The sequence below is a fragment of the Rhizobium esperanzae genome (genome assembly GCF_014197615.1).
Lineage (GTDB): Bacteria > Pseudomonadota > Alphaproteobacteria > Rhizobiales > Rhizobiaceae > Rhizobium > Rhizobium esperanzae_A.
This window is the reverse complement of the sequence record NZ_JACIFY010000007.1, coordinates 1-57,671: the sequence shown is the minus strand read 5'-3', so window position 1 is coordinate 57,671 and position 57,671 is coordinate 1. Positions and strand designations below refer to the sequence as shown.

General features: G+C 62.4%; 49 protein-coding genes. 34 read left to right on the top strand and 15 right to left on the bottom strand.

Annotated elements, in window-relative coordinates; translation table 11 throughout:
* Positions 1-163 precede the first annotated feature (163 nt).
* Both GGD57_RS11450 and GGD57_RS11445 read right to left on the bottom strand, forming a co-directional pair.
* Positions 164-2,203: a methyl-accepting chemotaxis protein gene (locus GGD57_RS11450; RefSeq protein WP_184469753.1), complete on the bottom strand. Its 2,040-nt coding sequence runs from the start codon at positions 2,201-2,203 to the stop codon at positions 164-166.
* A gap of 348 nt (positions 2,204-2,551) precedes the next feature.
* Positions 2,552-5,578, bottom strand: coding sequence for an alpha-mannosidase (locus tag GGD57_RS11445; protein ID WP_184469751.1), 3,027 nt, complete (start codon positions 5,576-5,578; stop codon positions 2,552-2,554).
* A 367-nt stretch (positions 5,579-5,945) separates the two neighbouring features.
* Between GGD57_RS11445 and GGD57_RS11440 the strand changes: the two genes are divergently transcribed.
* The 4 genes from GGD57_RS11440 to GGD57_RS11430 all read left to right on the top strand — a co-directional run bounded on the left by GGD57_RS11440 (position 5,946) and on the right by GGD57_RS11430 (position 10,636).
* Complete coding sequence (locus tag GGD57_RS11440; RefSeq protein WP_184469749.1) at positions 5,946-8,303, top strand: Orn/Lys/Arg decarboxylase N-terminal domain-containing protein; 2,358 nt, start codon at positions 5,946-5,948, stop codon at positions 8,301-8,303.
* 21 nt (positions 8,304-8,324) lie between these two features.
* On the top strand, positions 8,325-8,885 hold the full coding sequence (locus tag GGD57_RS11435) for a GNAT family N-acetyltransferase (protein ID WP_184469747.1): 561 nt from the start codon (positions 8,325-8,327) through the stop codon (positions 8,883-8,885).
* Positions 8,886-9,049: 164 nt separating this feature from the next.
* Positions 9,050-9,238: a hypothetical protein gene (locus tag GGD57_RS29145; protein WP_246713602.1), complete on the top strand. Its 189-nt coding sequence runs from the start codon at positions 9,050-9,052 to the stop codon at positions 9,236-9,238.
* A gap of 258 nt (positions 9,239-9,496) precedes the next feature.
* Positions 9,497-10,636, top strand: coding sequence for an ROK family transcriptional regulator (locus tag GGD57_RS11430; RefSeq protein ID WP_184469745.1), 1,140 nt, complete (start codon positions 9,497-9,499; stop codon positions 10,634-10,636).
* Positions 10,637-10,665: 29 nt separating this feature from the next.
* On the opposite strand, the gene GGD57_RS11425 is transcribed toward GGD57_RS11430, so the two are convergent.
* Positions 10,666-11,712 (bottom strand): Gfo/Idh/MocA family protein, encoded by a 1,047-nt coding sequence (locus tag GGD57_RS11425; protein WP_184469743.1) that lies wholly within the window; start codon positions 11,710-11,712, stop codon positions 10,666-10,668.
* Between the two features lie 334 nt (positions 11,713-12,046).
* Between GGD57_RS11425 and GGD57_RS11420 the strand changes: the two genes are divergently transcribed.
* The 9 genes from GGD57_RS11420 (at position 12,047) to repC (ending at position 22,695) form a co-directional block, all read left to right on the top strand.
* On the top strand, positions 12,047-13,345 hold the full coding sequence (locus tag GGD57_RS11420) for an ABC transporter substrate-binding protein (protein ID WP_184469741.1): 1,299 nt from the start codon (positions 12,047-12,049) through the stop codon (positions 13,343-13,345).
* Between the two features lie 270 nt (positions 13,346-13,615).
* Positions 13,616-14,545, top strand: a complete 930-nt coding sequence (locus GGD57_RS11415) for a carbohydrate ABC transporter permease (protein WP_184469739.1) — start codon at positions 13,616-13,618, stop codon at positions 14,543-14,545.
* Positions 14,542-15,384: a carbohydrate ABC transporter permease gene (locus GGD57_RS11410; protein WP_184469737.1), complete on the top strand. Its 843-nt coding sequence runs from the start codon at positions 14,542-14,544 to the stop codon at positions 15,382-15,384. The genes GGD57_RS11415 and GGD57_RS11410 overlap by 4 nt, the downstream gene beginning before the upstream one ends.
* Positions 15,385-15,426: 42 nt before the next feature.
* Complete coding sequence (locus tag GGD57_RS11405) at positions 15,427-16,665, top strand: ROK family transcriptional regulator (protein WP_184469735.1); 1,239 nt, start codon at positions 15,427-15,429, stop codon at positions 16,663-16,665.
* A gap of 47 nt (positions 16,666-16,712) precedes the next feature.
* On the top strand, positions 16,713-17,567 hold the full coding sequence (locus GGD57_RS11400) for a TIM barrel protein (protein WP_184469733.1): 855 nt from the start codon (positions 16,713-16,715) through the stop codon (positions 17,565-17,567).
* Positions 17,568-17,589: 22 nt separating this feature from the next.
* Positions 17,590-18,651 (top strand): ABC transporter ATP-binding protein, encoded by a 1,062-nt coding sequence (locus tag GGD57_RS11395; protein ID WP_184469731.1) that lies wholly within the window; start codon positions 17,590-17,592, stop codon positions 18,649-18,651.
* 238 nt (positions 18,652-18,889) lie between these two features.
* Positions 18,890-20,098: a plasmid partitioning protein RepA gene (repA, locus tag GGD57_RS11390; protein ID WP_184469729.1), complete on the top strand. Its 1,209-nt coding sequence runs from the start codon at positions 18,890-18,892 to the stop codon at positions 20,096-20,098.
* Between the two features lie 69 nt (positions 20,099-20,167).
* A complete protein-coding gene (repB, locus tag GGD57_RS11385) occupies positions 20,168-21,142 on the top strand; it encodes a plasmid partitioning protein RepB (RefSeq protein WP_184469727.1) in 975 nt (324 codons plus the stop codon).
* A 212-nt stretch (positions 21,143-21,354) separates the two neighbouring features.
* Positions 21,355-22,695: a plasmid replication protein RepC gene (gene repC / locus GGD57_RS11380; RefSeq protein WP_184469725.1), complete on the top strand. Its 1,341-nt coding sequence runs from the start codon at positions 21,355-21,357 to the stop codon at positions 22,693-22,695.
* 75 nt (positions 22,696-22,770) lie between these two features.
* Here repC and GGD57_RS11375 read toward each other — a convergent pair whose 3' ends face one another.
* Positions 22,771-23,187: a PIN domain-containing protein gene (locus GGD57_RS11375; protein WP_246713601.1), complete on the bottom strand. Its 417-nt coding sequence runs from the start codon at positions 23,185-23,187 to the stop codon at positions 22,771-22,773.
* Between GGD57_RS11375 and GGD57_RS11370 the strand changes: the two genes are divergently transcribed.
* Positions 23,162-23,743 carry an excisionase family DNA-binding protein gene (locus GGD57_RS11370; RefSeq protein ID WP_246713600.1) on the top strand — a complete coding sequence of 194 codons (582 nt, stop codon included), beginning with the start codon at positions 23,162-23,164 and terminating at the stop codon, positions 23,741-23,743. The genes GGD57_RS11375 and GGD57_RS11370 overlap by 26 nt on opposite strands.
* A 60-nt stretch (positions 23,744-23,803) precedes the next feature.
* Here GGD57_RS11370 and GGD57_RS11365 read toward each other — a convergent pair whose 3' ends face one another.
* From GGD57_RS11365 to GGD57_RS11355, 3 genes are all read right to left on the bottom strand, one after another.
* Positions 23,804-25,609: a methyl-accepting chemotaxis protein gene (locus GGD57_RS11365; RefSeq protein ID WP_184469723.1), complete on the bottom strand. Its 1,806-nt coding sequence runs from the start codon at positions 25,607-25,609 to the stop codon at positions 23,804-23,806.
* A gap of 10 nt (positions 25,610-25,619) precedes the next feature.
* Complete coding sequence (locus tag GGD57_RS11360; RefSeq protein WP_184469721.1) at positions 25,620-26,606, bottom strand: cytochrome-c peroxidase; 987 nt, start codon at positions 26,604-26,606, stop codon at positions 25,620-25,622.
* Between the two features lie 205 nt (positions 26,607-26,811).
* Positions 26,812-27,294: a ProQ/FINO family protein gene (locus tag GGD57_RS11355; protein ID WP_184469719.1), complete on the bottom strand. Its 483-nt coding sequence runs from the start codon at positions 27,292-27,294 to the stop codon at positions 26,812-26,814.
* Between the two features lie 233 nt (positions 27,295-27,527).
* Here GGD57_RS11355 and panC point away from each other — a divergent pair, with 233 nt between their 5' ends.
* The 3 genes from panC (at position 27,528) to GGD57_RS11340 (ending at position 30,829) form a co-directional block, all read left to right on the top strand.
* Positions 27,528-28,460 carry a pantoate--beta-alanine ligase gene (gene panC, locus GGD57_RS11350; RefSeq protein WP_184469718.1) on the top strand — a complete coding sequence of 311 codons (933 nt, stop codon included), beginning with the start codon at positions 27,528-27,530 and terminating at the stop codon, positions 28,458-28,460.
* Positions 28,457-29,278, top strand: coding sequence for a 3-methyl-2-oxobutanoate hydroxymethyltransferase (gene panB / locus GGD57_RS11345; RefSeq protein WP_184469717.1), 822 nt, complete (start codon positions 28,457-28,459; stop codon positions 29,276-29,278). The genes panC and panB overlap by 4 nt, the downstream gene beginning before the upstream one ends.
* Before the next feature lie 147 nt (positions 29,279-29,425).
* Positions 29,426-30,829: a VWA domain-containing protein gene (locus tag GGD57_RS11340; RefSeq protein WP_184469716.1), complete on the top strand. Its 1,404-nt coding sequence runs from the start codon at positions 29,426-29,428 to the stop codon at positions 30,827-30,829.
* 38 nt (positions 30,830-30,867) lie between these two features.
* Here the strand turns inward: GGD57_RS11340 and GGD57_RS11335 are convergent, their stop codons facing one another.
* Complete coding sequence (locus GGD57_RS11335; RefSeq protein ID WP_085740158.1) at positions 30,868-31,782, bottom strand: hydrogen peroxide-inducible genes activator; 915 nt, start codon at positions 31,780-31,782, stop codon at positions 30,868-30,870.
* Positions 31,783-31,925: 143 nt separating this feature from the next.
* Between GGD57_RS11335 and katG the strand changes: the two genes are divergently transcribed.
* A complete protein-coding gene (katG, locus tag GGD57_RS11330; protein ID WP_184469715.1) occupies positions 31,926-34,112 on the top strand; it encodes a catalase/peroxidase HPI in 2,187 nt (728 codons plus the stop codon).
* Positions 34,113-34,423: 311 nt separating this feature from the next.
* On the opposite strand, the gene GGD57_RS11325 is transcribed toward katG, so the two are convergent.
* Positions 34,424-34,894 (bottom strand): SgcJ/EcaC family oxidoreductase, encoded by a 471-nt coding sequence (locus GGD57_RS11325; RefSeq protein WP_184469714.1) that lies wholly within the window; start codon positions 34,892-34,894, stop codon positions 34,424-34,426.
* Between the two features lie 186 nt (positions 34,895-35,080).
* Between GGD57_RS11325 and GGD57_RS11320 the strand changes: the two genes are divergently transcribed.
* The 4 genes from GGD57_RS11320 (at position 35,081) to GGD57_RS11305 (ending at position 39,532) form a co-directional block, all read left to right on the top strand.
* The gene (locus GGD57_RS11320) at positions 35,081-36,214 is read left to right on the top strand and encodes a sensor histidine kinase (protein ID WP_246713599.1); all 1,134 of its coding nucleotides are present in this window, start codon (positions 35,081-35,083) and stop codon (positions 36,212-36,214) included.
* A complete protein-coding gene (locus GGD57_RS11315; protein ID WP_184469713.1) occupies positions 36,211-36,873 on the top strand; it encodes a response regulator in 663 nt (220 codons plus the stop codon). The genes GGD57_RS11320 and GGD57_RS11315 overlap by 4 nt, the downstream gene beginning before the upstream one ends.
* The gene (locus GGD57_RS11310; protein ID WP_184469711.1) at positions 36,870-38,822 is read left to right on the top strand and encodes a sensor histidine kinase; all 1,953 of its coding nucleotides are present in this window, start codon (positions 36,870-36,872) and stop codon (positions 38,820-38,822) included. Before GGD57_RS11315 ends, GGD57_RS11310 begins: the two co-directional genes overlap by 4 nt.
* A gap of 242 nt (positions 38,823-39,064) precedes the next feature.
* Positions 39,065-39,532, top strand: a complete 468-nt coding sequence (locus tag GGD57_RS11305) for a response regulator (protein WP_184469709.1) — start codon at positions 39,065-39,067, stop codon at positions 39,530-39,532.
* Positions 39,533-39,538: 6 nt separating this feature from the next.
* On the opposite strand, the gene GGD57_RS11300 is transcribed toward GGD57_RS11305, so the two are convergent.
* Positions 39,539-40,675, bottom strand: a complete 1,137-nt coding sequence (locus GGD57_RS11300) for an ROK family transcriptional regulator (RefSeq protein WP_184469707.1) — start codon at positions 40,673-40,675, stop codon at positions 39,539-39,541.
* Between the two features lie 116 nt (positions 40,676-40,791).
* Between GGD57_RS11300 and GGD57_RS11295 the strand changes: the two genes are divergently transcribed.
* The 5 genes from GGD57_RS11295 to GGD57_RS11275 are packed head-to-tail and all read left to right on the top strand — an operon-like array spanning position 40,792 to position 45,437.
* Positions 40,792-41,862, top strand: a complete 1,071-nt coding sequence (locus tag GGD57_RS11295; RefSeq protein WP_184469705.1) for an ABC transporter ATP-binding protein — start codon at positions 40,792-40,794, stop codon at positions 41,860-41,862.
* A complete protein-coding gene (locus GGD57_RS11290; RefSeq protein WP_348645964.1) occupies positions 41,859-42,734 on the top strand; it encodes an ABC transporter permease in 876 nt (291 codons plus the stop codon). The genes GGD57_RS11295 and GGD57_RS11290 overlap by 4 nt, the downstream gene beginning before the upstream one ends.
* Positions 42,734-43,558 carry an ABC transporter permease gene (locus tag GGD57_RS11285; RefSeq protein ID WP_184469703.1) on the top strand — a complete coding sequence of 275 codons (825 nt, stop codon included), beginning with the start codon at positions 42,734-42,736 and terminating at the stop codon, positions 43,556-43,558. Before GGD57_RS11290 ends, GGD57_RS11285 begins: the two co-directional genes overlap by 1 nt.
* A gap of 32 nt (positions 43,559-43,590) precedes the next feature.
* Positions 43,591-44,682, top strand: a complete 1,092-nt coding sequence (locus GGD57_RS11280) for an ABC transporter substrate-binding protein (RefSeq protein WP_184469701.1) — start codon at positions 43,591-43,593, stop codon at positions 44,680-44,682.
* 20 nt (positions 44,683-44,702) lie between these two features.
* The gene (locus tag GGD57_RS11275) at positions 44,703-45,437 is read left to right on the top strand and encodes a DUF1868 domain-containing protein (RefSeq protein WP_184469699.1); all 735 of its coding nucleotides are present in this window, start codon (positions 44,703-44,705) and stop codon (positions 45,435-45,437) included.
* Positions 45,438-45,506: 69 nt separating this feature from the next.
* On the opposite strand, the gene GGD57_RS11270 is transcribed toward GGD57_RS11275, so the two are convergent.
* A complete protein-coding gene (locus GGD57_RS11270) occupies positions 45,507-46,325 on the bottom strand; it encodes an oxidoreductase (RefSeq protein WP_184469697.1) in 819 nt (272 codons plus the stop codon).
* A gap of 101 nt (positions 46,326-46,426) precedes the next feature.
* Between GGD57_RS11270 and GGD57_RS11265 the strand changes: the two genes are divergently transcribed.
* Positions 46,427-47,032, top strand: coding sequence for a WHG domain-containing protein (locus tag GGD57_RS11265; protein WP_184469695.1), 606 nt, complete (start codon positions 46,427-46,429; stop codon positions 47,030-47,032).
* Between the two features lie 34 nt (positions 47,033-47,066).
* Here GGD57_RS11265 and GGD57_RS11260 read toward each other — a convergent pair whose 3' ends face one another.
* The gene (locus GGD57_RS11260; protein WP_184469693.1) at positions 47,067-47,531 is read right to left on the bottom strand and encodes a nuclear transport factor 2 family protein; all 465 of its coding nucleotides are present in this window, start codon (positions 47,529-47,531) and stop codon (positions 47,067-47,069) included.
* Positions 47,532-47,668: 137 nt separating this feature from the next.
* Here GGD57_RS11260 and GGD57_RS11255 point away from each other — a divergent pair, with 137 nt between their 5' ends.
* A complete protein-coding gene (locus GGD57_RS11255; protein WP_184469691.1) occupies positions 47,669-48,040 on the top strand; it encodes a winged helix-turn-helix transcriptional regulator in 372 nt (123 codons plus the stop codon).
* A 362-nt stretch (positions 48,041-48,402) separates the two neighbouring features.
* On the opposite strand, the gene GGD57_RS11250 is transcribed toward GGD57_RS11255, so the two are convergent.
* Positions 48,403-49,371 (bottom strand): zinc-dependent alcohol dehydrogenase family protein, encoded by a 969-nt coding sequence (locus tag GGD57_RS11250; RefSeq protein ID WP_184469689.1) that lies wholly within the window; start codon positions 49,369-49,371, stop codon positions 48,403-48,405.
* A gap of 53 nt (positions 49,372-49,424) precedes the next feature.
* Here GGD57_RS11250 and GGD57_RS11245 point away from each other — a divergent pair, with 53 nt between their 5' ends.
* From GGD57_RS11245 to GGD57_RS11225, 5 genes are all read left to right on the top strand, one after another.
* A complete protein-coding gene (locus GGD57_RS11245; protein ID WP_184469687.1) occupies positions 49,425-49,841 on the top strand; it encodes an acyl-CoA thioesterase in 417 nt (138 codons plus the stop codon).
* A gap of 3 nt (positions 49,842-49,844) precedes the next feature.
* Entirely contained in the window at positions 49,845-51,365 is a 1,521-nt protein-coding gene (locus tag GGD57_RS11240; RefSeq protein ID WP_184469685.1) for a class I adenylate-forming enzyme family protein, read from the top strand.
* Positions 51,343-52,542, top strand: coding sequence for a thiolase family protein (locus GGD57_RS11235; RefSeq protein ID WP_184469683.1), 1,200 nt, complete (start codon positions 51,343-51,345; stop codon positions 52,540-52,542). The genes GGD57_RS11240 and GGD57_RS11235 overlap by 23 nt, the downstream gene beginning before the upstream one ends.
* 445 nt (positions 52,543-52,987) lie before the next feature.
* Complete coding sequence (locus GGD57_RS11230; protein ID WP_184469681.1) at positions 52,988-53,752, top strand: SDR family oxidoreductase; 765 nt, start codon at positions 52,988-52,990, stop codon at positions 53,750-53,752.
* Positions 53,753-53,789: 37 nt separating this feature from the next.
* Positions 53,790-54,203 carry a cupin domain-containing protein gene (locus GGD57_RS11225; RefSeq protein ID WP_184469679.1) on the top strand — a complete coding sequence of 138 codons (414 nt, stop codon included), beginning with the start codon at positions 53,790-53,792 and terminating at the stop codon, positions 54,201-54,203.
* 52 nt (positions 54,204-54,255) lie between these two features.
* Here the strand turns inward: GGD57_RS11225 and GGD57_RS11220 are convergent, their stop codons facing one another.
* Positions 54,256-55,539 carry a cystathionine gamma-synthase family protein gene (locus GGD57_RS11220; RefSeq protein WP_184469677.1) on the bottom strand — a complete coding sequence of 428 codons (1,284 nt, stop codon included), beginning with the start codon at positions 55,537-55,539 and terminating at the stop codon, positions 54,256-54,258.
* Positions 55,540-55,625: 86 nt separating this feature from the next.
* Entirely contained in the window at positions 55,626-56,705 is a 1,080-nt protein-coding gene (locus GGD57_RS11215) for a YihY/virulence factor BrkB family protein (RefSeq protein ID WP_184469675.1), read from the bottom strand.
* Between the last annotated feature and the right edge of the window lie 966 nt (positions 56,706-57,671).

Below are 57,671 nucleotides of genomic sequence, written 5' to 3'. Positions count from 1 at the left end.
CCGGCTGCTTCAGACAAAGCGACCTGCGATCGATGGAGCGGTTCATCCCTCGCAGGAAATGCCTCATGAAGCAGCCCCTGTCCTCAGGGGCCAGGCATTCATCGATCAAATTTAACACCGCTTTCCCGCGTCACGAACCGCAGCGATCCGTGAGGTGCTGGCATCAGAACTCCTCCCATGACGTGGCTGCGGCCGTCGCGGTTGCGGCACGTCCGCCAAAGGCGCCGGCAAGCTTCTGACCGAGCGTGCGTGCCGGCGAGGCGACCGGTTTGCTTTGGGGGCTGGCGGCGCGCGGCGCCATTTGGGCAGCATCTAGCTTGAAACGGGCGATCAGGCGGGCAAGATTGGCCGCCTCCTCCGCCAGCCGGTTGGTCGCGGCTGTCGATTGCTCGACCATCGCGGCATTCTGCTGCGTCACCTGATCCATCTGGTTGACGGCCGTCGAGACCTCGGAGAGGCCGGTCGACTGTTCTCTGGCGGCCGTTGCGATCGAGCGCACATGCTCGTCGATCTTGACCACATGGTTCTGGATATTGCCGAGCGCTTCGCCCGTCGCCGTCACCAGCTTCACCCCGGAATGGACCTCGTCGCTGGAACGGTTGATCAGAACCTTGATGTCCTTGGCGGCATTGGCCGAACGCTGCGCCAGTTCGCGCACCTCCTGAGCTACGACGGCAAAGCCCTTGCCGGCTTCGCCAGCCCGTGCCGCCTCGACGCCGGCATTGAGCGCCAGAAGATTGGTCTGGAAGGCGATCTCGTCGATGACGCTGATGATCTTGCTGATTTCGCCCGACGCCTGCTCGATCCGTCCCATGGCCGAAACGGCCTCGCTGACGACAGCGCTCGACTGCCCGGTACTTCTCTTCGCCTCGTCGACCATATGGCTGGCTTCCGAGGCACGCTCGGTCGAGTGTTTCACCGCGACAGTGATCTCCTCCAGGGCGGAAGAGGTTTCCTCCAGCGAGGCCGCCTGCTGCTCGGTGCGCTGCGACAGATTTCCGGAGGAGATGCGCATCTCGCCGGCGCCGCCGTTGATAATGTCGACAGCCGCCCGCACCTCGCCGAGGACGGAGCGCAGATTGCTCATGGTCGCGTCGACATTCTGCTTGAGCTCCCCGAAGGCGCCCTGGAACTCGCCTCTCATGTCTTCGGTCAAATCACCCTTGGCAAGCGCCGCAATCACGCGGCAGGTCTCGGCGATGCTGCGATCGACCGACGCGACGAGGGAGTTGACGCCCGTGGCGAAACTGTTCAGGTCCTCGTAGCCGTATTCCGCGGCCGCCCGCCGCGTGAAGTCGCCGGCACCCGCGGCGGTGATGACCGCGTCGACGTTCTTCTGCATTTCGATGACCTTGATCCGCTTGTCTGCGCCAGCGGCGTCCAGTTCCCGGATCTTGATACCATTCTGCTTGAAGACCTCGACAGCGCGGGCCATCTGACCGATTTCGTCGCTCCGGTCGGCGAAGGGGATATTGACGTCATGATTGCCATGGGCGAGATCGTTCATGCTGTCGGTAATGCGGCCGATCGGCTTTGCGATCACCCGGGCGCCGAATATGGCAGCGGCGATCAGCGTGACGATGGTCAACAGGCCGATGCCGAGATTGAGGAACAGGACGAGCGTGGCGGCAGCACTCGCTTCGTCCTCCGCCTTCACCGCCATCGTCTTCGCCGAATCCACGCCTTCATCGAGCAGCTTGGCTGCTTCATCCGAGATCGCCTGCAGTTTCGTCTGGGCCTCTTTCTCCTTCGCATCGAGGGAGGTGTCGCCAGCCTTGAGGGCGATCTTTCCCTTGGCGATTTCGGCTATGTCGCCGGTGGCGGCAAAAAGGGTCTCGCCCAAAGCCTTGAGCTTTACGATCCGGTCCTTATTGACCTGCATCCGCAGCCCGGCCATGGCATCGTCAAGGTATTTCATAACCGAATGGTGGCGAGCGGCGATGTAGTCGGTGGCCTTGGCAATGTCATCGGCGGACTTGGCGAGACGCAGATCGCGCACGCCCACCTGCATACCGCGCCATGAAGCCTTGGCGTCGACCAGATCGCGCGAAACGATCAGTTGACCCTCCTGATATTTCGCGCGTTCATAGACATGCTCACCGCCTTGCCAGACGGTAAGGAGCATGACCGTCACCAGGAAAATGCCGATCCCGGACAGCGTGGCCAGTTTAGTGCTGATGCGCGAAAAGATGCTTGCGGGCATATTGAGTTCCTGCTTGGCGGCAACAGGAGTCGTCATATCCCCAGCTGACTACGAAATAGGCGATCGACTTCATTCGACCGAAATATCTGCGGCCGGCAATCGCGATCACCTTACTGTTGAAGGAAATACGTTTGCCAAGCGGCCTGAGCCGACTAACAAATCGATCAAAATCTAATAAAAAGTTCACTTTCGCCGCCGCCGAAACTCGGCCGCGTGATTGGGATATTAAATGCCAAATCTGGATAGGGCTGGCGATGATCCGGGAGATAGCCTTGAGCGGCGGCCGGTGAGATCGTCGGAGCGCGCCGCCGCATCGAAGCGGCGGCGGCGTCTCTCAAGAAGAGCGCGTCAGGCCTTTTTCAGCCTCCAGGTCCGGATCTCGAACGGCATGATGTCGGCAGGTCCTTTCCGCTCCATCGGCTCTTCGAGAATGTTGAGCGGCTGCGATGCCGCCCATCCGGACGGCAGGGCAAGGGAGAGGCGACCGCGGCGGCCGGCCGGTTCATAGAGGCGCAGGATCAGGCCGTCGCCCTCCTCGGCCGGCTTCAGGCCGGAAAAAGCGACGGGAGTGCCGTCGACGGCGAGCGGTGCGAAACTGCCCGTGGAAAGGCCTTTGGCTTCCGCTGTGAGAAGCGGCTGATTGAGATCGATCGCCTCGTCGAGCACGCCGCCTTCATGCCAGGCGCCCTCATGCGGCATTAGCGAATAGGTGAAGCTCTGCTCGCCTTCGTCGGCCAGCGGATCCGGATAGACCGGCCCGCGCACGAGGCTCATGCCGATCACATTGCCGCGGGCGCTGTGGCCATATTTGGCATTGTTGATGAGCGCCACGCCGAAACCCGGCTCGCTGATATCAACGAAGCGATGGGCAACCGCCTCGAACATCGCCTGCTCCCAGGAGGTGTTCGTGTGGGTTGCCCGCTCGACGACACCGAAGGCGCATTCGAACGTCGCCTTTCGGGCTCGGACATCGACCGGGTTCAGAGTGCGCAGCAAGGTGCGGCGATCATGCCAGTCGATCGTCGTTTCGATGTCGAGCCGACGGGCATTGGCAGTCAGCACATAAGTCTGCGTGACGCTCGAATGCCGGTAGCGGTGGACGACGCGGATCGCTGCGCGGTGCGGGCCGCTTTCGAGGAGGCTGATGCTTTCGGGCGCTTCGAGGCGGAACGCCTTTTCGGCATAATCCGCATCCATATCCCAGGCGTCCCAATTGCGCGGCTTGTCGGCCGGATAGACCCAGAGCTGGTTGGCGGAGCCATCGACCGCTTCGCGGCCCGTTGCCTTGTGGATGAGGCTGGCAACGGCCCCGTCCCTACCGATGGTCACAGCGAGATGATGGTTTTCGAGGCGATCGGGGCTGGCCTTCAGTCCGCCGGCCGGCTGAAGTGCCTGCCGGTCGAAGACTGCAACGGACAACGGGGCAACGATATCGGCGGCAGAGATCGCCGTGCCGTCGGCAAGCGTGGCACTCACCGGCCGCGGCGAAAGCGACGGATTGACGACGACGAGCGCATCGCCGACCCCGCCCTTCGGCAGATGGGCCGACAGCGCCTGCAAGGCCTTGGCCTGCTCGGCCTTGGCATGGTCGATGACGCCGCCGAGTTCCTGCTCCGCATCCTGATAGACTTCGCGGATGCTCGACCCCGGCAGGATATCGTGGAATTCGTTCTTCAGCACCACGCGCCAATCCGCCTCGAGGCTTTTCGGCTTCTCGGCACCGAGCAGATGGGCAAGCGAAGCGAGCGTTTCGGCGGTGATCAGCGCGCGTTCGGCCTGGCGGTGTTTGCGCTTGACGCCGCTTTGCGTCGTCAGCGTGGCGCGATGCAGTTCGAGATAGATCTCACCATCCCAGACGGGAAGCTTCTTTTCGCCTGCGGTTTGGTGCGCCTGCTCGTAGAAGCTTTTGACGGTGCCCCAACGTGCCTGCGGGATCGCCGGGAAATCGCGCAGCTGCACTTCGCGCTCCACCATTTCAGGCGTCACGCCGCCGCCGCCGTCGCCATAGCCGACGGCGAGAAGCGAGGTATTATGCTGGACCTTGCCGCGGAAATTCTTCCATGTCGGCACATAGCAGTCGGCCTGCACGAAGCCGTTATATCCCTGCATCGGATTGTCGAAGGTGTGGGTCAGCACCTGGCTGCCATCGAGGCCCTTCCACCAGAAGAGATCGGAGGGGATGTGGTTGGTCTCGCTCCAGTTGACCTTGATGGTGAAGAAGCTGTCGATGCCGCCCAGTCTCAGGATCTGCGGCAGGGCGCCGGAAAAACCGAAGCAATCCGGCAGCCAGCACACCGTGTGGCGCGTACCGAAGGTCTTTTCGAAATAACGCTGGCCGTAGAGAACCTGGCGGACGAGGCTTTCGCCTGTGGGCATGTTGGTGTCGGGCTCGACCCACATGCCGCCGACGGTTTCCCACTTTCCTTCCGCGACCTTCTCCTTGATGCGATCGAGAAGTTCCGGGTCTTCCTCTTCCATCTGCGCGTAATAATGGGCGGTCGACTGGTTGAAGCGGAAATCGTCGGAGCGCTCCATCAGCGACAGCGCCGTATTGAAGGTGCGCCGCATCTTCCGCCGCGTCTCGCGATAGGGCCAAAGCCAGGCAAGGTCGATATGGGCGTGACCGGTCAGCAGCAATTCGCCATTCGGGGGGAAGCGCTTCTGGAGCTCCTTCAGCCGCTCCGTCAGGGCCCCGAAAGCAGAAGCCGCCGAAGCACCCTGCTCGTCGGAGAGGCCCGCCGGGCTGGCTTCGAGCTCCGGCAGTTCCCAGATCTTCTGCTGCATGACGGCGCCTGACGTGCGGGAGATGTAAGCCGCCGTATCCGACGGCCAGTCCAGGCTGCGCAAGGCCTGCTCGGCGGCATCGATCAGATGCGGCACGACTTCATGTTCGCCGAGTATGCTGATCGCCTCGGTAACCTGCTTCAGGAGAAGATGCAGCTGATGAGCAGAACGATCGAGCCAGATGAACCGAGCCTTGTTCAGCCGCGGCGACCTGTTCGGCTCACCGAAGGGAAAGCGCGCGACGCTTTCGGTCGCAATCTTGAAGCGGCGACCTGTGACCGGGAATTCCTGGTGATAGGGATCGAGACCGAACGTCTCCGTCCCGCCGCCGGGATAGGTCAACGTGATCAGGCTCTCGCCGCCGAGATCGAGCTGCAGGCGGATATCTTCGAGCGGCCAATTCGCCGGCGCCTCGACGCTGACGGCAAAATGCACCACGCCCTGGCGATGCGGCCAATCCTGATGATGGGCGATCGGCTCGCCCTCGAAGGTCCAGCCGTCGATCGGGCTGCTATACCGGTCCCGCCAATGCACGAGCTCAGCGATACGGACCTTCAGACTGTCGAGGCGTTGGGCATTGGTCAGCGGCATGGCTTATCCTGTTTAAAAATCGGCGGCGCGCGATCCGGAATCATGGCTTCGGGAGGTGAAGATGGTGCGACAAAGATCGCAAATGCCGGCCCCTCCTCCCAGCGGGTTCGGCTGGCGCTTAGATTAAGTAACTTTGATTTGCCGTCAAGCCTGCAAAATCAATTGCGATGGCATGAGGGCGGCGATGTCCGATTGTCGTTTCCAAATTCTCTAGCCCGTGGACCAAAGTAGACATCATCGTCCACGATCAGACGACATGAATAGTAAAATGTCATTCTGTGCATGGGTTTCGGACAGCCTATACTCTGTCACAAGCATGTCATGAAATACGTCGACACCTCGTGCCAAATCAGGAGCGGGTACCCAGATGGATTATTTCAGACGTTTCAACTTTCTGTTCGCAACGCCGACCTTTGACAACGAGGATCTGGAGGGTGCCCGCTACCGCCAGATCGTCGAGGAGATCGAAGGCTCCGGCTTTGAGGTGGTGCGCGCGCGCAATCTCGAAGATGCCGAGATCGCCGTGCAGACGGACGCCGCCATCGGCTGCATGCTGGTCGACTGGGGGAAGAAGGGCCTCGAGGGCAAGACCGCCTCTCTCATCAACCTGATGCGTCGGCGCGGTCTCGAGTTTCCGATCATCCTGCTGATCCGTCGTAAGCGCTTCGAGGATGTGCCGGTTGAGGTACTCGATTTCATCGACGGCTATGTCTTCCTTTCCGAAGAAACGCCCGCCTTCATCGCCAAGAGCCTTATCAGCCGCCTCAAGCAATATGCAGAGACGCTGAAGACACCGTTTTTCGGCGCGCTGGTCGATTATGCCGAGGAGGGAAACCATCTCTGGACCTGCCCCGGACACAATGGCGGTATCTTTTACAGCCGGAGCCCCATCGGCCGGGTATTCATGGAGCATCTCGGTGAAGCGGTATTCCGAGACGATCTCGACAATTCCGTGCTTGATCTCGGCGACCTGCTGACCCACGAGGGACCTGCGCTGGCTGCACAGAAGGAAGCCGCCAAGATTTTCGGCGCAGAGAAGACCTATTTCGTCCTCAACGGCACCTCCACCTCCAACAAGGTCGCGCTTTCCGCGCTCGTCACCGACGGCGATCTCGTGCTGTTCGACCGCAACAACCACAAGGCCGCTCATCACGGCGCTTTGATGATCTCAGGAGGAATTCCGGTTTACCTGCCGACCACACGCAACGCTTATGGACTGATCGGTCCCATCGATTTCGGGGCCATGGACGAGGCAGCCCTGCGGGAACGCATCCGCACCCATCCGCTGGTGAAAGACCCCGAGGCCCACAGGAAGCCACGCCCGTTCCGCGTCGCGGTGGTGGAGCAGTGCACCTATGACGGCACCATTCACAACGCCGAGATGATCCTCGAGCGTATCGGCCATCTATGCGACTACATTCTCTTCGACGAGGCATGGGCGGGCTTCATGAAATTTCATCCGCTCTATGCGGGGCGTTTCGCGATGGGCCTTGCCGATCTCGGCCCCGACGCGCCGGGCATCATCGCCACGCAATCCACCCATAAGCAGCTCGCAAGCTTTTCACAGGCCTCGCAGATCCACATGAAGGACCGGCATATCACCGGCCAGAAACGCCGAGTGGAGCACCGGCGATTCAATGAAAGCTTCATGCAGCACGCCTCGACGTCGCCCTTCTATCCACTGTTTGCTTCGCTCGACGTGGGAGCGCAGATGATGAAGGGCCGCTCGGGCGAAGTGCTGTGGGACGACACGATCCGCCTCGGCATCGAGCTGCGCAAGAAGATCCGTGCCGTGCGCCGCGAATTCGAGGAGAAGGAAAACCGCCCCGAGCGTCGCTGGTTCTTCGAGCCGTTCGTGCCGGATCGGGTTGCGATTCCGGATGTGTCCGGCCCCGGCGCGGTGCACGACGTGCCGTGGGAGAGCATCGCCACCGACCAGCTCGCCACCAATCCCGCCTTCTGGCAACTGTCACCCGACGCTGCGTGGCACGGCTTTTCTGCGATGGAGCCGGGCTTCGCCATGACCGATCCGAACAAGCTCACCCTCCTCACGCCTGGCTTCGACCGGAAGAGCGGAAAATACACCGAGCACGGCATACCCGCGCCCATAGTCGCGCAATATCTGCGGGAAAACCGCATCGTTGCAGAAAAGAACGACCTCAATTCGCTGTTGTTCCTCCTCACCCCCGGCGTGGAGGCCAGTAAAGCCGGCACCTTGATCAGCGGCCTCGTCGCCTTCAAGAAGCTTTATGACGACAATGCGCTGCTGGAAGAGACAATTCCGGAATTCTACCGCCGCCGCCCGGGCCGCTATGCCGGCGTGCGGCTGCGCGATCTCTGCACGGACATGCACAATTTCTTCCGACAGGCCGATGTCAGCGCGCTCCAGACAAGGCAGTTTTCCGCCGAGAACCTGCCGCCGATCGCCATGTCGCCTCATGATGCGGCACGCTGCCTGGTGCGCAACGATGTGGACTATCTGCCGATCGACGCCATTGCCGGCCGCATCGCAACAACGCCGTTCGTGGTCTATCCTCCAGGTATCGCCACCATCGTGCCGGGCGAGCGCCTGACGGAAAAAGCCAAGCCCATGATCGACTATCTCAAGATGTTCGAAACCTGCTTCAACACCTTCCCCGGCTTCGAAGTGGAGATTCAGGGTCTCTATCGCGAGATCGATGCATCCGGCCGCATCCGGCTTTATACCTACGTCGTTGCGGAATAGGCTGGGAAATTCAGGTCAGTCATGAAACAGGACAGAATGATCGTCATTCGCCCGTCCCGGGAAACCGACGTCGACGCCATGTTGGCGATCTATCACCGCCATATTCGCCGCGGCATCGACGTTGGGGTGGACGATAGCGACACGCCGCAACCGGAAGAACTGAAGCAACGGCGCAAAAATTTGAAAGACCGCCGCTTTCCACATGTCGTGGCGATCGAGGGTGAAAAAGTCGTGGGATACGCCTATGTGGTGTTGTTCCGCAAACGCCCTGCCTACCGCTATACGGTCAAGCATTCGATCTATGTGCATCACGACCATATCGGCCAGGGCATCGGGAGCCTGCTCATGCGGGGACTGATCGACGCCTGTGCGGCCGCCGGTTTCCGGCAGATGATCGGCTATATCGCGGCCGACAACGTTGCATCGCTCGCCCTGCACGAACGCTTCGGCTTCGTCCGCGTCGGCCTGTTGCCGGGAGTCGCCTATCGTTACGACCGCTGGGCGGACAGCGTGATGGTTCAGCGCTCGCTCGCCTCCGGCTCGACGACCCCACCGCCACCGCCGCCGCTCTCCACCCGCTGAATCCAGCGGGATTGAGACCGATAACTTCTCCGGGGCCGAGAACGTGTCACGTTCCGGAATAACGGAATCTTGATCGGCGGCAACGGTTTACCGACCCCGCACCGGCCCTATTTGCCCTATGATGCTGAAATCGCTCGCCCCGGCGAGCGATAGAGAGGGCGGGGATGCTTCAGATTCGCAAATCATTGGCAGCGGTCACAGCCGTCGTCGCGGTTGCCGTATCGTTATCGTCCTGCACGACGAGTTCAAGCGATTCGATACAGACGGGCTCGGTTGGATACAGCAGCGTCGACTATGGGCTCAGACCCGCCTGCCGGGATGGATTCGGCAACGATCGTCCTTGCAGCTATTAGACTAACGGCCGCTCGATGGGGCCACGCTCTTGCGCGTAGAACACATTGATCCAGGAGAGGCATGCCGATGCTTTCGGATGGGTGTCGCTATGTCGGGTCTTCTCGAGAAATGATCACTTATCCTGAACACCGCGCGGCCCCATCACCAATCCAATCCCCTGATGCAACTGATTTAGTTGGTGACGCCTCTCTTGGAAAACGGTTACGAACACCGACAAGCGTGATACACACCGAGATGTTGCTCCAGGAAAGACAGCCATGCGGTATCTTCGATCAGGGCCGCGGCGGCTTCAAACCCAGGACACGGGCGCTCCGCGCGCCAAAACGGTGGGTCTCAGATCGGGGGAGATCGCCGACAGGAATATTCGCGTCATTCTCGAAGCCATCCGCCGGCATGGACCTCTGACACGCACCGAGCTTGGACGGCATAGTGGGCTGACCGGGCCCGGCATAACCAATATTCTGCGGCGGCTGGCGGAAGAGAAACTCGTCACGTCAAATCGCCGCAACGGGCTCGGGGGCGGCGCGACCGCCACTGAATTCGCGCTTCGGCCGGAGGGTGCCTTCTCTATCGGGGTCAAACTTCGCCAGAGGCGTGGCGAGATGGTACTCATCGATCTCTCCGGCCAGGTGCATGACCGGGTCTATTTCGGCCTGGAGCCAGCAGAAAAGGTCAAGCTGGTGCATGCGGCCGCCAGGGATATGGTCGATCGCCACCCGGCGTTGCCGATCATCGGGCTCGGCATCGCCGCCAACGACTGGACGGAGGATGAAAGCGATCAGATCGCCGCGATGTCGACGATTGCGCGTCCTTACGTCGAGAACGAATGCACGGCGGGCCTTCTCGCCGAGCGCACCATCGGCAGCTCCACGCGGGAAGGCGCGCTGGCGATGATCATCATCGACGACGACGTCCAGGCCGGCTTTCTCATCCGAGGCATTCCCTATTCCGGCGTGCATGGCCGGGCGGGCAGCATCGGCGAAATGCTGACCGGGCCTGACAATCTCCGCCTCAACACCGTCGTCGGCTTCGATTCGCTGCGGTCGCGGATCGGCGACGACCAATTCGCGCGCCTGCTCCAGGGCGAGGAATTCTCCTCGCCGTCGCTATCGCAGTGGATACGCGAGGCCGCGGGGCATCTACTCGATCCGATCATCGCGATGGCCGGCTTCATCGCCCCGAGCATCGTCATGATCGGCGGCGACCTGCCGCAGGGTGTGATCGAAGCGCTGATCCATCAGCTTTCCGTCGAGCGGCGAGACACCGCGACGAGACCGCTGCTGACACCCTGGATTTCGCCGATGAAACCTGCGAGCTTCAGCGGCGGCGGCGTGGCGCTCGGTGCTGCGCTGCTACCCTTCCTCAACACGCTGCTGCTGCCGCCGGCTTCGGCTTAAGGCCAAAAGCGCTGCGCGCTTTGACCGGGTCAGGTCAGCGCCTCGTCGGCGTGGCCGAGATCCGAGGCGATCGCCTTGTCGAGCACCTTCTGGATATTGGCGGCGCGGCGGAAGGAGGGTTCCTGGGTCTTGCCCGCCCGCACCGCCTGGACGAAACGCTGGTAGTTCGTCTCGACGGGATCGAAGGGCACGTCGCGCCAGGTCGCAGTGTGCACGTCTTCGCCGAGACAGGCGCGCAGCGTCGATTGCCCGGTATCGTAGATCATCTCGATCGAGCCGGTTTCGCCGTAGACCCTGAGGCGCAGCTGATCCATCTGGCCGGCCGCCGTGCGCGTCGCCTGGATCGTGCCGATCGCGCCATTGGTGAAATCGACATTCATCGTGAAGCTGTCATTGGCGTCGAGATCATATTCGCCGATCTTATCGTCAGGCGCCTTGCTGAAAGTCTTCAGCCGAGCAAAGACATGGGCAACGTCGAGGCCGGAACCGTAGGAGGCGAAATCGGCGATATGGATGCCGATATCGCCGAGCGCGCCGTTCGAGCCATGCTTCTTGCTCAGCCGCCACAGCCATTTACTCTCGCTCTTCCAGTCGCCCCAATGGCGGCCGACCAGCCAGCTTTGCAGATGCGACGCCTCGACATGGCGCACCGCGCCGATCTCGCCGGCGAGCACCATCTGCCGGCCCTTCTGCAGTGCCGGCGAATTGCGGTAAGTGAAATTGACCATGCCGACCTTGCCGGCCCGCTCGATCGCCTCGGTCATCTCCATCGCCTTGACCGCATCGGTGGCAAGTGGCTTTTCGCAGAAGACGTGTTTGCCGGCGGCAATCGCCTGGAGCGTCGTCGGATGGTGGATGCTGTCGGGTGTGACGTTCGCTACCGCATCAAATTCGCCCCAGGCAAGCGCCTCCTCGAGTGAGGTGAAATGGTTGGCGATGCCGTGTTCGGTGCAGAAGGCGGCGAGCCGCTCCGGGACGACATCGACGCCACCGACGACGCTGACGCCTTCGATCGCCTTGAAGCGCGCGGCGTGCTGGTTGGCCATGCCGCCGGTGCCGAGAATGAGTAAACGCATCTTCTCCTCCATGGACAGTTTCCGGCCGCGGGCAGCCGGGCAAAACCAAACCTCGCCATCGCGGCTTCCGCGATCGCTCGTGTTCTTCAGGAAAATTGCGGGGTCGATGCGCCGCGCGTCCAGCCCGACGCCGCATCACTTTAATTTGGCGCAGGTCCCTTCCGAAAACCGGGACGCGCGCTAGCTGCTGTTGAATGTCGCCAGCATCTCAACCTCCCAAGCTGCTGCTTGACATCAAATCAAAGTAACTTAATCTAATTAATGCAGCACGGAAATGAGGAGAGGTCAACCGACCGCCTGGCTGTATTCGTTCAAAATGGGGAGGAGACCCATCATGAAGAGCGTGACCGTCAGCGCATTGGCGCTGAGCACTATGTTATTTTCCGCATCCGCCATTTTTGCCCAGGAACTTGCCACGAAAGACCGGATCGGTACCGCCGATGCGCCGAAGACCCTCATCGTTCGCCTGACGAACGACAGCCCGAACAATTCCGATCCAGCCATCGCCGAGGGCTATCAGAAGCTCTTCGTCGATTTCATCAAGAAGCACCCGGACTGGAAATTGCAGATGCAATTCATGTCCTCCGACATCGGCACCGAGCAGGCCAAGATGCTGGAGCAGGCCAAGGCCGGCAATGCGCCGGATTGCGCCGCGGTCGACTCTTTCGTGCTGTCGCAGTTCATGGTCAACCACGTGCTGGCTGACTTCACGCCCTATTTCTCCAAGGAAGAAGTGGACGATCTCTTCCCCTTCATCCGCAACGGCATCACTGACAAGGACAAGACGGTGCGCGCCTGGTGGTGGGATACCGACCTTCGCGTGCTCTATCGCAACAAGTCTGTCGTCGCGGATGCGCCTGCGACCTGGGACGATCTGAAGAAGGCCGCGCTCGCCTCCACCAAGGAAGGCATGGAAGGCGTGCTCTTCAACGGCGGACGCTGGGAAGGCACGACCTTCGACTGGCTCGCCAACTACTGGGCGCTCGGCGGCAAGCTCGTCGACGATTCGGGCAAGCCGGTCTTCGGCGAAGGCGAGAACAAGGAGAAATTCCTGAAGGCGCTGAACTACTTCAAGGATCTCGTCGATTCCGGCGCGGCCCCCAAGCGCGTCACCACCATCGCCAACTATGACGACATGAACGCGGCGGCGGCAGCCGCGACCACGGCGCTCTTCATCGGCGGCAACTGGCAATATGCGCAGCTGAAGTCGACGCTCGACGAGGGCGACTTCAAGAACTGGACCTTCTCGCCGATCCCCGGCCCGACCGCCGACCAGAAATCGACAGGAACCGGCGGCTGGACGATCGCCTCCTTCAGCAAGGACAAGGACAAGGTGGAGATGTGCGCCAACCTGGCGCGCGAGGTCTATATGGGACCGGCAAACGCGCTGCAGCAGCAATTGCCGACCCGCAAGTCGCTGTTCGACAAGTACGAGGTCTTCTCGACGGAAGCCAACAAGACCTTCGCCAAGGCTCTGGTCGACGGGCAGGCGCGCCCGGGCGTGCCGATCTATCCTGAGATCTCAAACCAGATCCAGATCATGATGGGCGACGTGCTTTCGGGAACGAAGAAACCCGAAGAAGCCCTGGATGCCGCATTCAGCGCGGCGATGGAGGCTTACAAGCGTCTGTGAGGTCATGGCTGAGTTAGGGATCGCGGCCTGCCCCTCATCCGGCTGCCGCCACCTTCTCCCCGTGAACGGGGCGAAGGGACAAGCCGCGATCTCTCCGTCCCTCGCCAACGCCTCGCAGGGCACGTCCCCTCTCCCTTAAAACGGGGGTCCGCAGGACGGGGCGAGACGAGTGGCTCGACCCCGGTCGGTTAGGGTGAGGGGCAGCTTCAGACCGCGACAGCGCCTGTCAGCAGGCGCCGTCGACAGTGCCAAACCCGGACAGAGAAGCCAATGAGCCCTATTGCCATCGAGGCTGACAGCCCGCCTCAAAGCAGAACGTTCATGCGCCGGTTCGCCGGTGCGCCGCTGCCCTGGATCATGCCCGTGATCATCGTCATCGGCATATTCTACCTCTATCCCGTCATCGATGTTTTCCGGCTGTCCTTCACCAATGCGACGCTGATCGGCGACACCCAGGATTATACGCTGGGCTCGATTGCCAATGCGCTGAGCTCGCCGCAGCTGCCCGACATTCTCTGGGCGACGCTGATCTTCGTCGGCGGCAGCGTCATCGGCCAGCAGATCCTTGGTCTTGCGGTCGCCGTCACCGTCATTCGCGGCGAAAAGCGCGGGCTGTTCGGCACCACGATCCTGAGGACGACGGCGCTCGTCGCCTGGGTCGTGCCGGGTATAGCCGGCGGCATCATCTGGCAGATGCTGTTTTCCGAAGCGCCTTACGGCGCGCTGAACAGCATCTTGAGGCTCATGCACATGCCGACCGTTGCCTGGCTTTCCGACCCGGCGATGGCGCCCTGGTCGACGCTGATCTCCAACATCTGGCGCGGCACGGCCTTTTCGATGGTCGTCATGTATGCGGCGCTGAAATCGATCGATCCCTCGCTCTATGAAGCAGCTGAGGTCGATGGCGCCACGGCATCGCAGCAGTTCTTCTTCGTCACGCTGCCGCAACTGCGCGCCGCCATCCTCGTCAATATGATCCTGATCACCATCCAGACGGTGAACACCTTCGATGCGATCATCACACTGACGGGCGGCGGACCGGGGCGCGCGACAGAGGTCATCTCGCTCTACGTCTTCAATATCGTTTTCCGAAATTACGATCTCTCCGGCGGCAGCGTGCTCTCCGTGCTCATGCTGATCATCAGCCTCGGGCTCGCCGTCGTCTACGCATCGTTCCTGCCCAAGGAGGAAGAGCAATGAGCGGACGCACCGGAAGCCGGCTCGGCGATGCCTTCAGCTATCTCTTCATGCTGGTGATGTTCGTCTTCTTCGCCGGTCCCCTCACCTATCTCCTGTCGATGGCGCTGCGTGACAAGCGCGAAGTCTATCGCGGCGCGGCGCGCTATATTCCCGACAATCCTACCATCCAGAATTTCATCACCGTGCTCAACAACAGCTACTTTCCGATCTATCTCTGGAACGGTCTCAAGCTTGCCGCTCTGAGCGGGATCGGCGTGCTGATCGTTGCTCTGCCTGCGGCTTACGCCTTTTCCCGCTTCCAGTTCCGCGGCAAGGGCCTGTCGATGATGGGGCTCCTGCTTTTCCAGATGATCTCGCCGCTCGTCATCATGGTGCCGCTCTACCGCTACATGAACAAGCTCGGCCTGCTGGACACGCATTTCGCCGTCGTCATGGTCTATATCGCGCTCGGCGTCCCGCTCGCGACCTGGCTGCTGAAGAGCACGGTCGACGGCATTCCGCGCAGCCTCGACGAAGCCGCGATGATCGACGGCTGCAACCGGTTTTCGGTCTTCTGGCGCATCATCCTGCCCTTGTCGGCGCCGGGCATCGCCTCCGTCTTCATCATCACGGTGATTGCCGGCTGGTCGCAATTCCTCGTACCTTTCCTGCTGCTCACCAAAAATGACCTGATGCCGATCGGCGTTGGAATCTTTAACTTCCGCGGCATGCAGACCGACTCGTCCATCCAGTTGCTTGCCGCCGCCTGCCTGATCTCGGTCGTTCCGGCGATCGTGGCCTTCCTGTCGCTGCAGAGGCTGATCCTCGGCGCGATGACCAGCGGCGCGGTGAAGGGATGAGGATCGGTTTCAATCTCCATGCGCGATGAAGGACTAGACTCCATGAATCAGATGCTCGGCGCCAGGCTCTCCCCGGATCTGACCGGCGCCAATGTCGAAGATGCAGGCGAGCACAACAGGGCGGTGGTGCTGCGCTGCATCCATCGCCAGGCGCCGATTTCACGCGCCGAAATTGCCCGGCAGACGGGTTTTACCAAACCGGCGATCGCGCGCATCGTCGACCGGCTGCTGGACGAGGGGCTGATCATGGAAGCCCGCCGGCGGCATGGGCTGAGAGGCCAGCCAGCGATCGAACTCGAGATCAATCCGGATGCCTGTTTCGCCATCGGGATCAATATCGATCGCGACCACCTGACGATCCTGGCGGTCGACGCCGTCGGCAACGTCCGCGCCCGCGTGCATCACGAAAAGCGCTTCATCCTGCCGGCGGAATTCCTGCAGCTGACATCAGATGCGATCTCGCATTTCCAGCGCAGCCGGCTGATCGACGACGCGCGGCTCGCCGGCATCGGCTTGGCCATGCCGGATTGGCTTGGGGAGATTTCGCTGCTCGGCAAGCCCGTGGCCTATCAGGAATGGACTGAATTCGATGTGCGCGCGGCGCTGGAAAACCTGACGCAGCATCCTGTCTTCATCGAAAACGAAGCCAATGCCGCAGCCCTTGCCGAACTCGATTATGGACTGGGTGCCGAAAGCAGCAGCTTCTTCTATATCGCCGTCAATGCCTGCCCGGGCGGCGGCCTCGTGCTCGACGGCAACGGCCATCGCGGCGCCATGGGCCTCAGCGGCGAGATCGGCTGGCTTCCGATTGCCGATGACCGGGACGAAAAAGCCCATAAGGTTCAGCTTCTCGGTGAGATATTCTCGCTGTTTTCCCTCTATGATTTCCTGGCGCGAAACGGCGTCGCGGTCAGCGTTCCCCACGATCTTCTGACGCTCGATGCGCATGGCCGGCGTCTGGTTTCGCAGTGGCTGAAGGAAATGAGCGCGCATCTGGCCGTCGCCGTCAAACATATCGGCATGATCGTCGACCCCGACGCCGTGCTCGTCGGCGGCAGGCTGCCGATCCGCGTCGTCGACGAATTGCTGCGTTATGTGCATGAACATCTCGACGCCGACGACGCCAATCTTCCGTCGCTTCATCGCGCCTCGATCGGCGAGGATGCCTCGGCCATGGGCGCCGCGGCGATGCCGATGGCAGCCGCCCTCATGCTCGCATCCGCCGATGCTGCACAACGCACACGCTCGCCCCTCAAGAATATGGACCGCCTGAACAGCTGAAACGGCCGGCAAGGCCCCGGGGATTTTGGTGAAGATCGGAGGATTTGGTGAGGATCGGCTTTTATACCTCGACATTCAACGACCGCCCGCTGGAGGAAGTGGTGGACTTCGCCGCCTCGTCGGGTTTCGACGCCATCGAAATCGATGTCGGCGGCCATATCAAGAGACCCGACCATGTGGAGGCCGCTGTCGAACTTGCCCGCAGCCGCGACCTCTTCGTGTCTTCAATCACCTATTTCGGCAACCAGCTCGATGCCGACCGCGGCAAGCGTCGGGAGCTTCGGGCGAGGACATCAGAATTTGCGAGCGCAATCGGCGAGGCCGGCGTTCCGATCTTCGTGATCTTCCCGGGCCGGGACGACGCGGCCAGCGAGGAGGCCAATTATGACGACTTCGCCGACTTCGTGAAGGAACTGATCGCGAAGACGCAGTCCTTCGGCCTCACCTTCGCCATCGAGAACTGGCCGGGGCCGAAAGACAATTTCATCGGGACGACGCCAAGGGGATGGCAGGAGCTCTTTCGCAGGATCGAAGATCGCCGTTTCGGTCTGGAATTCGATCCCTCGCATCTCATCCGCATCGGCGTCGATCCCTATCGGGCGATGGAGGCGGTAAAAGATCGCATTGCCATCCTGCACGCCAAGGATACGGCGATCGACAGGGAGAGCCTGCAGGCCGTCGGCTATCACGGCAAGGGCTGGTGGCAATATAAGCTGCCGGGGCTAGGCCTGCTCGACTGGCCGCGCTTCCTGCGACAGGCCCGCGGCTATGATTTTGATGGCACGCTGTCGATCGAGCACGAGGATGCCGCTTACGGCTGGCCGGGCAAGGATCTCTCCGCGCGGAAGGAGGGCGAGCGTCTCGGCCTCGATTATCTCAAAAATGTCTTGAACGGACTTTGACGGCGAATTCGGGAGGAATTTCATGGCCCATGTTTCGGTCAGCAATGCGCGCAAGGATTACGGCGCGTTCAAAGCCATCAAAGGCGTGTCCGTCGATATCGATGACGGCGAGTTCGTGGTCCTGGTCGGCCCCTCCGGCTGCGGGAAATCAACGCTTCTCAGGATGATCGCCGGCCTGGAGGGCATCACCTCGGGGAAGATCCAGATCGGCAGACATATCGTCAATGAACTGGCGCCGAAGGATCGCGACATCGCCATGGTGTTCCAGAACTACGCGCTCTATCCGCACATGACGGTGGCCAAGAACATGGGCTTCTCGCTGCGGATGAAGCGCATGCCGAGATCGGAGATCGACCAGCGGGTCGGCAACGCCGCCAAGATCCTCGGCCTCGAAGCTCTGCTGGAGAGGTATCCGAAGCAATTGTCGGGCGGCCAGCGGCAGCGCGTCGCCATGGGCCGAGCGATCGTGCGCGATCCGGCCGTCTTCCTGTTCGACGAACCGCTGTCGAACCTCGACGCCAAGCTCCGGGTGCAGATGCGCTCGGAGATCAAGGAACTGCACCAGCGGCTGCAGACGACGACGATCTACGTCACCCACGACCAGATCGAGGCCATGACCATGGCCGACAAGATCGTCGTCATGAGGGACGGGCTGATCGAGCAGTCGGGCTCGCCGCTGGAGCTCTACGATCGGCCGAACAATCTGTTCGTCGCCGGCTTCATCGGCTCGCCGGCGATGAATTTCATCCGGGGCAGCATGACGGACGGCGGGTTTAAAACCGCCGACGGCCTGCTGCTGCCGAGCGAGCGCCGTCCGAGTGGTGCCGTGACCTACGGCATTCGCCCCGAACATATAAGACTCGATCCCGACGGCATCGAGGTGACGACCGTCGTCGTGGAGCCCACGGGCTCGGAGACGCTCGTCATCGTCCGGCTGGGCACCCAGACGCTCACCTGCGTCTTCCGGGAGCGCATCAGAGCCGCCCCCGGCGAGGTCCTGAAGATTGCGCCGGTCCACGATACCGTCCACCTGTTCGGCGAAGACGAACAGCGGATCACATCAGGCGAAGTGGCGCTGAACTGATCCGGCCGATTGCCCCCTCCCCTTTTGGCCGGTACCGGCCGGGGGCGCGTTTTCCGCGCCCCCGGCCACGACAGCTTCGACCTCCCCCGTCATTCAGCTCTTCCAAGTGCTTGAACGAGCATTGAAAAGGTTAATTTGCGTTAACCTTAAAATTCTTGGCCGGCATCGGAGAATCGCGGATAATAACGGTTAGAGGGGCTTTTGGTCCCGAAAATCGTTATCCGGAAGATTGCTGCCAATGAACGCTAATTTGACGGCCTTGAACAAGGCGACGTTGCATTTCGAGGATCAGATCCTCGAGCAGGGCGACGTGATTTCAAAGAAGCTCCACCTGCTCAGCGTCCAGCGCTTTCCGCCCAATGCGAAGAAGACGCTGCGCAGCTTCTCCCTGGCGGAAGTCGCGACTTATGTCGGCGCCTCGCAAAGCACGCTGAAGAAACTGCATCTCGAAGGCAAAGGACCCTGCCCGCAGACCTCGCCTTCCGGCCGCCGCTCCTACAGTGCCGAGCAGATGCTGGAGCTGCGCCGCTATCTCGATGCGCATGGCCGCTCCGAGAGCCGCATGTATGTGCCCCACCGCCGCGGCCACGAGAAGCTGCAGGTGATCGCCGTCGTCAATTTCAAGGGCGGCTCGGGAAAGACGACGACGGCTGCCCATCTTGCCCAGCATCTTGCTCTGACCGGCCACCGCGTACTTGCCGTCGATCTCGATCCGCAGGCCTCGCTGTCATCCCTGCACGGCTTCCAGCCGGAGTTCGACCAGGCCTCGTCGCTCTATGAAGCGATCCGCTACGACGGCGAGAAGAAGCCGCTCTCCGAGATCATCCACAAGACGAATTTTCCCGGCCTCGATATCGTGCCGGCCAATCTCGACCTGCAGGAATATGAATACGACACGCCGCTCGCCATGGCCGACAAATCGAGCAATGACGGCAAGACCTTCTTCACCCGCATTTCGCGGGCGCTCGCCGAGGTCGACGATCGCTACGATGTCGTCGTCATCGATTGCCCGCCGCAGCTCGGCTATCTCACGCTGACGGCGCTGACGGCGGCGACGAGCGTCTTGATCACCATCCATCCGCAGATGCTCGACGTCATGTCGATGGGCCAGTTCCTGCTCATGCTCGGCGGCATCCTGAAGCCGATCCGCGCCGCCGGCGCCGAAGTGAACCTCTCCTGGTATCGCTATCTCATCACCCGCTACGAGCCGACCGACGTGCCGCAGGCGCAGATGGTCGGCTTCATGTCGACGATGTTCCACGAATTCATGCTGAAGAACCAGATGGTCAAATCGACGGCGATCTCGGATGCCGGCATCACCAAGCAGACGCTCTACGAGGTCGAACGAGCCTCGCTGAACCGGGGAACCTATGATCGCGCGCTGGAGGCGATGGACGCCGTCAACGCTGAGATCGCAGCGCTTATTCATCAGGCATGGGGGCGGTGAATTTGTCGGCTGACAAATTCACGCTTTCCTTAAGCCGAATCAATTGATTGACCGACATCGGAGGAAGCGATGGCACGAAAGAATCTTCTGGAAGGGCTGGCCGAAATGCCCGACGAGAACGCCGGCGCGCCGAATTATCCGATGCGCGGGGCAGGCCGCTCGCTCGTCCGCTCGCTGGATGAACTCGCCAAGCAGGCCGAGAAATTCCTTGAGGGCGAAGCGGTGGTCGATCTCGATCCCGATGTCGTCGAGGCGTCCTTCATCAAGGACCGCCTGACGGAGGATGACGGGGAATTCCGCGCGCTGGTGGAAGCGATCCGTGCGCGCGGCCAGGACACGCCCATTCTGGTGCGCCCCCACGCCAGGATCGACGGCCGCTATCAGGTCGTCTTCGGCCATCGGCGGCTTCGCGCCGCCCGCGAGCTCGGCCGCAATGTCCGCGCCGTCGTCAAGGCAATCGACGACCGCACACATGTGATCGCCCAGGGCCAGGAGAATTCGGCCCGCGCCGACCTCACTTTCATCGAGCGGGCGCTCTTTGCCCGTCGGCTGGAGGAACTCGGCTACGACAGGGAGGTCGTCTCGACGGCGCTCGCCGCTAATGCGGCGTCGATCTCGAAGATGCTGTCGGTCATGGACCGCATCTCGCCGGAGGTCGTCCAGGCGATCGGCCCTGCACCCGGCATCGGCCGCGAGCGTTGGGTGGAACTGTCGCTGCTCGCCGGCAAGGCATCCAATGCAGCTGGCATCGCCAAGATCATCGAAGAGGACAGCTTTCCGCGGCTGGCTTCCGACAAACGTTTCGAAACGCTCTACATGGCGCTGAACAAAAGCGCCCGGCCGGTCAGGAAAACCATCGCCGCCAGGAAGGTGAAATGGCAGCCGCTTGATAAGGCGGTCCAGGCGGAAATGAAGAATGACGGCAAAGCGTTCTCGCTCTCGATGAAGGCGAAAAATGCCGGCCGCTTCGGAGAATTTCTCTCCGGCAGGCTGGATGCGCTCTATGAGCAATTCCTCGCCGAGGAGGGCAGACAAGGAGACTGAAACCGCAAAAGAAAAAGGCCCCCAAACGAACGAGTCGTGGAAGCCCTTCTCACATCCTTAAGCAAGACAGAGAATCGCATTTTCACGAATCCCAGTCAAGAGTCCTGCAGCGACACCCGTGTCTTTTCAGGCGCGTAAAAGAGGCTGCAGCACTTTTATCCTCGCATCGTTTCGGTGAGCGGATTTCTTTTGCCTGATGAGAGGTGAAGGAAATGGAGAGTGAATCTGTAACGACGCCCTTCGGGCGGCGGCCGATGTCGCTTGCCTTGCTGCTGAAACAGCGGCGCGGCGAAGCGATCGCGGCCGGAACGACGCGCAGCAAATGGAAGCTGTTCCGATCGGTCTGCGAAGCCCGAGCGGGCCTCGATGTCACCGACCGGGCGCTCACCGTGCTCGATGCTTTGCTGAGTTTTCATCCCGAGGACGAACTCTCCAGCGAAAAGGGGCTGGTGGTCTTTCCCTCGAACGCGCAGCTTTCGCTCCGAGCCCGCGGCATGGCACCGGCGACGCTGCGCAGGCATCTGGCGGTCCTCGTAGAGGCCGGCCTCATCTCCCGCAAGGACAGTCCGAACGGCAAACGCTATGTGCGCCGAGGCAGGGAAGGCGTGATCGACGAAGCTTACGGCTTCAGCCTGGCGCCGCTTCTGGCGCGGGCAGGCGAGATCGAGGCGATGGCGGCGCGAATTGCCGCCGACCGGCAGTTGCTGCGCGGCATGAAGGAGCGGTTGACCATCTGCCGGCGTGACATCGCCAAGCTCATATCCGCAGCGATCGAGGAAGCGGTTCCCGGCGACTGGGGGCGGCTCTCTTCGATGTTTCATGCGCTGTTGCAGCGCATCCCAAGGGCGGCAACGCCGGAAAACCTCCCGCCGATCCTCGAAGAACTCGAGACGATCCGCCTCGACATCATCAACACCTTGGAATCACATGAGAAAATTCAAATTGCGAGCACCAGTGAATCCCAGATTGAGCGTCACATACAGAATTCGAATCCCGAATCCACATCTGAATCTGAACCCGGCTTGAAAACCGGACGGGAGGCGGACCGGCATCACGAGCCGAGAGCAGGACGGGACAGCCGTGAGCCCGGAATGGGCGGGGAGGGACCTTTGGCCATTGCCCGGACGAATGCGGCGAGATTGAAATCCTTCCCGCTCGGCATGGTTCTCCAGGCCTGCCCTGATATCGTCGACTACGGGCCGGGCGGGGCGATCGCCAGTTGGCGGGATCTGATGATGGCGGCCGTCGTCGTCCGCTCGATGCTGGGCGTCAGCCCCTCGGCCTATGAGCAAGCAGCCTCGGTGATGGGGCAGGAAAACGCCGCCACCGTCATGGCCTGCATTCTGCAGAGGGGAGGGAGCATCACCTCCGCCGGGGGTTATCTCAGGGACCTCACGCGACGCGCCGAACACGGCGAATTCGCGCTCGGCCCGATGCTGATGGCGCTGCTGCGCGCGAAGGACCGCTTTAAAGTTCTGCTGGAAAAAGGCTGCCAGCGGGTCAACGTCGGGAAAGAGCCTGGAGCGCCTCCGCGGCAAAACGAGGTGAGGTGAGTGCGAGTCTTTCGATGAGCTCGCTTACGGTCAACGTTGGTCGTCGATAGGCGGCGGCTTGTATCGTCAGCGCCCTCAGCACCTTCGTCTCGTTTCTCGCAAGGGTTTCGGTGAGGAATTCATCAGGGTCAAGGCAACGATGCCGTCGGGAAGATTACCGAAATCGCGGATGTTTGAGGTCACGATAATCATAGCTTCTGCGGCAACCGCCGCGGCGACGACATGTCGATCCTTCGGATCATTTCGCATGGCCGGCTCGATCTCTTCCCAGCCTTCCGCATTCGCTTCAGGAAATGCCTCTTCCATAACACTTCGCAACGCTTCTGCTCTGGACGCCTCCATGCCGTAATCGCTGACCAGGTTACGGGTCATTTCATCCAGAATGCGTGCGGACCAGCGAGCTCCAAAACAACCTTCCGACGCCACGCGCAGCAGAGTATCCCGCAGCAGCATGGGAAATAGAACATTGGCATCAAGAACGGCGACGGACATAGGCACCCACGCGAAATTTCCGAATCCGGTTGCGTTTATAGCGTTTGCGCATCATATTATCTTCATGGCCATATCGCATCGCACATCGCAGGATAAAAATCCTACCCGAACCTCGAATGCCGTTCCAGCACCGGAGAGATCGGCTGCTACCCGCATCGCATCGCTTTTTCTAGAGGCGACGTCCAGCAACCGGCATGTGAGCGTTCAGGTCGCCGACGGCGAGCGCCTGGAAGTGCCCCATGCATTAGCTGAGATCATGCATCAGGCGGCTGAGCTTCTCGCGGAGGGGCGCTCTGTGGCGGTGCTGCCCGAGGAAGAGATGCTGTCAACGCAGGCTGCGGCGGACATTCTCAATGTTTCGAGGCAGTACCTGGTTCGATTGGTCGACGCGGGGGAACTCCCGGCGGAATTGGTTGGCAGTCATCGCCGCTTGAGAGCAACGGATGTTGCGGCATTCAAGGCAGCCAGAGACGCCAAGCGGAGCTTGGCGCTGGATCGGTTGGCATCTCTGAGTGAGGACGTCGACGGCTATCAGCTCGGAAACAAGCCCCGCTGACAGGCCCTGAACGACGTCTATCCCAAGGTTCGAGAGTGGCTTCCACCACCAATCCTTCGCTCAGGCCGCGTCGCGAAAGTTTCGTACGCCGGGCTCGGCCCTGCCTAGCTCGAACTGGGTGACCAGTTCGCGCAGGCGCTCGGCCTCGCCGGCGAGCGTGACGCTGGCGGCGGTTGTTTCCTCAACCATCGCGGCGTTCTGCTGGGTCACCTGGTCGAGCTGGTGCATGGCCGAATTGACTTCCGACAGGCTGGTCGCCTGTTCGCGCGCCGAGGCCGCCAGCGCGTCCATACGCTGGTTGATATCGACGATGAAGCGGCCGATGTCGCCGAGGGCGGCCCCCGTCTGGTTGACCAGCTCGACGCCGCCGGCGACCTTGGTGGATGCCCGCCCGATCAGTTCCTTGATCTCCTTGGCAGCCTGGGCCGAGCGCTGTGCAAGTTCGCGCACTTCCTGGGCGACGACGGCAAAACCCTTGCCGGCCTCGCCGGCGCGCGCTGCCTCGACGCCGGCATTCAGCGCCAGCAGGTTGGTCTGGAAGGCGATCTGGTCGATGACGGCGATGATATTGTTGATCTGCCTGGAGGATTCCTCAATCTGGCCCATGGCCTCGACCGTCTGGGCCACCACCTTGCCGGAGGCGAGCGCGCTGCGATTGGCGTCGTCGGCGACACCGCGGGCCTCTTCGGCAATCTCGAAGGCTTCGGTGACCTTGGCGGTGACGGCGTTCAGCGCCGCAGCGGTCTGTTCAAGCGTCGCCGCCTGCCGCTCGGTGCGGCCGGAGAGTTCGTTGGAGCCGTTGCTGATTTCCCGGGTGCCGGAATTGATGATCGACACGCTTTCGGAAACGGAAAGCAGCGTACCGCCGAGCTGCTCGACGGAGGCGTTGAAATCCTGCCTCAGCGGTTCGAACTCCGGCGCGAACCGGTCGGAGAGCTTGAAGGCGAGATCGCCCTCGGCGAGCCGCTTCAGCCCGGCCGCCAGCCCCGACGTGGCGACCGTCAGTCGCTCGGCCGCGCTGCGTTCCGCCTGCTCCTGATCGACCAGCCGGTTTGCTTCCGCCAGCCGCCGGTTTTCCTCGGCTTCGCCTTCGAGCCGGATGCGGGCAATCGCGTTCTGGCGGAAGACTTCCACCGAGCCTGCCATCAGGCCGATCTCGTCGCGGCGGCCGGCATAGGGGATCGCCTTGTCAGTCTCTCCGTTCGCAAGCTCCTGCATCGATTGGGTGATGCGCTGGATCGGGCGCGACACATGCCGGGCGATGGCGATCAGAATGCCGAGGCCGATAATGGCAGCGAGGCCCGCCAAGGCCAGCTCGATTTCAATCTTCGTCTCCAGCGCGCTGCCGGCGTCGGCCACACTCTCTGTGGAAATCTTATCGACGATGGCGTTGACCGCCGCAATTCCGGTCAGGATCGCCTGCTGTGAGCGCGCCAGCTTCTCGGCTGTCGGCACTTCATCGGCCGGCTGCAGGCCGAGGCTGACCCTCACGTCCTTTTCCCAGACATCATGCGCCTGGCGTAGCGACCGTACGCCCTCGGTCAGTGACATCGCGAGATCGATGCCGCCGAGCTCGTCGAGCGATTGCGTCAGCGCGCCGTTGCTCTCGTCGAACTCGGTCTTGATCTCGGCCGCCGACACGAAATTCGTCATCGACAGCACCCGGTCGACGACCGATGTCGCCTGCCTGAACTGCTGTTCGATATGAGCGGAGGCGAGCTTGGCGTTCACCGCCTCCTGCACCACCGCGGCGACCCGGGTCTGGCCAGTGACCGCCTGGTAACCGATCAGGAATGCGCTGCCGAAGCCGACGACGATCGTCGCCACCATGGGCACGAGAATCTGCATGCGTATGGAAAGTGTCATCGCCTGCACCTCAGTTCGGCAGCGTCGGAAGGGGGATGTCCTGCTTCTCGGCGGTCAGGGTTCCGAGAAAGGCGATCAGATCCTTGCTCTCCTCATCCGTCAGCAGGAAAGGCGACATGGCAGGATCGAGCGACGGACGGCTGACGCCGCCGCCCTCATAATGGACGATCACCTCGTCCATGCTCTTCAGGCTGCCGTCATGCATATAGGGGCCACGGTAAAGCGTGTTGCGCAGGCCGGGCGTCTTGAAAGCATATTTATTGTTCGGGCTGCTCGCATCGATCTTGTAGCGGCCGATATCGTCACCCGGCAGGCCGATGTCATGGAATTTGTTGTCGGTGAAGTTCCAACCCGTATGGCAGGCGGAACAGCCGGCCGTGCCGGTAAACAGCTCGAAGCCGCGCTTGGCGCTGTCCGAAACCGCCTTCTCGTCACCATCCACCCAGCGGTCGAAGGGCGACCAGTTGGAAACCACCGTCCGCTCATAGGTGGCAATCGCCGTCAGCAGCGTCTCCTTGGTGATGCCCTTGTCCGGGAAGACCTCGCCGAACCACTTTTTGTAGTCGGGTATGTCCTGCATTTCGGTGACGGCGGTATCGAGCTTGCCGTTCATTTCGGCCGAAGCCGTGATCGGACCTGCCGCCTGCTCCTCCAGGTTCGGCGCACGGCCATCCCAGAAGAAGGGCGATATCCAGGCGACGTTCAGAACCGTCGGCGCCTGGCGCCCGAGTGCGGTATTGGCCGCGCCGATCGGCGTCTTGACAGGCGTCTCGAAACCGAAGGACGGGTTATGACAGCTGGCGCAGGTCATGTTCTTGTTGCCGGAAAGCCGGGGATCGAAGAACAGCATCTTGCCGAGCGTCGCCAACTGAGGGGAATAGGCCGTCACCCCCTCGAAAGGCACGGTCAGCGGCCGTTTGTAGGCGGAAAGATCGGCGGCCGCGCCGGGCTGGACTGCGGCCAATGCGAATAGGGAAGCAGCAATCAGGAAACGCATCGTTCTAGCAAGTCCGGAGGAAGTTTCTGGCTGATGCTAAATTTAGCGCAATTGCATTAATGCTATGTAAAGCAAAATATACTTGAGGGCAGCGTGAAAGTTTTGCTGGCTGCGGTTGCAGTGAAGATATTAGTCGCCGCGAAATACAATGGCAGGTTACTATTCCGATCGACGTCGCGGACGATGGAAGGGCGACGCGCTTATCTCACCCCACTCTGGCCGACGAACTCTTCCTATTAAGGAGCGCGGCGCGAATCTGTTCGTTCTTGCTCAGAAGGGGAGGGGGAGGCGGGACTGGCTGCTCGGGCGCCTCGGCCCTGCCGGCATTCTGCTTGAGGCTGAGGAAGCGTTTTTGCGCGACCAGCCGATCTTCTGACGACAGCGGTTCCACCGGTTCGCCGTCAAGGCCGTAGCGCATGGAATCGGGCTGGGCGCTGGCGAAATAATAGCGCCGGCAATGAACATAGGCAGCCGTGGCGCGCCGCAGCGTCGTCACGCCCGCGTCGGGCTTCAGCAGCGGACGCATCTCGTTGAAGAGGCCGACGGCAAAGGGGAGGACAGGATCTCCCGGCTTGGCGGGAAGCACGCCGATCGGCCGGATCAACAGCGTGTTGATCGCGTTTGCCTTCTCCACGTCGAGCTCGGCTGCCGCGATCGGGCCGCGGCTGATCTTCCAGGGTTTGTCCATGCATTCTCCATAGCGACCGACTGTGATGGTATCTTGACGGACAGGGCCAATAGCGGCGCAGTTCGCACATTGCCGGCCCCGCCGCAAGCCGCCATTTCCGCGCAGATATAGGCAGGCCCCATCGGCCTTGCCATCCATCTAATCGTTTTTATCGTCGAATATGCATTGACCTCCAGCATCGATTACACTTCATATCCGCGCCCAAGGTGAGTAACCGGCCACGGGGAGGATATATGCGGGTTTTCTCGAGCATTGACGAGCTGCGCCACACGCTCGATGCGCTGAAGCGCCAGGGGCGTACCGTCGGCCTGGTGCCGACGATGGGTTATCTCCATGCCGGACATATGGAGCTCGTAACGCGCGCCCGGGCCGAGAACGACCTCGTCGTCGTGTCGATTTTCGTCAATCCGCTGCAGTTCGGCCCGGCCGAAGACCTGAGCAAATATCCGCGCGATCTCGAACGCGATGCAGCCATGCTCAAGCAGGCCGGCGTCAATTTCCTGTTCGCCCCCGGCGTCGAAGACATGTATCCGCGCCCGATGCAGACCGTGGTCGATGTTCCCGATCTCGGCCGCGAACTCGAAGGCGCGGTCAGGCCCGGGCATTTTGCCGGCGTTGCCACCGTCGTCTCCAAGCTGTTCAACATCGTGCAGCCGCAGATCGCCTATTTCGGGGAGAAGGACTACCAGCAGGTGGTCATCATCAAGCGCATGGTGGAGGATCTCGCCATACCAGTGCGGGTAATATCGGTGCCGACCGTCCGGGATGCCGATGGCCTGGCATTGTCGTCGCGCAATGTCTATCTCAGCCCCGAGGAGCGGCGTGCCGCAGCAATCGTCCCGCAGACCCTCGACGAGGCCGAGCGCCTGGTTGCCGACGGCCTGACGGACGCCAAGGAATTGGAAGCGAAGCTCACGACCTTTCTCGGTCGCGAGCCGCTGGCAAAGCCCGAGGTCGTCGCCGTCAGGGATGCTTCGACGCTTGAGCCGGTCGGCTCGATCGAAGAGCCTGTCGTCGTGGCGCTTTTCGTGCGCTTCGGCTCGACGCGGCTTCTCGACAACCGGGTCGTCCGCAACAACCGGATTGCCGGGATTATCGGCGGGAGGGGCCAGCCGGAAAAGGGCCGACCTGGACAGGGCCAGCCGGGAAAGGGAGGGACGAAATGAGCGCCACCGGATTGCAGAAGCGCCTGACGCCGACCCGCATCTCAGCGATGAAGGGCGGCAAACCGATCGTCTGCCTGACCGCCTATACGACGCCGATGGCGCGCCTGCTCGATGAGCATTGCGATCTCCTGCTGGTCGGGGATTCGCTCGGCATGGTGCTCTACGGCATGGAGACCACCATCGGCGTCACGCTCGACATGATGATCGCCCATGGCAAGGCGGTGATGCGCGGCGTCGCCAAAGCCTGCGTCGTCGTCGACATGCCGTTCGGCAGCTATCAGGAATCGAAGGAGATCGCTTTCCGCAATGCCGTGCGCATCCTGCAGGAAACCGGCTGCGACGCCGTCAAGCTGGAAGGCGGCGAGGAGATGGCCGAGACCATCGCCTTTCTGACGAAGCGGGGCATCCCGGTCATGGGGCACATCGGCCTGATGCCACAGCAGGTCCAAACCGCGGGCGGCTATCGCTCCGTCGGCCATTCCGAACACGAGACATCGAAGATCCGGCGTGACGCGCATGCGATCGGCGGCTCGGGCGCCTTTGCCGTCGTCATCGAAGGCACGGTTGAACCGCTCGCCCGGGAGGTGACTTCGGCCATCCACATACCCAGCATCGGTATCGGCGCGTCTTCCGCCTGCGACGGCCAGGTTCTGGTTTCCGACGATATCCTCGGGCTCTTCAACGATTTCACCCCGCGTTTCGTCAAGCGCTACGACGAACTTGGCAAGAGGATCGCCGCGGCCGCCTCCGCCTATGCCGACGAGGTGCGATCGCGAAAGTTTCCGGCTGCGGAGCATACGTTCAAGCGGCGCTCCTGAGGCCGTCGCAATCCTTATCCAAAAATAGAGCCGACTATACGATTCGCGTCGGAAAATTCGCCCCGCCGTGCGCGGGCGGCTGCGCATTTTCCTGTCGTTAAGGTTGCCGCCATAGCGCTGCCTCGAAACCAATTTCGAGCCGATGCCATGACACGCCGTTTATCTTTGCTTTCCCGCCTGATCGACAATCGGGACGGAGCCGTCGCAATCATCGTTATTCTGGTCGCCGTACCTCTGCTTCTCGCGGTCGGCGCCTCCATCGATTTCATCAGGGCTTACAACAACCGGGTAGATTTGCAGTCGGCCGCCGATTCTGCGGTGCTCGCGGCCGCAGCGAAATATAAGCACGGGATGCCGGAGGCGAGCATTTCCGGCACGGTAAACGCCTTCCTCTCGGCGAATGGGACCCTCAAGACCGCCGTGATCGGCAAACCCGAAGTATCGAGCGATGAAGCGGAGCTGTGCCTCGACGTGGGCGACGCCGTCCCCACGACCTTCATGCAGGTGGCCAATATCCAGTCCGTGCCGATCAGCGTCAGATCCTGTGCAGCCTTGCCGGGGGTGAAGCAATTGGAGATCGCGCTGGTTCTCGACGTGTCCAGTTCGATGATCGAGGAGAACCGCTTTGCCCCGATGCAAACCGCGGTTGCCGGCTTTCTGCAGGCCTTTTCGTCCAACGCGTCGCTGGTCGACAAAACCAAAATCTCGATCGTGCCGTTTTCGAGCCGCGTCAATATCGGCATGGCGAATACGGCCTGGCTCAAGTCATATAGTGGAGCCGCCGCGGTCCCTAAGCGCTGGACCGATCCGAAATCCGTTTATACGTCCTCCAGCTACAAGCTCGGTTATTGGATCGATGGCATCACGCCCGTCATGTCTACCTCGAAGAATTATTACTGGATGGGCTGCATCGAGCCGCGCGCCGATGTCGAGGTCAAGGACACCGGCGCGATCGGCGCGTACGGCATGAGCGATGCGCCACCGGCCACATCTGCCTTCGTCGCCATGGACTCCAATCCCAAATCGGGAACGAGCTTCTGTCCGCCGCCGGTCACGCCGCTCACCGGTGACTTCGCCTATCTGAAAAATGCCGTGAAGAGCCTGACATCAGAAGGCTCCACCCGGCTGGACGCCGGCGTGGTCGCGGGATGGTACACATTGTCACCGAAATGGCAGGGCGTCTGGGGCGACAAGTCCTCGCCTGCCCCCGCTTCCGATTCCGTACAGAAAGTCATGGTGTTCATGACCGATGGGGAAATGAACACGAAATACGACCCGAACGACAAGTTCGACTGGATCTGTTCTCAAAACCAATCGTCGGCCTGCAACCAGGTCGCCACCTCCGCGATGCAGGCCGCTTGTAGCGCGATGAAGAAAAGCGGCATCGAAATCTATACGCTTTCCTATAGCGCCGATGCCGACGTGGTGAACATCCGCAACTGCGCCACCAACACCGCCCATTTCTTCACCGCCTCGCCTGCCACCATCAAGACAGTCTACGAGACGATCGCGGCGGCCATCCGTGGGGATACTTTGCGGCTGACGCAGTAGTTGTTTGCCCATCAGGCCAACCTGAGAACCATCCTCAATCACCCACCCGCATGCTGCTCCCGCATCGTCTCGGCCGAGCGGCGCACCGCCTCGGCGACCTCCTGCAACTGCTTGGCCATCGGCGTCGAATTGCGCCAGACCATGCCGATCGTTCGCGACGGCTGCGGGGAGGGGAAGCGGGAGATCGAGACTTGGGCCGAGCGCGTTTCGACGGGAACGGCCATTTCCGGGATCAGTGTCACGCCGATGCCGGCGCCGACCATCTGGACGAGGGTGGAGAGCGAGCTGCCTTCCATGATTTCCCGCGGACGGGCGGGCCCGACCTTGCAGAAGGACAGTGCCTGGTCGCGGAAGCAGTGGCCCTCTTCGAGCAGCAGCAGCCGCATTTCACGCAGCGCCTCGCGCTCGGGCACCGGCTTGTCTCCATCCTCCTGCCGCCGGACCAGCACGAATTCTTCCCGGAAAAGCTCGAGTTCGGTGAGAGATGGTTCCGATACCGGCAGCGCGACGATCGCCATGTCGAGCTGGCCCTGCGCCAGTTCATGAACCAGCTTGCCCGTCTGCGTCTCGCGCACCTCGATCTGAATCCCGGCGAAGCTTTTGTTGAGATCGTTTATAATAGCCGGCAGCAGATAGGGCGCGATGGTCGGGATGATGCCGATACGCAGCCGCGTGAGGAAACTGTCGCGCGAGGCGCGGGCAAATTCGCCCAGTTCGTCGACGGCCCGCAGGATGTCGCGGACCCTGAGTGCAAAGGTCTGGCCGAAGGGGGTAAGCTTCACCTCGCGCGCACTGCGCTCGAAGAGCTCGCTGCCCAATTCCTGCTCGAGTTCTTTGATCTGCATGGAGAGCGCCGGCTGGGAGATGGCGCAGGCATCGGCGGCGCGGCGAAAACGGCCGTCTCTTGCCAGGGCTTCAAAATAACGTAGCTGTTTCAGGGTAAGATTCTTCATAAGTTCAGCTTATCGCAGCAATCAGTAAATCCAACTTAAAATTATTGAACGCTTCCGATATGAAGACTGCAGGGAGAGAGTAGGGCGCCGGCTCGGCTCATCTTTTTGAACGGCAGACAGATCAAGCAATGAAGGAGACGATCATGGACAATCCCACTGACAGCGCAGGCAAATGTCCTGTTGCCCATCACAAGGCTCCGACCGCCCGGGCGAACCGCGACTGGTGGCCTCATCAGTTGAACGTGCAGATTCTTCATCACAATGCCGGCCGCGCCGATCCGCTCGGCCAGGAGTTCGACTATGCCGAAGAGTTCAAGAAGCTCGATCTCGACGCGCTGAAGCAGGATCTTCATGCGCTGATGACCGACTCGCAGGATTGGTGGCCGGCCGACTTCGGCCATTACGGCGGCCTGTTCATCCGCATGGCCTGGCACAGCGCCGGCACATACCGCATCACCGACGGCCGCGGCGGCGCCGGCCAGGGTCAGCAGCGTTTCGCGCCGCTGAACAGCTGGCCTGACAATGCCAATCTCGACAAGGCCCGCCGCCTGCTGTGGCCGATCAAGCAGAAATACGGCAACAGCATCTCCTGGGCCGACCTCATGATCCTCACCGGCAACGTCGCGCTTGAATCCATGGGCTTCAAGACCTTCGGTTTCGCCGGCGGCCGCGCCGACGTCTGGGAGCCGGAAGAACTTTACTGGGGTCCCGAAGGCACCTGGCTCGGCGACGAGCGCTACAGCGGCGAACGCCAGCTCGCCGAGCCGCTCGGCGCCGTGCAGATGGGCCTCATCTACGTCAACCCGGAAGGCCCGAACGGCAATTCCGATCCGCTGTCTTCGGCCCGCGACATCCGCGAAACCTTCGCCCGCATGGCGATGAACGACGAAGAGACTGTGGCGCTGATCGCCGGCGGCCACACCTTCGGCAAGACGCACGGCGCCGGCGATCCGTCCCTGATCGGCGCCGAGCCGGAAGGCGGCGCGATCGAGGACCAGGGCCTCGGCTGGAAGAGTTCCTTCGGCACCGGCGTCGGCAAGGATGCCATCACCGCCGGCCTCGAAGTCACCTGGTCGCAGACGCCGACCAAGTGGAGCAACTACTTCTTCGAAAACCTCTTCGCCTTCGAATGGGAGCTGACGACGAGCCCGGCCGGCGCCAAGCAGTGGCAGGCCAAGAACGCCGAAGCCTCCATTCCGGATGCCTTCGACGCCGGCAAGAAGCATCTGCCGACCATGCTGACGAGCGACCTGGCGCTGCGTTTCGATCCGATCTACGAGAAGATCTCGCGCCGTTTCCTCGAAAATCCCGCTGAGTTCGCCGACGCCTTCGCCCGCGCCTGGTTCAAGCTGACCCACCGCGACATGGGCCCGAAGGTGCGCTACCTCGGACCCGAGGTTCCCGCCGAAGACCTGATCTGGCAGGACGTGATCCCGGCCGTCGACCATCCCCTCGTCGACGACAAGGACATCGCCGATCTCAAGGCGAAGGTGCTGGCAACCGGCCTTTCCGTGCAGGAACTGGTCTCGACCGCCTGGGCGTCGGCCTCGACCTTCCGCGGCTCCGACAAGCGCGGCGGCGCCAATGGCGCGCGCATCCGTCTCGCCCCGCAGAAGGATTGGGACGCCAACCAGCCGGCCCAACTCGCCAAGGTGCTTAGCGTTCTCGAAGGCATCCAGAAGGACTTCAACGCCGCCCAGACCGGGGGCAAGAAGATCTCGCTCGCCGACCTGATCGTGCTTGCCGGCGCTGCCGGCGTCGAAAAGGCCGCGGCATCGGGCGGCAACGCCGTCAGCGTGCCCTTCACGCCGGGCCGTGCGGACGCTTCCGCAGCTCAGACGGACGCACATTCCTTCGCAGCACTCGAGCCGCGTATCGACGGCTTCCGCAACTATGTGAACGGCAAGCGCCATCAGTTCATGAAGCCGGAAGAAGCACTCGTCGACCGCGCCCAGCTGCTGACGCTGACCGGGCCGGAAATGACCGTTCTCGTCGGCGGCCTGCGCGTACTGGAGGCCGGACAGCCGGAACATGGCGTCTTCACCTCGCGTCCCGGGACGCTGACGAACGACTTCTTCGTCAACCTGCTCGACATGGCAACGCAGTGGGTTCCGGCGGCCGGCAAGGACGGCGTCTATGAAGGCCGCGACCGCAAGACGGGTGCTGCCAAATGGACCGGCACCCGCGTCGACCTGATCTTCGGCTCGCACTCACAGCTGCGCGCCTTCGCCGAAGTCTACGGCCAGGCCGACGCCAAGCAGAAGTTCGTCAAGGACTTCGTCGCCGCCTGGAACAAGGTCATGAACGCCGACCGCTTCGACCTCGTCTGATAAAATCGCATTTTGCCCGGGCGCCGTTTCGGCTGCGCCCGGGCTTTTTATTCCAATGCCGAGCGGCTACGACCGCAGGAGCTTCCGATCCTCGACGCGCCTGATGGTTGAAGAGCGGGCATTACCTCTCCTCCCTCATCCCTGTGGCCTCAGGCTTCGCTCGAGGCCACAGGAATGAGGAGTGTGAGGTTGGCGTCCAGCCACTCTCTGCCTCAGATCGGGATCATCAGTCGCCGTCGCTCCTCTGGCGCCTCAACAGCAGAAGACCCCGTGTGGGGTTGACACGGGGTCTTCCTGCCGGACCGCAGCTATCAGTGAGCCGCTGCTTTCTCCGGCATCATCGACGAGTGGTGCGAGGTGATCAGCCAGTTCCCGTCCTTGAACTCATAGGTATAAGTGTAACGGGCGGGAACCTTGGAGCCGTCCTTCATGGTGAAGGTGTAGGTGCCGGTGTCGACGGCCCAGTTGCAGCCGGTCTTGATGTCGCGGCTGTCGATCTGGCCCTTGGGCTCGTTGGCGAGGAAGTGCTTGAAATAATCGATCCGCTCTTCCTGGGTCAGGCGAGGTTTGTTCGAGAGGGTGGCTAGCAGCACGGAGTCCTCGCTGTAGTTCTTGGCAACCTCCTGTGGGCTCAGCGTCGCAAGCGAGCCGTTCCAGCGGTCGAAGAGCTTGGCGACCTGCTCGTCGCTCACCGGGGCGCAGGTTGCCGTTTCGCCGGCAGCCATGGCCGACTGGACCTGAACGACACCGAGGACGAGGGCGGCGGCAATGATCATACGCATGTTTGACTTCCTTTATCGCGGTTCCGGCGGACATCGCATCGGTCGACCGCATGACCAATATCTAAGCCGGCCGGTGCGGCCGCCCCATCTGCCGGGTGGCTTCGATCCGATCTGCCGAACGGCATAGATGACATTCGCGCCGGAATGACTATCGTGCCCGCGTCATTCATTTGAGGAGCAGTCCCGTTGGGTCTGGAGCATAATTCGGATACCGCCCATTCGCCCGATGTCGCGGAGATGCGGGCGCTTTATCGGGCGGCGGAAGCGCGCGCGGCGCGGCTGCGCTTCATCATCGAGGCACGAAACCTGCTCGATGCGCAGGTCTTCGAAACGGCCGCTCCCGAGGTGCTTTCCCGGCTTTCCGATTTTGCCGGCGCCTCCCGGGCCGAACTCGTCTTCCCGTCCCTGGATGGAGCAACGCCGGTGCGGCTGACCATCGGCAAACAGACGGAAAACGACGGCATCCTGTTTGCCTCGGAAGACGGCTCGGGTCTGTGCCTCACGCTCATCGGGCCGTCGAGAGGACGCACTGTCGGTGCCGACGACCGACAGACTTTGGAAGTGGTGGCGGGTCAATTGGCCGATGCCTGTAGTCTCGAGCGGCAGGCGGCGGAAAAGCAGGCGCTGCTCGGCAACCTGGAGCGGCAGCGCAGCGAACTTGCAGCCCTGGTCGGACAACTGATCCAGGCGCAGGAGCAGGAGCGGCAGCGGGTGGCGCTCGATCTGCATGACGGCTCGGCGCAGCTCGCGGCCGGCCTCAGCTATCGCCTGCAGGATCTCGCCGCCCGTATCGGCGAGGCGCATGCCCTGAAACCGGAGATCGACCAGCTCGCAGCACTCGCCCGCCGTTCCGTCGCCGATCTTCGTGCCGCTATCGCCGATCTTCGTCCGCCCGAGCTCGACGATCTCGGCGTGGCGGCGGCGCTGCGCACCCGCCTCGATGCAATCGACGGCATGGAGGTGATCGCCGATCTCGATGCCTGCGCTGATCGCTGGCCGGCATCGACCGGGATCATCTTCTACCGCGTCGCACAGGAGGCGATCACCAATGTGATCAAGCATGCCGAGGCGCGCCGGCTCGTCGTGCGCCTTTTCGAAGACAGCGCCGGCCAAGCCCATCTCGAAGTGATCGACGATGGCAAAGGCATCGGCGAGGCGCGCCAGTCTCAGAATCAGGAGCGGGGAGCGCGGCTCGGCATCCCAGGCATGCGCGAGCGGCTGGCACTGCTCGGCGGCCGCATCGAGATCGGCAACGGAGCTTCGGGAGGCACCTGTGTCCGCGCCTTCGCGCCCCTTCCGCAGGAGACGATATTGGGATGACCGCATCCATTCTCGTTGCCGACGATCATGACATCGCTCGCGCCGGCCTGATCGCCATGATCGGCGGCCAGGACGATTTCCATGTCGCCCTTGAAGCGCGCGACGGCATGGAAGCGGTCGAGGCCTGCGCGGCCCACAAGCCGGATCTGGCACTGCTCGACATCCGCATGCCGCGCATGGATGGCCTGGCGGCCACGCGGGAGATCCGGCGCGTGTCGCCCGGCACACGCGTCATGATCATCACCATGCATGACAGCCTCGACTATCTGGAAGCCGCGATCGATGCCGGCGCCACCGGCTATCTGCTGAAGGACGCCAGCCGGGACGATATTCTGCGGACGATCCGGCGTGTCCTCTCGGGTGACGCCTTCTTCGACGGCCCGCTGGTCGCAAGACTGCTGCGGCGTGCCGCCACCAAGCCGCAAACCAACAGCAGTACCCTGGAGACACTAACGGTGCGCGAGCGCGAGGTGCTGGTGAAGGTGGCCGAGGGCTTGACCAATAAGGAGATCGGCCGGGCGCTGAAAATCTCGCCCGGCACCGTAAAGATCCATGTCGAGCGCATCATCGGCAAACTCGGCGCCGGCGACAGGACCCAGGCGGCGGTGATGGCCGTGCGCGGCGGGCTCGTCGCAACATCCAGGGAAGAACAGCCATGACAGGGACAGTTACCGGGGCTGCGGACCGGCGGGCGCTGCGCTTCGCCGATTTTCCGCTGCGGGCGAAGGGCATCGTCATCGTCACGGTGCCGCTGGCGCTGCTGCTTGCCGCTCTCGCCTCGGTCTTCGTCGCCGACCGGCAGAGCCGGATCGCCGAAGATCAGGTGCGGGTGACGCTGGAGATCCAGTCGGGCATTCAGGAGATCCATGCCTTGATCGCCGAGGCCGCGACGGCGATGCGGGGTTATCTCCTGACCGGCAGAACCGATTTTCTCGATCCCTTCAACCGGGCCGAGGACAGGCTGCCCGTGGTGCTCGATGAAGTCGGCCGGCGATTGCGGGATGAGGAGCAGAAGAGCCGCCTCGACCGCATCCGCGCCCTGGTCGACGCGAAAGTCGACCGTCTCCAGCTCCTGAAACAGGCCGACATCCTGCGCGCCGGCGGGCGAGAGGATCTTGCGGCCAAGCTGATCGAGGGCAAACAGGTCCTCGACGTGCTGAGACAGGAGATCGACGCGATGAACCGGCGTGAGGCCGATCTCCTTCATGCCAGGACGCAAGCCGCCGACCGGGTTCGCACCCTGTCCCGCAGCCTGATGATCGCCGCCGGTTTCCTCGGTTTTGCCGGCGCGCTCGTCGCGGTTTTCCTGTTTTCGGCAAGCATCGTGCGCCGCGTACACGCGCTGAAAGCCCAGGCGCACCGCCTGTCGCAGGGCGAGGTCGTGAGGGTGGCCGATCCCTTCCGCGATGAGCTCGGCAGTCTCGAACAGGCGCTCGAAGATGCGAGCGTCCTCTTGAAAAGACGCGAAGCCGATCTCACCGAGAGCGAGGAACGCTTCCGGCAACTGGTCGAGGGCGTCAGCGACTACGGCATCTTCGGGCTCGATGCCGACGGGGGGGTGGTAAGCTGGAATGCCGGTGCCGAGCGGATCACCGGCTATGGCGCCGAGGAGATCATCGGCCAGCATTTTTCCCGCTTCTATCCCGCCCAAACCAGGGAGACATTTCCGGCGGAGGAGCTTGCCAAAGCGGCCCTTCACGGGCGCACCGAGGCGGAAGGCTGGCGCCTGCGCAAAGACGGCTCGCGGTTCTGGTCGCATGTCGTCGTCACCGCCCTCCAAGATGAATCGGGCCGGCTACGCGGCTTTTCCAAGATCACCCGCGATATTACCGAGCGCAAGCAATTCGAGGAGGCACTGCTTGCCGCCCGCGAGGATGCGATCCGCGCCAGCAACGCCAAGAGCGAGTTCCTGTCGCGCATGAGCCACGAGCTGCGCACACCGCTAAACGCCGTTCTCGGTTTCGCCCAGCTTCTGGAAATGGATGTGACCGACGCCGAGTCGAAGGAGAGCGTCGCACAGATCTTGAGGGCCGGCCGGCATCTGCTCAGCCTGATCGACGAAGTTCTCGATATGGCGAGAATCGAGGCCGGCCGCATGGATCTTGCCATAGAATCCCAGCCTGTTGCCGAAGTGATCGATGAAGCCGTGTCGCTGGCAAGACCGCTCTGCGGCAAACAGCAGATCCGGATCGAGGTCATCGAGGCTGAGCCGGATCTTGACGTCATGGCCGACCGGCGGCGTCTCTTGCAGGTGTTCCTCAACCTCCTTTCCAATGCGGTGAAATATAATCGCCCTTTGGGAAGCGTGACCGTCAGCCACCGCGCGATCGACGGGGGACGGGTTCGCATCGAGGTCAGCGATACCGGCCCCGGCATCCCGGCCGACCGCGTCGCCAGGCTGTTCACGCCATTCGACCGACTGGGCGCCGAACGGATCAGCCAGGAGGGAACCGGCCTTGGGCTGGCGCTCTCCAAACATCTGATCGACGCCATGGGCGGAACCCTCGGCTTCAGCGCCCGGGAAGGCGGCGCTACCTTTTATGTCGAACTGCCGCGTGCGCCTGCGGCGATACGGGACGTCGAGGCGCAAGACGTCGCCATGCACTAACGGCGTCCCCAGTTCTCCGTCATGCTCGGCCTTGTGCCGAGTATCTGACCACGGTAGCTTATTGACAGGAAACCATTTATTTTCAGATACTTAATTTGACAGGCGCAGATCCTCGGCACAAGGCCGAGGATGACGTCGGGGCTTTGCTCTGGTTTGTCGGCAGCGATGCCGCAAGGCATCATCTTTGATTTGGCCGCGCCGCTTGATATTAGTCTGGCATCGCTTTCGACAAAGTTTGGTCCATGACAGATCCCACCGACACCGTGCGAGGCTCGACGATCCTGATCGTCGACGACGAGCCCGCCAATGTTTCGCTGCTGGAGCGCATTCTCAAGCGCGAAGGCTTCACGGCGCTGATCAGCACCACCGAGCCGCGCGAGGCCTTGCGGCTCTTCCGCGAACATCCGGTCGATCTCGTTCTTCTCGACCTGATGATGCCCGATCTCGACGGCTTCGCCCTCTTGGAAACCTTCGCAAGGCTCATTCCCGATAACAGCTACCTGCCGATCCTGGTGCTGACCGCCGATGCGACCTTGCCGACGCGCAGGCGTGCGCTCTCTCTCGGCGCCAAGGACTTTCTGACGAAGCCCTTCGACGCGATCGAAGCTGTTTTGCGCATCTTCAACCTGCTCGAAACCCGCATCCTAACGCTGGAACTCGCCAAGCATGGACTGGCGACGCCGAAATCGGAACGCCCCCGCATCGATTGAACTGCCTTATCGCGAGCGATGGGCGTTGGCGGTCGGCGAATGCTGGCCGAGCAGCTCGGCGGCGATCGGCAGCAGCGAGGCGGCCTCGGCAAGTCCGGCAGGACCGAACAACTGCGTCACCGACACCGTCGGCCGGATCAGCGGCCGCCGGCCGGGCACGTCGAGAGCGCCGAGATCGACGCGGGCGCAAAGCTGCTCCAATATCTCGCGCGGAAAAAAACCGCCGACGACGATCGCATCGGGATTGAAGAGCTGCACTACGGTCGCGAGCGGCTTGGACAGCCTTTCGCCGCGATCGTCGATCCAGTCGAGCAGGCGTCTATCCCCTTCCCGGAACAGGCTCGTCAGAAAATCATCCGAAAGCCGCTCGAGCGAACAACCGAGATGCCGGGCGAGGTCGGGAAGGCTCGGCCGGTCGCCGGTTTCGGGGATTAGCGCGCCGATATTCGCCGCCTGGTTATAGGCGCCGCGAAAGACCCTATCCCTAGCAAAAAGCCCGCCGCCGACGCCGAAATCGAGCGTGATATAGAAGAGGCAGCGATGATCCGTCCGCGGCCGGTGCGCCTCGAAAGCCGCGACGCAATAGGCGCCGTTGTCCCAATAGACGGGAAGCCGGAAGCGGGAGCCTATCGTTTCGGCAAGCTCCGACAGCGGCAAAGCGGCCTGTGTCGGCGTCACCTCGAACAGCGTACCGTCCTCGCCGACAATGGCAGGAACCGCATGCCCGACACCGAGGATCGGTGACGGCGACGTCGCAATCAGCCGGGCGATATCGTCGAGGATCGGCTCGATCACCGCATCGGCCTGTCGCGCCACGCGCTCGCGGATATTGCCGCTGAGGTCGGAGCGGGTCACGGCATAATGCCCCTGCCTGATATAGAGGCCGATGCTGTGAAAGGCGTCGTCGTTGAGCGACAGCCGGAGCGGCGGCTGGCCGCGCTCGCCATCGTCGAGCGTGGCCCGCTCCTCACGGACCAGCTTGAAACGGTCGAAATTGGCAACGGCCTTGGTCAGCATCGATTTCGACAGGCCAAGTGCGGCGGCAATCTCCGTCCGGCTTTTCCCCGGATGCAGGCGGATGTGACGCAGCACGGCATATTCAATGTCGGTCAGGCTGACCGGTCGCGGCGGGTCTACGTTCAAGCGAGCAACTTTCGGAAAAGAACGGGCGAATCCCAGAATAGGCCGTTGTCATATTCATGTCATGCACTTAACATAAATGCACGTCGTGAATTTAATTGGCGATCTGGGAGAAACCATTGGCGAGCCTGTCCATCCAGGGAGTGAGCAAGACCTTCCCGAACGGGCACCAAGTGCTCGACGACATCAGCATCAATGTCGCGTCGGGCGAGTTCCTGACGCTGCTCGGGCCGTCGGGATGCGGCAAGACCACGCTCTTGAAAGCGATCGCAGGTTTTCATCCGCTCACATCAGGCCGCTTCCTGATCGATGGGGAAGACGTGACGGCGCTGCCGCCGGAACGCCGAAACACGGCAATGTGCTTCCAGTCCTACGCGCTCTTCCCGCACATGAGTGTCGCGGAAAATATCCTCTTCGGTCCCAGGCAGAATGGTGCCGGCAAGGCTGAATGCGCCGCGCGGCTGGAGGCGGCCCTGCAACAGGTGGATCTCAAGGCGCATGCGGACAAGCTGCCGTCGGCGCTCTCGGGCGGTCAGCAGCAGCGCGTGGCGTTGGCCCGCGCCATGGCCATGCGGCCGGGTGTGATCCTGTTCGACGAGCCGCTTTCCAATCTCGACGCCAAGCTGCGCGAACAGGTGCGTTTCGAAATCCGTGCGCTGCAGGCCGAACACGGTTTCACCGCCATCTACGTCACCCATGATCAGGCTGAGGCGCTCGCAATGTCCGACCGGATCGTCGTGCTGAACGGCGGCCGCATCGAGCAGGTCGGCGCGCCCGACGAAATCTACGACCGCCCGGCCAGCCGTTTCGTCGCGGATTTCATCGGTGCGGCGAATATTCTCAAGGCCGACATCGTCGGTCTGGCGGGCGAAACGACCTGGCGTGTGCGCGCCGATCTCGGCGAGTTCGACATCCGCTGGGATGTCGATCCCAAGGGGCCGAGCCATTTCGTCTGCTGGCGGCCGGAAGCAGCCGAGATCGTTTCGGATGTTGGTGCACCGCAAGCCAATACCTTCCAGGCGGTCGTCACCGCCCAGGCCTTCCAGGGCAACGTCACCGACGTGATCGTCAGGAGCGGCGCAAGCGATGCGACCTACCGCATCCAGACGCGCCGGCCGCTTGCCATCGGCGCTTCCGTGACGCTCCGCGTCGCGCCCGCCAGCTTCTGTTTCCTGGAGGCGGCGACGTGATCTCGGGCACCGCCAGCAACTGGAAGCGGGCCGTCTTCATCGGCCTGCTGCTTGCGACCGGCATCGGGCCGATCATCCTTCTCGTGGGAACCGTGCTCGGCATGGCCGTCGCCCAGTCCTTCGGCTACTTCAACTTCGCCGGCGTAAGCGGCTTCTCGCTGGAATTCTGGGCGAAACAGCTCGCCAGTCCGCTGCTTGCGGCCTCCGTGCTCTATTCGCTGAAGATCGCGCTGGTCTCGGCGATCCTCTCGGTGGCGCTCGCCTATCCGCTTGCGCTCTGGCTGCGCAATCCCTTTCCCGGCTCGCTGACGCTCAGCGCGCTGATCAAGGCGCCGATGATGGTGCCGGGCCTCGTCGTCGCCTTCCTCTTCGTCAACCTCATCGCCTTCCACGGCTTCGTCAATGAGGCGCTTCTCGGGCTCAGGCTGATCGCCAAGCCCTTCCGGATGCAGAACGACCGCTACGGCGCCGGCGTCATGCTGCTGCAGGTCTGGAAGAACATGCCCTTCGCCTTGCTGCTGCTCGGCGGCGCGGTGCGCTCCATCCACACCGACCTGCTCGACGCCGCCCGCGATCTCGGCGCCGGCGCATGGGCGCGCTTTCGCAAGATCATTTTGCCGCTGACGCTGAAAGCCATGCAGGCAGCGCTCGTCATCATCTTCATCGGGACGGCCGGCGATTATTCCTTCCAGGTGATCGCCGGCCCCACCAGCGTCAGCTCGCTCGCCCAGTACATGTACACGGTCCAGCATGAGTTCGGCCAATGGAACGAGGCGGCCGTCGTCGCGATCGTCCTGATGGCCACGGCCCTTTTCGGTTCGCTGCTGCTGGCGGCGGCAGCCCACATCCTCTTTGGCGGCAGGAGAGCGTGATGTCGGGAAAATCCTGGAACCGCCTGCTCGCCATCCTGCTCGGCCTGGTGCTGATCGTCTGGCTCGTCGTTCCCTTCGGCATGGCCGTGCTCTGGTCGCTCGTCGATCCCGACAAGGCCTGGAGCTATCCCGATCTCCTGCCGCAGAAGCTCTCCTTCCGCCGCTGGAGCGAAATGTGGGAGACGACCAATCTCGCGGTCGCCATCGCCAACAGCTATATGCTGGCGCCGATCGTCGCCTGCGCAACGCTGATCCTTGCCGCCCCCACAGCCTATGCCTTCGGCCGCCTGGAATTTCCGGGCAAATCGGTCGCGCAATTCATCGCGCTGCTGCCGCTCGTGCTGCCGGGCTTCGTCATCGCGCTGTTCTTTACCGCACTTTTGAACCGGATCGGCATCTACAACAAATTCGTAGGCATCGTGGTCGGCCACACCGTTCTCTTCCTGCCCTATGCGATCCGCATTCTCTCCGTCTCCTATTCGCTCGTTCGCCAGGATCTGATCGACGCGGCGCGCGATCTCGGCGCCGGCCGCTTCACCCGCTTTTCCGCCGCCTATCTGCCGGTGCTCAAACCCGGCATCCTCGCAGCCCTCGTCATCGTCTTCATCCAGAGCATCGAAGAATTCGCGCTGTCCTTCGTGCTCGGTTCGCCCGATTTCACCACCGTCCCGACGATCCTCTATTCCTATCTTGGCTATAATTTCATCCGGCCGAATGCGGCAGTCGTGTCGCTGATCCTGGTCGTCCCCAACATCATCCTGATGCTTCTCTTCGAACGGCTGCTGAAGAGCAATGGCGCCGTCACGCATGGCGGCAAGGGATGAGGTCCATCCAGTCCAACCATCGGAGCAATCGCATGTCACAACGCCTGATCCCGCTGCTGATCGCAGCGGCCGCCTTCGCCACCCCCGCCGCAGCGGCCGACGACCTTCTGAAGAAGCCGTGGAACGACATCGTCGCCCAGGCCAAGCAGGAAGGCGAGGTCGTCTGGTACAACTGGTTCCTCCAGCCGCGCTTCCGTGAACTGAGCAAGGGCTTCGAAGAGAAATACGGGATCAAGGTCACCATTCCCGACGGCACTTCCGACGGCAACCAGAACAAATTCCTCGCCGAACGCGACCGCGCCGAAGGCGATATCGATGTGATGTCGCTCGGCGGCGATCAGTTGCCGAAGTTCGACGTCACCGCCTATTTCTACGGCCCGCTCGATATCCTGCCCGGTTATTCCAAGCTGCGCACCAAGATCAACGGCGGCGACGGCAAGGGTTATGCGGTCGCCTTCTGGGGCAACCAGACCGGGCTTGCCTACGATCCGACCCAGGTCGACGAAGCGAAGCTGCCGCAGAGCTTCGACGACCTCACCAAATGGATCAAGGAGAACCCTCAGGCCTTCGCCTTCAACGATACGCGCGGCGGCGGCGCCGGCAAGGCCTTCCTCCAAACTGTCGTCCGCTCGACCGTCAAGCCGGAAGATATCGAAGCCGGCAATTTCCAGGCCGCTTGGGACTGGTTTGCCGCCAACAAGGCGAATTACGGCTTCACCGCCTCCAACGCCGATAGCCTGACCCGCCTCAACGGCGGCGAATTCCAGATCGTCTCGGCCTGGGAAGACCACCTCGCCGGCCTGCAGCAGAAGGGCGAGGTCGACAAGCGCATGAAGTTCTACATTCCGAAGTTCGGCATGCCCGGCGGCGGCAATATCGTCGGCGTCCCCGCCAACGCCAGGCACAAGGCTGCTGCACTTCTCTTTGTCGACTGGCTGACCTCGGCCGAAACCCAGACGATGCTTTCCAAGGAGATGGGCTCGGCGCCCGTCAACAGCGGCGCGACCGCCGTTCCAGGCGGCGTGCCGACCGAGCAGCGCGCCAATGCCGTGGACTGGCTGCCGGTCAAGCAAGCCGACGCCGTCACGGCGCAGTTCCTCGAAAAGGTCGTCATGGGCCAGTAATCCGGGAACAATTCGATATCATGCAGCAATCTCACGAGCATCAGGAGCGTCAGCCATCGGCTGGCGCTTATCCCGCCTATCCCACCGGCGTCCATACCAAATTCAATCTCGATGGCAGCGTGCGGGCCTTTCCCGGCAATACGATCATCTGTCATCTCTCACCGGCGAGCAGGCTCTACGCCGCGCTATCGGGCCTTTACAGCGCGCTGGAGCAAAGCGATCTCGCCGGCCTCTACACGCTGCTGCCACCCTCGAGCTGGCACATGACCGTGTTCGAAGGCGTCTGCGACCAGGTCCGTCGGCCGGGCTTCTGGCCCGCCGATCTCGGCCTCGACGCGACCCTCGCGGAATGCGATGCGCTTTTCGCAGAAAAGCTCTCCGCCTTCAATCTCGGCAGTGAGCCTCCCTACCGCCTGCGCATCGCCGGCTGGCAGCCGCTCAAGAACGGCATCGCGCTCAAGCTCGCGGCTGAGAGCACCGAGGAAACGCATCTCAGACAGGCGCGCGACCGGCTGTCGGACCTGCTTCAGCTCCGCCACCCCAGGCATGAGGACTATGTCTTCCACCTCAGCATCGCCTATCTGATCCGCCATCCCGATGAGGAGCAGCGGGCCGCGCTTTCGGCGCTGCTGTACGAACTCCTCCCCCGCCTGCCGGCGGAATTCGAACTCGGCGCCCCGGAATTCTGCCGCTTCGCCGACATGTTCGCTTTCAATCGGCAGTTTTTCCTGCAGAGCCGAGCGACTGGCGGCTGACAATAAGCAATGGCGGGGCCGGCGCGAGCCGGCCCCGTCGCCCGCATATTAAGGATCTTCGTCTGCCGTTCAGACCATCGACGTGATGATGCGATCGAACATCCGGTCACTGAGCCAGCGGCGCAGCCACAAGACCGGACCTGCCATGTATCCGGTATGATACCGGGTTTTGGGCCTGGCTGCGGTGATGGCTTTCAGAATGGTGGCCGCCACGACGGCGGGGTCCGACAGCCGTGAGCCGGAATAGATTTCATGCATGCTGGCCGCGGTATGATTGGCTGCCTTGGCATAGGCGCCGCCGCCTGACGTTTTCCTCAGATTGTCGGCGGCGATATGCCCCCATTCCGTTTTGACGCCGCCCGGCTCGACAATGACGACGTCTATCCCGAAGGCTCGGGTTTCCAGGCGAAGCGTATCCGACCAGCCTTCGAGCGCGTGCTTCGTCGCATGATACCAGCCGCCGAACGGCGTGTAGATCTTGCCGCCGATCGAGGTGATGTTGACGATTTTTCCGAACTTGTTCTCGCGCATTTTCGGCAGGACGAGTTGCGTCAGCCGGGCAAGCCCGAAGAGGTTCACCTCGAACTGCCGGCGGCCTTCGTCGACCGGGACATCTTCGATCGCCCCGTAAGAGCCGTAACCGGCATTGTTGATGAGAATATCGATCGAGCCGCATTCTGCGACGATCCGTTCGACCGCCGCCACGATCTCCTCGTCCTTAGTGAGATCCAGCGGGACGGCGACGGCGCCGCGCTGCACAAGATCCTGCATCTGCTCGACGCGGCGTGCGGCCACATAGACCCGGTAGCCCTCCTGCAGCAGTTTCCGGGTCGTGGCATTGCCGATGCCCGAGGAGGCACCGGTGATCAAAGCGGTTTTTTTCGACATCGTAGTTCTTTGCATCCTATTTTGAACAGTGTTAAGATGCGTATATAGACGTCAATTTGAACGCTGTATAGATGTGGTGCGAAAAATTATGGAGCGCTGGAGTGTCTGAAAAACGGGGCTATCATCACGGGGAGCTGAGGCAGGCGCTGATCACCGCCACCGACGATATCCTGAGAGAAAACGGCATAGAGGGGTTTTCATTGCGCGATGCGGCGAGACGGGCCGGCGTCTCACCGGGAGCGCCCGCGCACCATTTCGGCAGCGCATCGGGCCTGCTGACCGAAGTTGCGATTTTGGGCTACGAGGAACTGGCCCGCTATCTCGGTGAGGCAGAGGATGACGGAACGCCGGCCGCAAGGATGCGCGCCCTGGCCGCGGCCTATGTCGCCTTCGCGCTCGACCATCCCGGCCGGTTCCGTCTGATGTTCCGCAAGGATCTCGTCAACCGCACGAACCCCGTTTACGAAGAAACGAGCAAACGGGCTCTTTGGCCTTTCGCCGAAGCCATCGCGCGGGTCAACGGCACGACTCTGGAGGCACTCTTGGAAGCGCGGAACCTCGCCCCGATCTTTGCCGCCTGGTCCACCGCCCACGGCATCGCCTATCTCGCCCTGGAAGACAAGATGCACTTCGCGCTCCAGGGCAACCACGATGAGGACTTTCGCAAAAGGCTGCTGCCGGAAATACTGAAAGCCCAATGGGCGTAAATCATAGGGCCGGCCGGAAGCCGGCCCGTTGAATTCAGAACATCGTATTCTTGTTGGCCGCCTCTTTCGGAACGGGCTGGATCACGTCCCAGTGCTCGACGATCTTGCCGTCCTTGACGCGGAAAATATCGATGACGGCCTCGCCGAGATCGCTGACACCATTCGTCGCGTGCACATGCAGCCAGACGAGATCGCCATCGGCGGCACTGCGGACGATCTCCGCCTTCGATTGGGCATTGTCCTTGAAGAAGCCGGTGAAGAAGGAAATGAGCGGCTGCTTGCCGTCGGGAACCTGCGGATTGTGCTGCCGGTAATCGTCCGCGATGACCGAGGCGGCCGCAATATCGTGCTTGTTGAAGAACTTGTCGTAGAATTCCACCACCAGCTTGCGGTTGGCTTCCTCGACCTTCAAGTCGCGGGCGGCCGATTCAGCGAAAGCGCCTGACGGCGCGGCAATGCCAGCCAGAATGGCGAGGGCGAAAAGCGATTGAAATCTCATGCATCAAGCTCCTTGGTATGGATCAGCGATCTAGTCTAAAAAGCAGACTATGAGAGCAGGTCTATGAAACCTCGCCATGCCCGGCAAGAAGGCAGGTTTTTGTGGCAAGGTCAGCCTGCGGTGACCAAGGAGAGGACATGCCTGGAGAAACGGACGAGCCGAAACAACAGCCCGGCGCCGGCTGCCCGATCAGAGGCGTGCTCGATCGCATCGGCGATCAATGGAGCCTGCTCACCCTCGAAGCGCTTGAGCACGAGAAGAAACGCTTCAACGAGTTGCTGCGCGAGATCGGCGACATTTCGAAACAGATGCTCTCCAAGACATTGCGGCATCTTGAACAGGACGGCTTCATCAGCCGCACCGTCTATCCCGAGGTTCCGCCGCGGGTGGAGTATGAGCTGACGGAGATGGGGCGCTCGTTCCTGATCCCGATGAAAGCGCTGATCGGCTGGGCGGACCGGAACCATCCGCAAATCATGAGTGCACGGGAGCGGAATGAAAGGGGTTAGGTTTTAAGCCGCCAATAGCTCAATACTTGCCACCTGATCGAGATTTGGGATCGGCTAGTTGCCTTTCGCTAGCGCTCAAGGCGTGCGTCGCTGGCGCTTCTCACCCCCCTCATCTGCCCTGCCGGGCATCTTCTCCCCGCTGGGGAGAAGCGGAATCGTGGCAGCGCCTTGCTCCCTCTCGAACTTCAGCTGTCGGAATGACGGTCGTGCGGCTTGGTCCCTTCTCCCCAGCGGGGAGAAGATGCCGGCAGGCAGATGAGGGGGCCACACGGCACATCTTTCATTGCCTGGCTTCGGTGAGCACAAGCGAAAGCCAATAATTAGGGTCGCAATCTCTCTCCACTCATCCCAAGACGGCCCCATCACGCCATGAGCACCTTGCCACCCGTGCGGAAGGGCAAGGCGGCGCGCAGCGCCTCGCCGACTTTTTCCAGCGGGAAGACCTCGCGCACCTCGGTCGCGATCACCTTCGAGGCGATCTGCGCGGCGACCTCGGAATAGGCGCGCTGGACATTGACCATCGCCTCGGAATGGACCCATTCCCTCAGGTGACAATAGGAAAAGGCGACGTCGGGATGGGAGGCCCAGAAGGAGGGCGGGATGCTCTCTCCCGACAGCAGGCCGTAATGCAGGAAGTGCCCGTCGGGCCTCAGCGCATCGGCAAGCACCGAGGCGCGTGCGCCTCCGACGCAGTCGAGCGCCGCATCGAGCCCTTGCCGGCCGGCGAGGCCGGCGGCGAGATCGCTTTCCGCTTTGTCGACGATGACGGCCTCGAGCCGGCCACTGAGGCGCGCGCGGGATTCTTCGCTGCGGACGATTGCGATCGGTTCCACGCCGACGGCGTTCGCCATGCCGATCAGGATCGATCCGATCGATGAGGCGGCGGCATTGATGGCGATGCGCATGCCGGGCCTCAGCCCGATCTTGTGGTGCAGCATCAGCCAGGCGGTCATCGGGTTGACGTAGCTGGTCGCGGCCTCGAAATCCGAAAGCGCGTCGGGAACGCGAAGGCACCAGGCGGGATCGGTATCCTTGAATTCCTGCCACCCGCCGGCACTGCGCACCGGCAGCACGCGGGTTCCCGGCACAAGTCCATGCACCTCCTCGCCGCATGCCTCGACCACACCGAAGGCTTCGAAGCCGGGGATGAAGGGCAGGGTCGTGCGGCCGGCATAGGCGCCCGAGATGGTGATGATATCGGAGGGATTGATCGAGCGCGCCAGCAGTCGGACGCGAACCTGATCGCGCCGCAGCAGCGAAAGTTCGGCGCGTTCGATGCCGACGACCTCTTCGGCCGGCCCGAATTTTCGCACGACCGCCTGATATTGCATTTGCATCCCCCACACAGTCGGTTAGAACACGCCGTCGAAATTTCGGTGATCGAATGAGCGTTGACGACAGGCCTTTAGCATCGTTCCGGGTCTCGATGCGAGACATCGACATCTATGGTCATGTCCATAACTCGGTTTACCTCGACTATTGCGAGGATGCGGTCGTCGAATTCCTGCGCCACCGCGAGATCCTCAGCCACTTCCGCCACACCACTTCGGGCGTTGCCTATCACGTGAAGAAGGCGGAAATCATCTTTCACAACCCGATCGACGTCGACGATATCGTCGAGGCGAAAGTCAGGGTCGAGAAGATCGGGCGGTCGAGCCTCTCCTTTACGATCGAACTCTTTCGTCAGCGCGACGGCGCCCATTGCGCCTCGGGCGGGCTCGTCTGGGTCTGCGTCGGCCTTTCCGACAACCGCCCGACGCCGATCCCCGAGGCGACCAGAGCCGCCTTGTCGCAGGGCTGACCCATGCCGATCCACGCGGAGCTCCTTCCACACGCCACGGAGAGACCGGAGAAGCCGGCGGTCGTGATCGACGGCCGCTCCCTGAGCTATGGCGAACTCTATAGCCGCGCCGGCGCGATCTACCGGTTCATCCAGGCGCTTCCGCACTCGAACGGCCGTCCATTCGATCTGCCGGGCGTCGAGAAGCTTGTGGCGGTCAGCCTCGGCAATCACATCGGCTTTGCCGAATATTTCGTCGCCGCCACCGCGCTGGCGAATGCCTGCGCCGTCATCGATCCGATGATGCCGGAAGCGAGGATCGAGCGTATCGTCGAGCGGCTGGCGCCTGACGTGCTCGTCGTCGACGACGATGCGAGCCCGAGCGCCGAAATCGGCCGCAGGCTCGGCATCTCTGTCATCGTCGCCGGAGCGGAACCCTTCGACCTCATGGCGATGGGGGACGATATGCCCGTCGATGCCGAGGGGATCTTCCTGATCGGTTTTACCTCGGGCACGACAGCCGAGCCAAAGGCCTATTACCGCTCGCGCGAGCAATGGCGCCGGAGCCTCGATCGGGGACGCCTCGTTTTCGAACTCCAGGACACGCCCTCGACCCTGTGCCCGGGAGCGCTGGCGCATGGGCTGGCGCTTTACGCACTCGTCGAGGCGCTCGATGCCGGTGCGACGTTCCATTCGATCGGGAAATGGGATGCCGGTGCGGTCGCGCGCATTCTCTCCTCAGAAGAGATAGAGCGGCTGGTTGCCGTGCCCACCCACATCGCGGGCATCGCCCGGGCATGGGCGGGCGCGCCGATGGCGTCCTTACGCGACGTGCTGACCGCCGGCGCCAAGCTCAATCTCAACGAAGTCGAATCCATGCGCCGCCTTTTTCCGCAGGCGCGCATCCGGGAATATTACGGCGCATCGGAAATCGGCTTCATGACGGTCTCGACGCTTGCCGGCGGCGCGAGTAATTTTCCGATCGACCGGGTCGGGCAGGCCTATCCCGGCGTCGAAATTTCCATTCGCGATCCTGAGGAAAACGATGTCGGCGCCGATGTGCCCGGCACCATTTTCGTCAACAGCGACCTGATCGCCGACGGCTATCTCTGGGGCGACGACGGCCAGGCGTTCCGGGTCACCCCGGCGGGCGCGACGGTCGGCGATCTCGGCGAGATCGATGAAAACGGCATGCTGCGGGTGATCGGCCGGGCAGGCGGCATGATGATCACGGGCGGCAACAACGTCTATCCCGCCGAGGTCGAGAGTGCGCTGAAAACCTGCCCCGGCGTCGAAGATGCCGTCGTCTTCGGGCTGCCGGATGCCTATTACGGCCAAAGGATCGTCGCCGTCGTCTCGGGCGAGGCGACGGATGCGAAAATGCTGGCAGAGCATTGCGCGGGCAGGCTTGCAAGGTTCAAGATCCCCAGGCAGTTCTACCATATCGACGCCTGGCCGATGACGAGCAGCGGCAAGATCGCGCGCGGGCAGGTGGAGGCATCGGTGATTTCGGGAGATGGTCTTGTCCTACGCCTATCAGCCTGACGAGGATTGGCAGCCGGTCGTGGTTGCCGCCTACCGCACGCCGATCGGCCGGGCCTTCCGATCGCTTTCGACCGTTACAGCCGAAGACTTGGCTGCTCCGATCATCCGCCGGATCATCGCCGAGACAGGCATTGCGCCCGACGCCATCGACGACGTCCTGATCGGCAATGCCGCCGGTGGCGGCGGCAATATCGGCCGGCTGGCGGCCCTCAGCGCCGGCTTGCCGATGGCAGTGCCCGGTGTGGCCGTCGACCGGCAATGCGGTTCGGGGCTGGAAGCGATCATCCTCGCCGCCCGCCTGGTCCAGGCGAAGGCCGGCGCCTGCTATCTCGCCGGCGGCGTCGAGAGCGTCAGCACCGCGCCATGGCGCGTCGAACGGCCCAAGACCAATGGTGACGTGCCGCGCTTTTACGGACGTGCGCAGTTTTCGCCGGAGACGATCGGCGACCCTGAAATGGGCGTCGCCGCCGAAAATGTCGCGCGCGCTTTCGCCATCTCGCGCCAGAGACAGGATGAATTCGCGCTGCGCAGTCACCGGCTCGCCGTCACTGCGGCCGAAGCGGGCCTCTTTCAGCCGGAGATCGTCGAGATCGCCACCGCAAGCGGCCTCGTCGACCGGGACGAATGCCCGCGCCCGACGACATCGATCGAAGCACTGGCAAACCTCCGGCCCGTCTTCCTGGCCGATGGCTCGGTGACCGCAGGCAATGCCTGCCCTGTCAATGATGGCGCCTGCCTGGTGCTCGTCATGAGCCGCGGCATGGCCAGAAGCCTCGGCATCGAAAAGGGCCTTGCCTTCATCGACAGCGCCGCGGCCGGCGTCGATCCCAACCTGCTCGGCATCGGTCCGGTCGCCTCGACCGCCAAGCTGCTGCAGCGCCAGCCCGGGCTCTCGCTCGCTGGCGTCGATGCCATCGAGTTCAACGAGGCTTTCGCCGCCCAGGTTCTGGCATCGCTGGATCAGCTGGATATATCAGCCGATGCGGTCAACAGGGAGGGCGGTGCCATCGCGCTCGGCCATCCGTTCGGGGCATCGGGTGCAATTCTCGTTACCCGGCTATATAGTCAACTCGTACGCTCGCACGGCTGGTCACCCGCCGCGACCGGCCTCGCCATGATCGGCATCGGCGGCGGCATCGGGCTGACGGCGCTATTCGAAGCCGTCCGGCTTTCCTGAAAAGACGGCCTTCGCCGTCGCGTTGGGATCCTCAAAGCTGCCCCTCACCTAACCCTTTCCCCGTAAACGGGGCGAGGGGACGTGCCCTATGAGACGCTGGCGGTGGACGAAGAGGTCGCGGCATATCCCCTTCGCCCCGCCAAGCGGGGAGAAGGTGGCGGCAGCCGGATGAGGGGCGACACCAGCGCAAAATCTCGTCCATGTTCTTAAGACGTCTCGATCACACGGCGAGCCGCCCTATACCTTGGCATAGGCCGACAGCGACCGAGAGAGAATGGTTCCGGCCCGCGATCCGGCGCATTCTCCTGGCGATCGGTTCCGGCCGATGAAGCCGCTGTGAAGCAGGCGGTTTCGGCACTCCGAGCAGTTCCTGCTCAGCGTCAAGCGCGTGTCAGCAAAGGCAAGTCAACAGAGGAAATCCTCGTAAACGACAAGGAGACCACCCATGAAGATCGTCATTATCGGCGGCACCGGGCTCATCGGCTCGAAGACCGTGGAAAGGTTGCGCAGCAAGGGGCATGAGGTCTTGGCGGCGTCGCCGAATTCGGGCGTCGACACGATCACCGGCAAAGGCCTGGCGGAAGCGCTTGTCGGCGCGCAGGTGGTGCTCGACCTCGCCAACTCGCCCTCCTTCGAGGACAAGGCCGTCCTGGAATTCTTCCAGACCTCGGGCCGCAACCTGCTCAAGGCAGGAGCTGCCGCCGGCGTGAAGCATCATATCGCGCTGTCGATCGTCGGCATGGAGCGGCTGCAGGACAGCGGCTATATGCGCGCCAAGAAGGCTCAGGAGGATCTGATCAAGAGCTCCGGCATCCCCTACACCATCGTGCACTCGACGCAGTTTCACGAATTCATGGCCGGCATCGCCCAGTCGGGCACCTCGGGTCAGATGGTGCATCTGTCGCCCGCCTATGTGCAGCCGATCGCCTCGGACGACGTCGCCGACGTCATGGCCGAGGTGGCGCTCGCCGCACCTGTCAACGGTACGATCGAGATCGGCGGGCCGGAGAAAGTCCGCCTCACCGACATCGTGACGCGCCTCTTCAAGGCGACGAACGATCCGCGCCAGGTGATGGCGGATCCGCACGCCCGCTATTTCGGCGTCGAGCTCGAAGACAATTCGCTGGTAACCGGCCCCAAGGCGCGGCTCGGCCGGATCAGCTTCGACGACTGGCTGAGCCGGCAGCCGCCGCAGAAAAAGAGCGCCTGACGGCAAGACCACATCCCATCAACTGAGGAGACCAGACATGCTCAGAAAAATGATCTCGGCGGCCGCGCTCGCCATCGTCCTTGCCGCCGGCACGCAGGCACACGCTGCAGGCGGCGACGCGAAGGTTCGCGTCGTTTTCGACCAGAAGCTTCCCAATGTTCCCGGCAAGAGCATGCGGGCGGTGCTCGTCGAATATGGGCCGGGCGGCTCGTCGCCCGGCCATACGCACCCGGCCTCGGCCTTCATTTACGCCACCGTCCTCGAAGGGGCGATCACCAGCAAGGTGAATGACGGGCCGGAGAAGGTCTATAAATCAGGCGAAAGCTTTCCCGAGTTTCCGGGCGATCATCACGCCGTCAGCAAGAATGCCAGCAAGACAAAGCCGGCGCGCCTGCTTGCGGTCTTCGTGCTGAATACCGACGAGACGGAGCTGACGACCGACGACAAGTGATGTCATCGGCCTCGATGCCCGGCGCCGCCGGGCATCGTTTCCGCCGTCGGCCTCAGGCCGCCTGCAGCGCCATCTCCAGATCGGCGATCAGATCGTCCGGATGCTCGATGCCGATCGACAGACGGATGGTCGATTCCAGCACCCCGATGCGCTGGCGCACCTCGGCGGGCACGCCCGAATGCGTCATCGCGGCCGGATGGCTCGCCAGCGATTCCGTCCCTCCGAGACTGACCGCAAGCTTGAAGACCTGCAGCGCGTTCAGAAATTTGAACGAGGCGGCCTGCCCCCCGCGGATATCGAAGGAGAAGGTGGAGCCGGCGCCGGTGCATTGTGCGGCGAAAGTCCGGCCGGCCGGCGAATCCGGCTCGTGATAGGGCAGGTAGTGAACCTTCTCGACCTTCGGGTGATCACGCAGAAAATCGGCGACGGCCCGCGCATTGCTGTTGGCCCGCTCCATGCGCAGCTGCAGTGTTTCCAGCGAGCGGCCGAGCATCCAGCAGGAATGCGGGTCGAGCTGGGTGCCGATCGCCCCGCGCAGCGCTTTGACCTGCTTGATGACGGCCTTGCGGCCGAGAACCGCGCCGGCGATCAGGTCGGAATGGCCGCCGACATATTTGGTCAGCGAATAGAGCGAGATATCGGCGCCGTGCTCGATCGGCCGCTGGAAGACAGGGCCGAGCAGGGTGTTGTCGCAGACGATGATCGGCGTATGTCCCTGCTTTGCGCCGATCGCGTCAGCCACGCGCCGGGTCATCGCGACGTCGACCAGGCTGTTGGTCGGATTGGCCGGCGTCTCGATCAGGATGACGGAGACGCGGCCTTTGGTCATCGCCTCCTCCGCCGCCTTCTGCACCGAGCCCTCGCTGACGCCGTCGGCAAAGCCGATGGCGGCGACGCCGAGGTTCAGAAAAGTCTTGGCCAGCAATGTCTCCGTTCCCCCATAGAGCGGCTGCGAATGCAGGACCGCATCGCCCGGCCGCACGAAGGCGAGCAGGGTGGTGGCGATCGCCGCCATGCCGGAGGAAAACAGCGCGCCGCTTTCCGTCCGTTCGTAAACGGCGAGCCTGTCCTCGACGATCTCGCTATTGGGGTGGTTGAAGCGCGAATAGACGAGACCGGCGCCTTTGCCCGCCGGCGGCTCGCGGCGGCCCGAGACGTAGTCGAAGAAGTCGCGGCCATCCTCCGCGGAATTGAAGACGAAGGTGGAGGTGAGGAATACCGGCGGCTTGACCGCCCCTTCCGAGAGTTCGGGATCGTAGCCGTAATTCAGCATCTGCGTTTCGGGATGCAGTGCATGATTGCCGATATGCGTTTTGGAAGGATGCGGGGCCGTCATGATCGTCTCCTCTGTCGGGATTGCCCAAGGACAAGATACATCAAAACTGCATTGGCGGAGCAAGGATCGATGCCGCTCGTTAACGCTCAGCTGACGGTGTCGCCCAAAGTATCGGCAACATAGGCGCCGCGCGCGCCCATCGGCAACGGAGCTCCTGTCGTCGTGTCCTTGGCGGTCTGATGTTCCAGTTCGGCATTGAGTTCCGCGCCGATGACGAGAATGACAACGGAAAGCCAGATCCAGACGAGGAAGCCGATCAGCGCGCCGAGCGTGCCGTAGGTCGCGTTGTAATTGGCGAAATGATCGAGGTAAAAGGAGAAGCCGAGGGACATGGCGGCCCATGCGACCGTCGTCAGCACCGCGCCCCAGGTCATCCAGCGGAGCCTGGCAGGCTCGCGGCTGGGACCGAAGCGGTAGACCGACGTCACCGCCACCGCGACGATGAGCAGAAGCACCGGCCACCGCAGGAGTAGGGCCATGTGCTCCTTGAATTGATCGAGCCAGAGATAGGACAGCACGACCGGCACCACCCCGACGAGCACGACCATGACAATCGTCAGCAGCATGGCGCAGAGCGTGAAGCAGAGGGCGATCAGGTTGAGCCGGACCACCCCCCGCTTCTCGGTCTCCTCATAGGCGACGTTCATAGCGTCGAAGATCGCCAGCGTGCCGCTATGGGTGCTCCAGAGCGCAATGCCGAGACCGACGAAGAACGTGATGCCGAGCGCGCTGTCGCGCCGGTTGACGAGCTCCTTGATCTGGTCGGCAAGAAGATCGAAGGCCCCCGGCGGCATGAGCACCGACAACTCGCGAAGGTGCTCCGATATGGTGATCGGATCGGCGACCAGCCCATAGAGAGCGACCAAAGCGCCCATGGCCGGAAACAGCGCCAGCAGCAGATAAAACGTCACGCCCGCGGCGATCAGCGTCACCCGGTCGTCCAGCACTTCATGAAAGAGGCGCCAGAACACATCACGAAGGCCTGGGAATGGTATCGCCTCCGGCACGGCGGCATTGCGCCCATGATCGTTCGCGGCTCTGCCGTTCTCCGCCGCTGAGACCGGCGAACCGACCTGCCGTGCCTGTATCAACACAAATGCCCCGACCACCGCGGCCATCACCGCGGCGGCGATGGAGAACCTCTTGAGCGGAAGCGCATCTGCCATTACCCTGTCCCCTGATTTGCTCTGCTTTTCTGGGTGGATAACGCTGGGTGCCGCAAAAGGATGCAAGCCGTTGCTTTCGCGTGTGGTTTGCGGCGCAGGGGAGGGCGGGGGCGCTAGGCACCCCCAAAGTTCGCGGATTACAATCTGCTGATTTTACTAGGCTTTCTTCGCGGTACGGAACCGAAATCGGAGTTTGGTTTCGCTACTGCTGCATGAGGGATTTTGGCACGCCCATGGGCGGAGCCGCGGATTTACGGCTGAAGAGGCCGCAATAGCGCATCACACGCCGTTTTTGACCGAAAATCCGGCCAGCCACATCCAACTTTTCGCGGCCAGATGCTGGCGTCCTGACAGTAACAATAGCGCCGGCAGCATCGGCCGGCAATGGCAAGCCCCGTTTTCCCCGACCAAATATCGGCCACCTCAACGAACCGGCGGCTTCATCCGGAACCCGCGATAATCCCGCCGCTCAACCTCGGCGCCGGCACGGCCACTCGACGGGGAATGGCCTGGATGGCGGTGTGTCAACGCGGCCGGAACATGGAGCGTCCCCTCGATATCCAATTGTCCGCGGACAACCGGATGACTCGATCCAACAATAGGCGCGCAGGAATGCCGCGCCAACGCCCAAGCGAGCCTCATCCTCAGGCGCCCCGTGGAGGCCTCGAACGACGAGGCGGGCGCACCACCGCAACCAGACGCTGGAGCGCGTCCTTCGAGGCTTCGGCCTACGGCCTACGCGCATCAGGATGAGGAACGTTGGAGAATGCCGGCCCCTCAATATGATGCACCGGAGGCTGGTGCGCGAGAAGATTGATCACCGGATTGTCCACGGACAACCCGCTGAATATCCCTCGCCGCCCCAAGAGAGCCTCATCCTTGTACGTTGCCGTTGGTGTATAATGGGGTCGTGCGACGGGGATGCGTGTCATCCTTGGGTTTTGAACTCGTGCCTCAGCGAGCATC

Coding starts and splice junctions, on each gene's coding strand:
- GGD57_RS11450 (WP_184469753.1), bottom strand. CDS start 2,203: ATGCCCGCAAGCATCTTTTCGCGCATCAGCACTAAACTGGCCACGCTG.
- GGD57_RS11445 (WP_184469751.1), bottom strand. CDS start 5,578: ATGCCGCTGACCAATGCCCAACGCCTCGACAGTCTGAAGGTCCGTATC.
- GGD57_RS11440 (WP_184469749.1), top strand. CDS start 5,946: ATGGATTATTTCAGACGTTTCAACTTTCTGTTCGCAACGCCGACCTTT.
- GGD57_RS11435 (WP_184469747.1), top strand. CDS start 8,325: ATGAAACAGGACAGAATGATCGTCATTCGCCCGTCCCGGGAAACCGAC.
- GGD57_RS29145 (WP_246713602.1), top strand. CDS start 9,050: ATGCTTCAGATTCGCAAATCATTGGCAGCGGTCACAGCCGTCGTCGCG.
- GGD57_RS11430 (WP_184469745.1), top strand. CDS start 9,497: ATGCGGTATCTTCGATCAGGGCCGCGGCGGCTTCAAACCCAGGACACG.
- GGD57_RS11425 (WP_184469743.1), bottom strand. CDS start 11,712: ATGCGTTTACTCATTCTCGGCACCGGCGGCATGGCCAACCAGCACGCC.
- GGD57_RS11420 (WP_184469741.1), top strand. CDS start 12,047: ATGAAGAGCGTGACCGTCAGCGCATTGGCGCTGAGCACTATGTTATTT.
- GGD57_RS11415 (WP_184469739.1), top strand. CDS start 13,616: ATGAGCCCTATTGCCATCGAGGCTGACAGCCCGCCTCAAAGCAGAACG.
- GGD57_RS11410 (WP_184469737.1), top strand. CDS start 14,542: ATGAGCGGACGCACCGGAAGCCGGCTCGGCGATGCCTTCAGCTATCTC.
- GGD57_RS11405 (WP_184469735.1), top strand. CDS start 15,427: ATGAATCAGATGCTCGGCGCCAGGCTCTCCCCGGATCTGACCGGCGCC.
- GGD57_RS11395 (WP_184469731.1), top strand. CDS start 17,590: ATGGCCCATGTTTCGGTCAGCAATGCGCGCAAGGATTACGGCGCGTTC.
- repA (WP_184469729.1), top strand. CDS start 18,890: ATGAACGCTAATTTGACGGCCTTGAACAAGGCGACGTTGCATTTCGAG.
- repB (WP_184469727.1), top strand. CDS start 20,168: ATGGCACGAAAGAATCTTCTGGAAGGGCTGGCCGAAATGCCCGACGAG.
- repC (WP_184469725.1), top strand. CDS start 21,355: ATGGAGAGTGAATCTGTAACGACGCCCTTCGGGCGGCGGCCGATGTCG.
- GGD57_RS11375 (WP_246713601.1), bottom strand. CDS start 23,187: ATGTCCGTCGCCGTTCTTGATGCCAATGTTCTATTTCCCATGCTGCTG.
- GGD57_RS11365 (WP_184469723.1), bottom strand. CDS start 25,609: ATGACACTTTCCATACGCATGCAGATTCTCGTGCCCATGGTGGCGACG.
- GGD57_RS11360 (WP_184469721.1), bottom strand. CDS start 26,606: ATGCGTTTCCTGATTGCTGCTTCCCTATTCGCATTGGCCGCAGTCCAG.
- GGD57_RS11355 (WP_184469719.1), bottom strand. CDS start 27,294: ATGGACAAACCCTGGAAGATCAGCCGCGGCCCGATCGCGGCAGCCGAG.
- panC (WP_184469718.1), top strand. CDS start 27,528: ATGCGGGTTTTCTCGAGCATTGACGAGCTGCGCCACACGCTCGATGCG.
- panB (WP_184469717.1), top strand. CDS start 28,457: ATGAGCGCCACCGGATTGCAGAAGCGCCTGACGCCGACCCGCATCTCA.
- GGD57_RS11340 (WP_184469716.1), top strand. CDS start 29,426: ATGACACGCCGTTTATCTTTGCTTTCCCGCCTGATCGACAATCGGGAC.
- GGD57_RS11335 (WP_085740158.1), bottom strand. CDS start 31,782: ATGAAGAATCTTACCCTGAAACAGCTACGTTATTTTGAAGCCCTGGCA.
- katG (WP_184469715.1), top strand. CDS start 31,926: ATGGACAATCCCACTGACAGCGCAGGCAAATGTCCTGTTGCCCATCAC.
- GGD57_RS11325 (WP_184469714.1), bottom strand. CDS start 34,894: ATGCGTATGATCATTGCCGCCGCCCTCGTCCTCGGTGTCGTTCAGGTC.
- GGD57_RS11315 (WP_184469713.1), top strand. CDS start 36,211: ATGACCGCATCCATTCTCGTTGCCGACGATCATGACATCGCTCGCGCC.
- GGD57_RS11310 (WP_184469711.1), top strand. CDS start 36,870: ATGACAGGGACAGTTACCGGGGCTGCGGACCGGCGGGCGCTGCGCTTC.
- GGD57_RS11305 (WP_184469709.1), top strand. CDS start 39,065: ATGACAGATCCCACCGACACCGTGCGAGGCTCGACGATCCTGATCGTC.
- GGD57_RS11285 (WP_184469703.1), top strand. CDS start 42,734: ATGTCGGGAAAATCCTGGAACCGCCTGCTCGCCATCCTGCTCGGCCTG.
- GGD57_RS11280 (WP_184469701.1), top strand. CDS start 43,591: ATGTCACAACGCCTGATCCCGCTGCTGATCGCAGCGGCCGCCTTCGCC.
- GGD57_RS11275 (WP_184469699.1), top strand. CDS start 44,703: ATGCAGCAATCTCACGAGCATCAGGAGCGTCAGCCATCGGCTGGCGCT.
- GGD57_RS11270 (WP_184469697.1), bottom strand. CDS start 46,325: ATGTCGAAAAAAACCGCTTTGATCACCGGTGCCTCCTCGGGCATCGGC.
- GGD57_RS11260 (WP_184469693.1), bottom strand. CDS start 47,531: ATGAGATTTCAATCGCTTTTCGCCCTCGCCATTCTGGCTGGCATTGCC.
- GGD57_RS11255 (WP_184469691.1), top strand. CDS start 47,669: ATGCCTGGAGAAACGGACGAGCCGAAACAACAGCCCGGCGCCGGCTGC.
- GGD57_RS11250 (WP_184469689.1), bottom strand. CDS start 49,371: ATGCAATATCAGGCGGTCGTGCGAAAATTCGGGCCGGCCGAAGAGGTC.
- GGD57_RS11245 (WP_184469687.1), top strand. CDS start 49,425: ATGAGCGTTGACGACAGGCCTTTAGCATCGTTCCGGGTCTCGATGCGA.
- GGD57_RS11240 (WP_184469685.1), top strand. CDS start 49,845: ATGCCGATCCACGCGGAGCTCCTTCCACACGCCACGGAGAGACCGGAG.
- GGD57_RS11230 (WP_184469681.1), top strand. CDS start 52,988: ATGAAGATCGTCATTATCGGCGGCACCGGGCTCATCGGCTCGAAGACC.
- GGD57_RS11225 (WP_184469679.1), top strand. CDS start 53,790: ATGCTCAGAAAAATGATCTCGGCGGCCGCGCTCGCCATCGTCCTTGCC.
- GGD57_RS11220 (WP_184469677.1), bottom strand. CDS start 55,539: ATGACGGCCCCGCATCCTTCCAAAACGCATATCGGCAATCATGCACTG.
- GGD57_RS11215 (WP_184469675.1), bottom strand. CDS start 56,705: ATGGCAGATGCGCTTCCGCTCAAGAGGTTCTCCATCGCCGCCGCGGTG.